Raw genomic sequence first — 57,671 nt, forward strand, 5'->3', positions numbered from 1 at the left:
CCCCAGTTTCCCAGGGTTATCCCCACGCCCAGGGCAGGTTACTCACGTGTTACTCACCCGTCCGCCGCTCTGCACACCAATCCGAAAACCGGTGCCATCGCTCGACTTGCATGTGTGAAGCGCGCCGTCAGCGTTCGTCCTGAGCCAGGATCAAACTCTCCAACAATGCATGGAAAAAATCAAACCCCAGCACAACCCACACCACACCCGGCAACCCCTCACAGGGCCACCCAACCGTGATGCGCATTGATACTCAAAGCAAAAAAGACAAGAAACAAACACACACACGCGTGCACAAACACTGTTGAATTCTCAAAGAACACACCCACCACCCACGCGGCGGATCCGAACAATCAAGAGGACCGAAACTTTCCGGCTCTTCCCGATTGCTTCTGTTTTTACTCTAGCACCCGGCTGTTCACCCCGTAGACCGGGGGTCCGAATCCAAGCAGAACCCGGATCAGCCAAGCACCGGAGTCGCCCTCGACAGCTTTCCGTCGGGAGCACCAAGTTACTTTACTCGGCCCGGCTAGCGGTGTCAACCCGCCCGTTCCGGCCCGTTCGAAACCCTGCGGGCTCCTGTTCACTTGTTCTTACAGCCTAGCCCACCACCACAGCTCACTCGAACAGGGGGTCACCCTTGTAGCGTGAACCGCGGTTCCCGAGGACACGACTCGCCCATGAGCCGCGGACACGACCGCAACGTGCTCGACGTCGAGTTCATTCCCTTGACCCGGATTTACTCGATCGCCCGAGGCCACTCGATCGCCCCGGGCATCATTCGGTGTTCGGCTCGGGTCGCAGCCACAACTTGACGGTGCTCGTCTCCGAAGCACCGATCGCCCGCATCAACTGCTCCGGCGCCACCGGCTCGCTCCTGCCCACCGGCACGATGTCGTATCCCCAGGACGTGAACTCGTCCAACACACCGCTCGGTTCGTCGCCCAGTGCCCGTATTCCCGAGGGAGTGAACGAGCACACCACGGAAGGGCGGTGCTGCCGCAACAGTCCGTCCAGCCCGCGCAGGATCCGATGCACCCTGGATCCGACATCCACGTGCACCACGGAGAGGTTGCGCTCACCGATCCCGTGCTCGCTGCTGAGCTCCCCATCGAGACGCGCCCCCCGCAACCGGACGACTGAAGCACGCGCGTCCGGAACGGCCTGCCCACCCGCCCCCTCGGAAGCGGTCACTTCCACTCCTCCGGTCCCCGCGGGCAACCCGAGCAGTTCACCGTCGTCGTCCCAGGCCGCGCCGTCCAATACGGTGAGCCGTTCCCTGAGCCGTTCGGTGACGTTGACCTCCGCGTTGTGCTCCAGCAGTTCACGGGCTACCGCATCCGGCTCCACCGCGATCACACGCCCGGTGTGGTTGAGCCTGCCGAGCACGCGGACCGCCTGGTAACCGACGTAGGCACCCACGTCGAGGAAGACCCCACCCGGCTCCAGCAGGGAGTCGATCAGGGCGGAGACCTCGGCGTCCCAGCGGTGGTGCGAGGACAGCCACGGCAGCATCACGGTGTCATCGGCGGGCAACCGCAGCAGTCCCGCCTCGCACACCACGGGAGTGCCGGGCAGGTGTGCCGTGTCGCTGTTGCGTTCGTGCTCCCGCAGCACGATGCGACGCAACGCGTCGGTACCGCGCAGCGCGTTGTCGATGTCCAGGGCGCTGCGGCGCAACCCGTTCTCCAGCTGTTCCTGCTGGCTCTTCTCCGACTCCTCGATCCGCTGTTCCAGCCGGTCGACCCGGTCCAGTGTCCGCTCCACCGCCCCGGTGAGGCTGTCGATGCGCTCGGCGAGCTCGGAGAGCTGTCGCTGACCGAGCGAATCGCCGGTTTCCTCCAGCCCGCGCAGCCTGCGGTCGTGCTCGGCCAGTTCGGTTCGGGCCTGCACCGTGCTGTCGTCGGCTCCCGCCACTCGGGAACCGAGCTGCTCCTGTCGCTGGGCGAGTTGCGTGAGCTCGGCGCGTACCGCGTTGATGTCGAGGTCGTCGGCGCGTTCCTGCTGCCTGCGAAGCAGTTCGGAGGAGGTTTTCTCCACCCCGTCCAGCAATGAGCGAATGATGTCGCGAATGTGCTCGTCGTAGTGGCCCAACGCCTTGAGCACGGCCTTGCGCAACGCGGGTGTGACGGCGTTGCGCCCACCCATCCCCACTTCCGGGGGGCGGTGCAGCGCGTGACGGGCGATCAGCAGCGGACGCAACGGGTCCTCGTCGGGGGCGTGCTGGTCGCGTGCCCACTTGGCCCGCCAGTTGCGGTAGGCCGCCTCCACGCGCTCCCGCAGCTGTTCGCCCGCCCTGCCCGGGGCGAGCTGTCGGGACAACCGTTCCCCCGCCCCGACGGCGAACCGCTGGAGTTCACTGGGATCGTCGGCGGCCGAGGTCAGCGCGGCAGCGGCGGACTCCACGTCGGGTTCGCCACTGCCGTGGCATCCCACCAGCACCGCGCCGGACGAGCCGAACAGCTCACCGACCGCCCCCTGTTCCACCGTGATCACCGGAATCCCGCACCCCGCGGCGTGCAGCATTCGCAACGCGTAGCGGTCGCCGCCGACACCGCCGTCCGCCCGGTGCAGGGAGACGGCGCAGTCGGCGACCGACAGGACCGTCTCCTCGGCGTCGTCTCGCTCCAGCAGCAGGATCCGGTGGTCGGTGGTGGTGGCCAACCGCAGGCGTTCCGCCGCCTCGGGATGCTCCGCGGCGCCGCTGACCGCCACGACCAGCCGCACGTCGGTGCGGCTGCCGAACGCGGCGCCGAAAGCGGTCACCAGGCCGAGCACGTTCGCGCGGTGCTCCTCGGCGTGGTCGGCGAAGGCTGCGAAGACGAATTCCTCGTCGATCCCGAGGCGCTCCCGCGCGGCCTGCCGAATGGCGGGCTCCGGTGGCTCCCGCTCCGGGAACGGCAGCGCGAGCACGCGGGCTTGCACTCCCACGTGGCGCGCCGCGTGCCTGCCTGCCTGCGAGAGCGCCCACAGTTCGGTGGGTTCGCCGGAAGCGGGAGTAGTGTCGGCCGGGTCGGCCCCACCGTCCGGCCGGATGTCGATGAGGTGGTGCCCGGCGGGTACGGGCACCGAGGGATCGCAGCGCAGCACGACGGGATAGCGCGCGTCGTCCGAGTTCGGGATGCCGGAGGTGCGCACGGCGAGCCGGACCAGTTCGGCGAGCCGTCCGGTACCGACGACCGCGACCCCCAGTTGGTCGGTCATCTCGGAGTCGTCGGTTCCCCTGCTCCGGGCCAACCGGGCGGGCACGCGCCCACTGGCCACCCCGACCCCGGCGCACCACTCGCGGAACGCGGCCGCGTCGTCGGTCAACGGGAGCGGATAGTCGCGCCGCAGCACCTGGTCGTCCTGCCACAGGGCGAAGTCCCACCGGGAGCACCCCGCAGCGCGCTGTTGCTCGTCGGCGGGGCTGCCCGCCCACTCCAGGAACTCGGCGAACGGGTCACGTTCCGGCCCGGCGGGTTCGAAGGGACTGGGCACGACGGGATCGCCCGAGGACTCGGCGGACAGCCACTGGGCCCGGTACGCGGCGCGCAGCGAAGTCGGCAGCACCGTACCATCGGGCAGTTCGTCGAACGGCGAGGCGCGTTCGCTCGTCATTCCCCGCGAGACGAGCGCGTTTCGGTAACCGGCACACAACTGCGCCAGCGGCGGTGATTCGGAGAGCAGCACCCGGGGGCGATCGGAGTACTCCGCGGAGAACAACCAGGGGCGCTGCGGTTCGAACCCCTCGAAGTGGACGGTACGCAGCGGATAACCATCCACTGTGTATGCACCGTCGGAGGTTTCGAGCTCGCGCTGCCCGGCGTTGTACACCGACAGCCCCACACCCGGGTCGCGCAGCACCCGGTGTTCGACCATGGCGGGCAGCCCCTCGAAGAACTCGGCCGCGGCGTCCGGTTCGGCACGCACCCGCTGTGCCCACTCGTCGAGCACCCGTTCCGCGCCGTGAGTTACCGCGAGCAGGTTCGGATCGAACGAGCCCGCCCGAGCCAGATCCCTCGACCCGGGACGCAGCCCGTCGGCGGGCAACGGGCGAATCACCCGGGGAGCGAGGCCCAACGGCGCTTCGTCGTCGAGTGCGGCGAGCGGTTCCCCGAACGAGCCGAACACCCGGACCACCGGCGACAAATACAGCACGAGTGGTTCGGAGCGCAGTAGACGGGCGAGCAGGCCGGGGAGCACGACCGAGTTGAGCGGTTCGCCGCCGCAGGCCGTGGCCAGCCGGGAGAACTCGACATCGTCGATACCGATGTCGGCGGGGGTGCTGACCTCCTCCCGCAGGTCGGCTTCGAGGTCGGTGCCGAAGTCCAGCAGCAGGATCGTGAACCGCCCGCCGGGGTGGCACCGCAGGAACGAGTCACGCAGCACCCGCGCCCCGGCGAGCTGACCGTGCCGGGCGACCGTGCAGCCGTGCGGGGCGGGGAACTCGTTCCCGTCACCGGCGGGCCGAGTCGATTCGTCCTCCGGCAGTTCGGCGGGCCAGGCAGGCTCATCGACGAACTCGTCCGCCGAATCGAGCCCTTCCCGATCGGCGGACGGCCACTGGTTCGATTCGGAGTGGTCCAGGGGATCGTTCACGAGTCCTGAACCTACCGTCGAGGCTTCGAGGTCGGCACTCCCCGACCGGATCACAGCATCGGCATCAGGGTGCGAAGCTCGTAAGGCGTGACGTGGCTGCGATAGGCGTTCCACTCGGCCCGCTTGTTGCGCAGGAAGAAGTCGAACACGTGCTCGCCGAGCGTCTCCGCCATGAGCTCCGAGTTCTCCATCTCGGACAGCGCCTCGTTGAGGTTCTGCGGCAGGCTGGGGTATCCGGCGGCCTTGCGTTCGCTCTCGGTCAGCGACCAGACGTCGTCCTCGGCCGCGGGGGGAAGTTCGTAGCCCTGTTCCACACCGCGCAGCCCCGCGGCGAGGATGGCCGCGTAAGCCAGGTAGGGGTTGCAAGCGGAGTCGAGGTTGCGCATCTCCACGCGCCGGGAGGAGGACTTGCCCGGCGAGTACATCGGCACCCGCACCAGTGCGGAGCGGTTCGCGTGGCCCCAGCAGACCGCCGTGGGCGCCTCACCGCCGACCACGAGGCGTTTGTAGGAATTCACCCATTGGTTGGTAACCGCGCTGATCTCCCTGGCGTGCCGCAGCAGCCCGGCCACGAAGGCCCGGCCGGTGTCGGAGAGCTCGTAGGGGTTCTCCGGGTGGTAGAAGGCGTTCTGGTCGCCCTCGAACAGGCTGATGTGGGTGTGCATCCCGGAACCGGGTTGCTCACTGAACGGTTTGGGCATGAACGAGGCCCGCACGTTCTGGGTGAGCGCGACCTCCTTGACCGTGTACCGGAAGGTCATCACGTTGTCGGCCATGGTCAGGGCGTCGGCGTAGCGCAGGTCGATCTCCTGCTGACCGGGGGCGCCCTCGTGATGGCTGAACTCGACGGAGATCCCCATCGCCTCCAGCGCCTCGATGGCGTTGCGCCGGAAGTGCGGGGCGGCGTCGTGGCTGGCCTGGTCGAAGTACCCGCCGGAATCAGCGGCCACGGGTTCGCTGCCGTCCACGGGCAGATCCTTGAGCAGGAAGAACTCGATCTCCGGGTGCACGTAGCAGGTGAACCCGGCCTCGGTCGCCTTCGAGAGGGTGCGCCGGAGCACGTGCCTGGGATCGGCCCAGCAGGGCGATCCGTCCGGCATCGTGATGTCGCAGTACATCCGCGCCGAGTAGTGTTCGCCGTCGGCGGTTTCCCAGGGCAGCACTTGGAAGGTCGCCGGATCGGGTTTGGCGACCATGTCCGACTCGTAGATGCGGGAGAACCCCTCGATCGCGGATCCGTCGAAACCGATCCCCTCGGCGAAGGCACCTTCGAGCTCGGCGGGCGAGATGGCCACCGATTTGAGAATGCCGAGAACGTCGGTGAACCACAGCCGCACGAAGCGGATGTCGCGTTCTTCCAGAGTGCGGAGCACGAACTCCTGCTGACGATCCATGCCCGCACCCTAAGCGTCCGGGAGGGTTCGTGCCCCACCCGCTCGGTCACGAGTGGGTGGGGCACGTCCGCCGACAGCGTGGCCGAGCCCCGCTCGGAGCGGGGGTCGGCGCGGGACTGTCGGTGCGGAGCTTCCGGCAAGGCGGGCACGGTCCCGACCGGAAAACCTCGATCAGGCCGAGCAGCGCTTGCCCTGCTCGGGGACCCGCAGGTCGACCAGGTAGCGCGTCCCTGCCTTGTTCACGCAGTCGTTGTCGCCGAGGAAAACCGTGTGCCCCTCACCCTCGTAGGTCAGCAGCCGCCCGCCGAGCGCGTCGGCGAGCTCTCGCCCGTTCTCGTAGGGCGTGGCCGGGTCTCCGGTGGTCGAGATCACCATCGTGTCGGGCAGTTTCCCCGGGCGCGGTTCCGGCTTGTCACCTGTCTCCGGGACGGGCCAGAAGGCACAGCGGCCGCGGGCCGAGCTGACCGGCTGACCGTCGTCGGTGAAGGGGGCGGCCTGGCGGTACTTCCGGTTGAGTTCGCGCTGTTGCTGCCTGCCGCCGATGCGGTTGGCGTCCACGCAGACCACCGCCTGGTGCGCGGCCATCATGTTGGAGTAGGAACCGTCCTCGGCTCTGCCGTGGTAGAGGTCGGCCAGTCGCAGCAGCACCGAGCCGTCGCCGTTGGCCAGCCGGGACAGTCCCGCGTTGAGTGGCTTCCAGTACTGCTTCGTGTAGAGCGCCTGCACGAGGCCGGTCTCGACATCCTCGTAGGACAGTTTCCTCCCGTCGAATCTCGTGGCGGCCGGACTGTCGATCAGGGGGCGGGTGATCTCGTGGAACCGCCGCACCGCACTGTTCGGATCGCCGCCCAGCGCGCAGCGCTGCTGCCTGGCGCACCACTGCGCGAAGGAGTCGAAGGCCTGCTGGAATCCGGCGGCCTGTTCCAGGTTGGTCTCGGTCTGGTCCCACTCGCCCGGCGCCACGGCGCCGTCCAGCACCATGGCCCGGACGTGGTCCGGGAACCGGGAGGCGTACTCGTTGCCGAGCAGCGTGCCGTAGGAGTAACCGAGATAGGTCAGTTTCTCGTCACCGAGCGCGGCCCGCAGCACGTCCATGTCCCTGGCGACGCTGGCGGTTCCCACGTTGGCCAGCAACTTCTCACCGCTGCGTTCGGCGCACTTCTCGGCGTAGCGGCGGTTCTCCTCCTCGATCCGTTCGACGGCTCCGTCGGAGGTGATCACCTCGGAGTTCAGTCGAGCGGTGTCCTTCTCCGCGGCGTTGAGGCACTCGACGCGAGGGGTGCTCGCCCCGACGCCGCGCGGGTCGAAGCCGACCAGGTCGAACTTCTCGCCGAGCTCGGTCCCCTTCACGCTGGAGATCCGCGCGGCGGCCGAGGCCATCCCGGAGGCGCCCGGCCCTCCCGGATTGGACACCAGCGAACCGATGCGCGCCTGCTCGTCGGAGGCGGACCGGCGCAGCACCCCGATCTTCGCGGTCTCGCCGTCGGGCTGGTCGTAGTCCAGCGGCACGGTCAGCCGGGCGCATTCCAGCCCCTCGGCACCGAAGAGCTTCTCCGTGCGGGGCGTGGTGGTGTAGGACTCGCAGCCCTCCCAGTCGAGTGACTGCTGGTAGTAGTGCCGCAGCTCGGCGGTGGAGCTCTGCTCACCGGATGGTTCGTTGTGCTGCTGTTGTGAATCCTGCGTGTTCGAGCACGCCGTCGTGACCCCCAGAAGAGCGACAGCGGCGACCACGATTCGTGGGCGAAGCATGCGCGGAATCGTGACACGCGACACCGAAACCGCACGATGGGTCGCCCCGGCGAACGTGCGCGGCGTCACTGAGCGAGGATGGGGGACATGCCGCAGTTGCGCGTAGCTCTGGCCCAGGTAAACCCCTGCGTGGGCGATATCGCGGGTAACAGTTCGCTGGTCCTGGAACGCAGCGAGGAAGCCGTGGCGCAGGGGGCGCACGTCGTGGCGTTCCCGGAGATGGTGCTGTCCGGCTATCCGGTGGAGGACCTGGCGCTGCGCAAGTCGTTCGCGGCGGCCAACCGCGCCGAGTTGGAGTCGCTGGCGGTGCGGCTGCGGGACGCGGGCTGCGGCGAGGCGCTGGTGATCGTGGGGCATCTGGACCGCGATGACGAGGGGGTGCGCAACGCGGCTTCGCTGCTGCACGGCGGCGAGGTGGTCAGCACCTACTTCAAGCACCACCTGCCGAACTACGGGGTCTTCGACGAGGCGCGCTACTTCGCCCCCGGCTACGACCTGCCGATCGTACGGTTCCACGGTCTCGACATCGGCGTGGTCATCTGCGAGGACATCTGGCAGAACGGCGGACCGATCGCGGCACTCGGCAAGGTCGGGGTGGACGCGGTGGTCTGCGTCAACGGCTCGCCGTACCAGCGGGCCAAGGACCACGAGCGCACCCAGCTTGTGGTGCGCCGCGCCGCCGAGGCCGGGGCGCCGATGGCCTACGTGAACATGGTGGGCGCGCAGGACGAGCTGGTCTTCGACGGCGACTCGATGATCGCCACGAACCACGGGGAACTGCTGAGTCGCGCCCCTCGGTTCGCGGAGCACCTGCTGGTGCGCGACCTGGAGCTCAGCGCGGGCGGTCACACCTCCACCGATGTGTCCCCCGAACCGGTCGAGCAGGGAACACCGCTGCACTTCCGCCCGCGCGCGCTGCCCGCCTTCCACGTCGACCGGATCACGCTGAGTCCGGATCCGCTGCCCGCCTACGAGCCCGAGGAGAACGAGGGAATCACCGAGCCGCTGGCCGAGGAGGCCGAGGTGTGGTGGGCGCTGGTCACCGGACTGCGGGACTACCTGCGCAAGAACGGGTTCAAATCGGTGGCCTTCGGCTTCTCCGGTGGTATCGACTCGTCGGTGTGCGCGGCGCTGAGCGCGGACGCACTGGGAGCTGACGGGCTGTACGGCGTGTCGCTGCCCTCGCACTACTCCTCGGAGCACTCCCGTTCCGACGCGGCCGAGCTGGCCGAGCGGATCGGCTGCCACTTCGAGGTGCACCCGATCGAGGACATGGTCCGGGTGTTCGTCGACCAGCTGGGACTGTCCGGACTGGCCGAGGAGAACGTGCAGGCACGCTGCCGGGGCATCACGCTGATGGCGCTGTCCAACCAGCACGGGCACCTGGTGCTGGCCCCGGGCAACAAGACCGAGCTGGCGGTGGGCTACTCCACGATCTACGGCGACGCGGTCGGCGGGTTCGCGCCGATCAAGGACGTGCCCAAGACGCTGGTGTGGCGGCTGGCGCGTTGGCGCAACGCGGAGGCCGAGAAACGCGGTGAGACGCCGCCGATCCCGGAGAGCTCGATAACCAAGGAACCCTCGGCCGAGCTGCGACCCGGCCAGGTGGACACGGACTCGCTGCCACCGTACGAACTGCTCGACGAGGTACTCGACCGCTACGTCGAGGGCGACAAGAGCTACGACGACCTGCTGCGGGAGGGTTTCGACGCCGAGCTGGTGGAGCGGGTGCTGCGACTGGTGGACCGGGCGGAGTACAAGCGCAGGCAGTACCCACCGGGCACCAAGATCACGCTGAAGGCGTTCGGGCGGGACCGGCGATTGCCCGTGACGAACCGGTGGCGCGAGGCGCGGCCCGAATGACTCGGAGCCGTTCCGCTTGACGGGCCTCATCCTTGGCGGAACCTCTCGCACGGCTCTCGCCACCGTCCCGGCGATTTCGCGAGAAATTGACACAGCCGGGGCCGCACCGCCGTACTGGCGCGGCGATTTCTCGCGAAATCGACGCCGACCGTAATCCCGTCGGGGGGTTTCCCGGCATCATCCCACCGGGGCGGGCGATGCGGATGCCGTTCGCCGGTCGGCGCGGGATTCGGACCGTCGTTCGGTGGCGAGCAGCGATTCGAAGGCGTCGGCCTGCGCGGTCAGCAGCCGAACTCCGGCGAAGTTGACCGGGCTGTCCTCGGTGTACGAGGTGAGTACTTCCTCGCCGCTCCAGACCAGGTAGAGCACCCGCAGGTAGTGGCCGGTGCCGTTGGTGGCACGCCAGGCCCCGAACTCGGCGGTGTAGAGGCCGAACTCGAAGTCGCCGTGCGCGAGCTCGGCGACCGCCCAGTCCCGTAGTTCCGCTCGCAGTGACTCGGGATCGCGGTTCGTGGTATCCACTTCGAGACTGGTGATCAGCGGGTCGTGAGCGCCGAGGGGTAGCGACGCGGGTCCGTGTTCGAGGGTGTAGCCGAAACGCACGGAAATCCTCTCCTCACCGGCTGGATAGACTGCCCGTGTCGGACGGACAGTGTGTGGTTGATTACGTTTCAAATCTAGCTGACATTTGACGACACCACATGGCCCTGAATGGGTGATCTTCGGAGATGGGCAAACCTCGGGCAACGATCGAACGCAGGCAGCTTGGGGCTGAACTGCGCAGGCTCCGCGAAGCCGCGGGCAAACAGCAGCGGGACGCCGCCGCGGCGATCGAGTGCGACGTCAGCCAGATAAGCCGCGTGGAGCGTGGTGAGCGGGCCTTCAAGGTGCTGGAGATAGAAGCGCTGCTCGACTTCTACGACGCACCGGAGGAGTCACGAACGCAGATCGGCAAACTGGCGCAGCTCGCTCGCCAACGTCAACCGCGCAGGATGTACTCCGACACGCTTCCCGGTGCGTTTCGCAGGCTGAGCGATCACGAACAGGACGCCACCGAGATCTACTATTCGGACAGCGAATTGATCCCCGGCCTGCTGCAGACCGAGAGCTACGCCCGGGCCCTGATCCGGACGGCACGCTCGGCGAGTACCGGTGGTGAACCGGGAGATGTAGAAGCACGAGTCCAGTTCAGGCTGGACCGCCAGGAACTTCTGAAGCGATCAGACGCGCCCTACATGTGGTTCGTGATCGGCGAGGCCGCTCTACGGCGGCCCATCGGCCACAACGAGGTACTCCGTGAGCAACTCGGTCACCTGCTCGACCTGATCGAGCGACACGAGCACCTCGTGATTCAGGTGGCACCGTTGGACATAGTGGACCATCCACTGCTTGGTGGGCCCTTGCAGATACTGCGCTTTGGTGGAATCGCACCGGATATAGTCCAGCAGCCGACCTTCATAGGTGCCGGGGTGTATCTCGTGGACGAAGAGGACATCGCTGAGTGCGCACGGGCATTCGACCGCCTCAAAGCGGTAGCACTGGGACCTGAAGAATCACGAACGTACATCACAAAACGCCTGGAGGAGCTGGACAATGAACTCTGAGCAGCACGAATCAGGCTGGTTCGTCAGCAGCTACAGCGGTGGCAACAACAACAACTGTGTCGAGATCCGCTTCACCGGCCATAGTGCCGAGGTGCGCGACACCAAGAACCGCGCGGCGGGAACACTCGCCTTCGAGCGCGGGCAGTGGAACTCCTTCGTGCGAACTCTGCCCGACAACATGGCGTGATCCCGAGCGGCCAGGTCATGCTTCGAAACGATCCCCATCAGGACCGTTCGAGGAGTTCGAGCATGTCCACGAAACCGACCGCTTCCGACTGGTTCGTCAGCAGCTACAGCGGTGGCAACAACAACAGCTGCGTCGAGGTCCGCTTCACCGGCCAGACCACCGAAGTACGCGACACCAAGAACCGCGCGGCGGGCACACTCGCCTTCGGATCGCACCGGTGGAACGCCTTCCTTCGGGCACTGCGCGGCTGATCACGGACAGGAGAACTCCGGCCGGGTCCGACCCGGCCGGTCACTCCCGGGAAAATCCGAAAACGCCTGCTCGAACGTTCTTCGGTACGCTACGGTGCCGAATCGTGGCATCCCAGCGACAACAACCGGACGGCCCGAACCCGCCCGCACCGGGGATCACTCCCGCCGTGTTCGACCTCGGCAAGCGGCTGCGCAGGAACGCACTGGTAGGCGCGCTGGTTCTGGGACCGTTCGGGGTGCTCGTGCTGCTCGGGAGCATCACGAACAACGTGGACGGTCCAGCGGCGGCGCGCGTGTTCTCCGGAATCTTCGGCGCCGCGCTGGTCTGTGTGGTCGTGCTCATAGCGTTGCTGTGGCCCGTGATTTCCCGACCGCAGCAACTGGTGCTCGAACACACCGGCATCCGTTGGCACGACCCGCGCGGCCGACCCTTCACCATCCGCTGGCAGGAACTGGCCGGGGTCGAGGTGCACCGGAAATGGACACCCTCGAGGTTCGGCCGCTCCTCGGCACGGGTGCGTGTGGACCTCTACCCCGCCGGGCACGACTTCCCGCGACGCCACCCGGAACTGGAACACCTCCTTCGGGGCGGGGAGACCCAACCGCACTACCGGCTCTCGCTCGGACCGAACAAGACGGCCGCCACGATCGTCGACGAGGGGCTGCAACGCTTCCAACCACGGCTGCGGCAGGAGATCCGGGAGGAGAACCAGCACCCCTCGGCCAGGTGACTTCGGAACGGAGTGCCGTTTCCCTTCGGCCCGCGTCGATTTCTCGCGAAATCGCCGCGCACTCGGGGGTACCGCGAAGCGGTCGAACTCGGCTCACACCCCCAGTTTGGCCCGCAGTGCGGACAGCTCCCGCTCGGTGAGTTCGACGTCGAGCTCGCGCAGTCGCTTCCCCAGTTCGTGACCGGGAACAGGGGTCCGCTCCACCTCACCGGAAGCGTGTTCCACCACCAGCTCGTCGCCCAGCAGCTTGCGCGTCGCCTCGCGCTCCGGCCGCATCACCACGGGCTTGCCCACGAACGGCGAGTTCGGGTGGGTCGACGTGTGGTGATGGGCCACCTCGTAGTCCACGGCCCGGCTGGGAATCGGCTGGAAGGCGTGCAGCGACTCCCATCCCTCGGACGTCCACTTCTGCAGGTACCAGAACGCACCGTCGTGGCTCAGCCGGTGCGGGATGCCGTACTGGTCGACCTCGGCACCGTCGCGCAGCGGCATGGGGTGTGGAACTCCGGCGCCGAAACCGACATCGGCCAGATAGGCCCCCTCGTCGAACCAGACGAGCAGCATCATGTGGCTGTAGGGGCCGGGACGCTGCGGCTGCACCCGGGCCATGTTCCGGGAGACGGTGAACCCCAGGCGTTCGAGCACGGCGGCGAACAGCAGGGCGTGCTCGTAGCAGTAACCGCCACGGTTGCGGCCCACCAGCTTGTGCTGGATCTCCCGCAGCCCGAGCCCGGGATGGCTGCCCAACAGCACGTCGATGTTCTCGAACGGGATCGTGCGCACGTGCGCCTCGTGCAGGGCGTGCAACGCCGCCACCGAGGGGGTAGCGGGCTCGGACTGTCCGATCCTGGTCAGGTAGTCGTCCACCGAGACAGTGGCGACGCTCCACTCGTCGATATCGAGATGTTGCGCTTCGATCGTCGTCATGTCATCGAAACTCACACTTCGAGCGTGCTGGAAGTCAACGAGTTTCGCCGCCCGGGAAAACCGCTCCGCGCCGGAATAGCGGCGGACCGGTGTGACGTGCGCCAGAAGTTGTCGAACCGGAACGGCAACCGTGCCACTGTTGGGGGACAAGCATCCGTTACGAGCCCGTGGACCCGCAGTGCGGGCCGCGAGGAAGAGGATGAACATGTCCGAACAGAACACCCCGAGCGCCGCCGGGGCGCACACCGCCACCGGCGACGCCGCCGGTACCGAGACCTCGGCCCCTTACGGTGCTACCGCGCCGCGCCGCAGGACCCGCATCCACCACCTGCGCGAGTACAAACGTCGTGGCGAGGCTTGGGCGATGCTGACCTCCTACGACACCTACACCGCGCGGATCTTCGACCAGGCGGGCATCCCGGTGCTGCTGGTCGGTGACTCGGCGGCCAACACCGTGTACGGCTACGAGTCCTCGCTGCCCATCACGGTCGACGAGCTGCTGCCGTTGGTTCGGGCCGTGGCCGGGGCCGCCGAGCACTCGCTGGTGGTGGCCGATCTGCCGTTCGGTTCCTACCAGGCGTCGCCGGAGCAGGCGCTGCACACCGCCGTGATGTTCATGAAGGCCGGGGCGCACGCGGTCAAGCTGGAAGGCGGGCGCCGTTACGCCTCGCACGTGGAGGCGCTGGTCTCCGCCGGGATACCGGTGATGGGCCACCTCGGGTTCACTCCGCAGAGCGAGCACGGTCTCGGCGGTTACCGCGTGCAGGGGCGCGGCGACCAGGTGGAGAACCTGCTCGCCGACGCACGGGCGTTACAGGACGTCGGGGCCTTCGCGGTGGTACTGGAGATGGTCTCCTCGGACGCCGCGAAGCGGGTCACCGGCGAGCTGGAGATTCCCACGGTGGGAATCGGGGCGGGCCCGGAGTGCGACGCCCAGGTGCTGGTGTGGACCGACATGGCCGGGCTCAACACCGGCCAGACCCCGCGCTTCGTCAAGCGCTACGCCGAGATCGGGAACGAGCTGGCACGGGCCGCGAGCGAGTTCGCCTCCGACGTGCGCAACGGGGAGTTCCCCACCTCCGAGCACAGCTTCGACTGATTCGAGAACCACCCTCCCGGGCGAGAGGTGGTTGACCGGCCGGGACGCGAGTCGGCGCCCTGCCGCACCGGGCCGACTCCGTCGGCGGCGACCATCGAGCGATCCCGGAGGTCGGTTCAGTCGGCGGGCGGGGTGCCCGTGCCGAACGGGCTCCCGCCCAGTGCCGCCCTGCCGTGCGGGGTGTGCCACTCCGCCGACACGGGCCCGGCGGGAACGATCCCGTTGGGATCGATCGCCGGGTGGGTGCGGTAGTAGTGGTTCTTGATGTGTTCGAAGTTCACCGTCTCGCCGAAACCGGGCGTCTGGAACAGGTCGCGGGCGTAGGCCCACAGCACCGGCAGCTCGGTGAGCTTGTGCCGATTGCACTTGAAGTGCCCGTGGTAGACGGCGTCGAACCGCACCAGCGTCGTGAACAGCCTGATGTCGGCTTCGGTGATCGTCCCACCGACGAGGTAGCGCTGCCGTTCGAGCCGTTCGGAGAGCTGGTCGAGCCGCCGGAACAGCGCGTCGAAGGCCCGCTCGTAGGCACGCTGTGACGTGGCGAAACCGCAGCGGTATACGCCGTTGTTGACGTCGCGGTAGACGAGCTGGTCGATCTCGTCGATCTCCGTGCGCAGCTCCACCGGGTAGAGATCCGGGGCTCCGGGGCGGTGCAGCGCTTGCCACTCGGTCTCGAGGTCGAGGGTGAGCCGGTGGTAGTCGTTGCTGACGATCGTGCCGGACTCGACGTCGATCAGGGCTGGGACCGTGTAGCGCCCGCTGAACTCCGGATCGCTCGCCAGGTACGCCTCGGACAGCAGCCGGATCCCGGTGACCGGATCACGTCCCTCCGGGTCGAGCGTGAATCGCCAGCCGCGCTCGTCCCGGAGCGGATCGACGACGCCGAGCGTGATCGCGTGCTCCAGCCCCAGCAGCCGTCGCACGATCAACGAGCGGTGCGCCCAGGGGCAGGCCAGACTCACCACCAGGTGGTACCGCCCCGGCAGGGCGGTCCAACCCGACGACCCGTCCGCGGTCACCCGCTCGGTGAACCGGTTGCGCTGCCGCACCCACTCACCGGTGGTGGCCGTTTCTGCCGGGAATTCGGCGGCGCTCATGCTGTCTCCCGCTCTCGGCCCCTCGCTCTCGGCCGGTCGAACCGAGCACACCGCCCGGGGCCTCGCTCGGCCCCGGGCGAGCGTGTTGGGCCGGGGCCGAGCGCGAACCACCGGACGCGTCCTCGCACGAGGCATTGTCGACCGGGTCCCGAGACGTCGCCAGTCGAGCGAGAAGCGGCGACGCGGGGACGGACGCGGCGGGCCCGGTCACACGTCGGTGATGCGCAGTCCCGCGTGTGCCTTGTAGCGCCGATTGATCGCGATGACGTTGGCGGTCAACGCCTCCACCTGGTGCGCGTTGCGCAGCCTGCCGCCGTATATGCCGCGCACGCCGGGGATGACGTCGGCCAGCGACCTGACGAGATCGGTGGCTTCCCGGTCGTCCCCGAGGACCAGCACGTCCAGGTCCACGTGCGAGACGTCGGTGTCGGCCAGTGTCACGGCCGAGACGTGGTGGAACGCGGCGGTGACCCTGGAGTCCGGCAGCAGCGCCTCCGCCTGCTGGGCCGCGCTGCCCTCCTCGACCGGCAGTGCGTAGGGCCCCTTCTTGTCGAAACCGAGCGGGTTGACGCAGTCGATCACGATCTTGTCCGCCAGTTCCGAACGCAGCTCGCGCAGCGTGTCGGCGTGCGCCTCCCACGGCAGCGCCGCCAGCACCACGTCGGCCTCGGCGGCGCAGTCGGAGTTGCTCCTTCCCAGTACCGAACCGCCGCTGGTGGTGGCGATCTCCTCGGCCGCCTCGGCGGCCCGGTCGGCCGACCTGGAACCGATCAACACCTTCAACCCCGCCTGGGCCCACCGGATGGCCAGCCCCTTGCCCTGCGCACCGGTACCGCCCAGCACTCCGACGGTCAGTTCCCGAACGTCAACCACCATTACTCCTATCGACTCCGATCACGTGCCAGCACACTTTATTACCCGGCGGTAACCAGAAGCGTCCCACCGGCACGGCGTGTTCGCGAACGCGGACGGAAGTTCGTCCGGCAACGGGCGGCCCGACTCGGAACGGGGCGATGCGAAAGTGCCCCCCGGAATCAGCCGGATGGGGTGTCGGCGAGTTCGAAAAGGACCTCGCGATGAGCCGAGTCGACGTCGACGAGCCGTACGGAAACCCGCTGACCGCGAACCAGTTCGGCACCGCGGCAACGCGCTATCACCGGCGGCTCCGGCACGAACACCTCGCCCGTGCCCGCCTCGCCGTCGGTGCGCAGCACGGTCGCCGTGAAGACCTCACCGAGCCGATCCGCGAGTTCCCACGCCTGCACCTGCGCGATGCACGCCCGTTCCACGCGCGAGGCCAGCCGGTCGGAATTTCCCATCGCCGAGGGCAGCTCCACGATGCCCTCCCGAACCCATTCCGGCACGGGCCGTCCGGCGACCACGGCGAGACAGATCTCGGTGCACAATCTGTCCACCAGCCGTCGCAGCGGAGCCGTGACGTGCGCGTAAGCGGCACCGATCCCCGCGTGACCGACCACGGCCGGTTTCCCGTCCCGAAAGGCGGTGTATCCCGCGCCGCGCAGCAGCCGGGTCCCAGCCACGTGCAGGGCCAACGACTCCGGACGCGACGGTTCCAGAGCCGACAGGAACTCCGCGGCTGACTGCTCCGGAGGCCAGTACACCCCGAGACGTTCCGCCGAACGCCGCAGCCCCAGCACGGCCTCCTCATCGGGGTCGGGCACCGTGCGCAGCACTCCCACCCCGGCCGCGAGCATGATCTCGGCAGCGCACATGCCGGTGAGCAGGGAGATCTCGGCGTTGAACGCCTCGAGCCACATCCGGGGACGCAGACCCAGTCGCCAGCCGGAACTGTCCGAGAACTCCACCCGCTGTTCCGGGAGTCCGAGCTCGATCGCCCCACGGTGCGTCGTCTGCTCCCTGCGCAGCAGGCCGACTTCCGGTAACAGCTCCACCGCCGGGTGCGGCTCGCCCGCCTCGAAGGACCGCAGCAGCCCCCGATAGTCCAGCGCCGCCACGGAACGGACCACGGCGCGGCGAACGTCGACTCTTATCGGGGCACCGTGGCTGTCGAGATCGACGGTCCAGAGCACGGCCGGTCTGACCTGCTCGGGCAGCAGGCTGGCCGCTCCCTCGGAAAGCAACGGCGGGTGCAGCGGAATATTGCCGTCCGGCAGGTAGAGGGTCTGGCCACGGCGGAACGTCTCCCGGTCCAACGCGCCGCCAGGGGCAACGAAGGCGGCCGTGTCGGCGATCGCGTAGTGCACCCGGAAACCGCGGCGCCCCCGCCGCCGCAGCAGCACTGCCTGGTCGAGATCCTTGGAGCCCTCGGGATCGACGGTCACCAGCGGCAAACCCGTCGCGTCGGTGCGTTCGGCGGAGGACAGCGGCTCGGCCACGGCCTGCTCCGCCTCCGCCAGGGCGGCGGTGGGGAACTCGCCGGGCAGACCGAACTCGCGGCGGATACCGGCGAAAGCCGTCCCGACAGGGACAACGGCCTCCTCGGGGGCCACTTCCCCGACGTCCGGGGTCTCCGATTCGGCAGCAGCGGCGGAATCGATCCGTTGGGAGGTCCGTGCCGCTGCCATCGGTGCTCAGCGCCCCTCGGCCCCTGGCTGCTGTTCCCAACGCAGATCGGCCTCGTCGGCCGCTTCGGTACGCTGCCTGGCCAGTTCCAGCGCGTGCTCGGCCGAAGCGCGATCAGGGTATGGACCGAGACGGTTGAGCGAACGGCACACTTCACCCGGCGCTTCGACTCGTCGGTGCTTCAAGCAGAAGAACCAGCTGTTCGGGTCCATGACACGAGCCTGGCACGCCGGAACAGGAATGTCACGTTCACGACGCCGAGCGCGGCCGACGACACCCGCCCGGCGGATCAGGTGCTTCCCCCGGAATCTCCGTGTCGGCGCGGGATGGGATCCAGGCAGGGCACGAGGACGCGCTGCTGTTCCGGATTCTCGATCGGCACGCCGTCCCGGGAGCGGTAATCCAGTTCGCCGGTGTCGTCGACCTCCATGGTGTATCCGATCTCGGCCAGTTGCTCCTCGTCCAGATCGACCAGTCGCTCGTACCTGGTGGGTACGACGCGGTAGACCGGCCATTTCAGATGTCCGAACGCCTGGTGGAACTCGGCCAGCAACTCCCGCATGTGCCGCTGCCAGGGCAGCGGCATGGACTCGGCCAGCGAACGCGGCAGCACGGCATAGGCATGATCGACGCCGTGGTGCTGTTCGGAGAGGTAGTCCCCCAGGGGAGTGCTGGAAGCGGGCGGACCGTTGGGCCGTGGAATCGGGTCGGGGGTGAACATGCTGTTCCTCCTGGAGCGTGCGGCGAACCGTTTCGGTCACCGTTCGACCGACCTGGACATTCTCGGCGCGATCGCGTCCGAGCGCCCGTCTCGCCTGCCGGTGCTGTCGTTCGGGGATCGCTCACGACAGTTCACCGCGACCTGGAAAGCGTGGGCCGCACCGCCGTCGGCAACAGCTCGCCGCCGTCCCAGAGCTTGGCGATCTGGACTTCCTCACCGGGCTGCGGGGCGTGCAGCACCTTGCTGTCACCGAGATAGAGCGCCACGTGGTGCACGTCGGTCGACTGTCGCCCGGTTCCCCAGAACACCAGGTCCCCGGCCCTCGCCTGGGACAGCTCCACCTTGGCTCCGCCGCTGTCGTACTGGTCCTGCGAGACCCGTGGGATCTGCACCCCGGCGGCGGCGTACGCCTGCTGCGTCAGACCGGAGCAGTCGAACGTGTCCGGCCCCTCGGCCGCCCATTCGTAGGGGGCGCCGAGCTGCCGCTTGGCGTAGTCGATCGCCTCGCGGACCAGGGAACCGGTGTTCGGCATCTCGTCGCAGCCGCTCAGCGCGGCGACGTCACCCTGGTTGCTGACCAGGTGTGCCGCCATGGCCTCGGCCTCGTGGTAGCGGTCGGGAAACGCCGAACGCTCCACCGCCTGTGCCGCGGCACCGGGCCGCATCCGCTTCCAGCCCTCGACGTCGAGCAGTACGTCGTAGAACTTGTTGATCGCGTACCCGAGGTCGGTCACCTGCCGCGGGGTCCCCCAGTTCATCGAGGGCCGCATCTGGAACACACCCAGCGAATCGGCGTGCCCGTAGTCGAGATTGCGCAGGTTCGACTCCGTCTTGCCCGCCTGGATCGCGATCTGCCAGGCGCGCGGCGGCAACTCGCGCTGCTTGCCGATCTCGATGATCCGAGCGGCTATCCTGCGCTGTTCGCGTTCGAGCCGGGCGGCCATGCGCTGCCCGCGCTGGGCGGAGTTCCCCGAGGTCGCCAACGCGGTGCTGCAACCCGACCAGGTGGAGTTGCCGCCGCCTCCTCCCATACCGGCCAGCAGGCCGGTGACGGCACCGACACCGATCAGCCCCCCGAAACCGGTGAGCAGCACCAGGACAACAGCGATCTTGCGCATATCAGTCCACCCTGTCGTAACCGGCAACGCGCCAGCCCTGCTCCGCCCGGACCACGTGCAACCGCAGCGTGGGCCCGTCGGTGGGCGCCAGTACCCGCATGGAGTTCTTCGTCGACTGTTGGGTTCGCAACTCGCCCGTCAGTTCGGTGGCGGGCACGTTGGCGGGTTCGACGGTCTCCAGCACACCGATGAACTCGGGGGTGGTGTGGGGCCGCAGCCGGTCGAGCCACTGCTGCCGCTGCTCACCGGTGGAGTGACGCACCCAGTTCGTCACCCAGGAACGCGCCACGTCGATGCCCGCCGGATCGGGCGCGGCGGACTCCGCCGTGACGGTGGGCACGGAGATCGTCGGCGGAGCTCCACCGAGCTCCTCCCGGTCGGTGCTCTCGTCGGAGCCATCGGAGGCACTCTCCCGCGTGCCGTTGTCGACGGTGTAGTCGACGGAATCGCCGTCGGTGCGGGGCGCGGCTCCACCCCGCGAGGAGAGCTCGGGGAGCAGCAGCCCGACGGCGCTGACCAACGCGACCAGCAACACCAACGCCATGATCAGGTGTTTGGGGGAACGCAGCGGCCAGCCCCATAACCTGCGGTATACGGCGGCACGGCCGCGGTGTGTTCTGATCGGCATCAGGATCGACCCTCTCGAAACGATGCGTCACTCATCGGAGACCTCCAACCCACGCGAGGGGCGATAGACCACATTGACCGGTCGCCCCCGGACGAACTCGTTGTCGGGCCGCCGATCCGTGTCCGTCGACGTGCCCCGCACCGAACCGCTGCCGCCGACCCGCGAGGGAACCACCACCGGATCCTGGTCACGTTCGTTCCACGATCCGTCGCTGATCGGAGAGGTGTCCACCATGCGGCTGCTCTCGCCGCCGGCCCCGGCAGCGGGCAGCGCTCCCGTCGCCCGTTGCGTCGCCCCCGGTCGCTGCTGTCCGCCACCGGAGTTGTCCTCGGCCGAAGTGCCACCCGCGCGTGCGGCCGGGATCGCCGCCCCGGGCACGGCACCCTCCTGACCGCCGTCGCGCCGCGAGGCTGGCCGATCCACGCGTTCGGAGGTCACCGCCACCGGAGGCTCCACGGACTCGGGACGACCGTGTCCGGTGCGGCTGCCGCCCGATGCGGCGGAGTCCTCCTCGCCCCCGGAGGCACGCACCCGGTCCCAGAAGTCGTCCTGCGCACCACTCTGCTGCCCGTCGGAGCGCCCCCCGCGCGATCGGGAGAACAACGAGGGAGGGCTGGGCAGCGCCCCGCCCGCGAAACCGGCCGAGAGCTGGACCATCTGCCCCATCCGACGGATCGGTTTGCCGATCATCAGGAAGATGAGGGTCAGCAGCCCGGCCAGGGCTATCTGGGTCAGCAGGGCGAATCCGCTCTGGGGAGCGAAGATCAGGTTCAGCACCACGGTGTGCACACCCGCCATCGCCGAGATGACCACCACGTTGAGCAGCGCGGAACCCGCGATACGACCGACACCGCGCAACACGTCGTGGTGCAGTATCGCGATGAGACCGATGAGCGGCCCCGTCAGGATCAGCACGCGCAGCAGCAACTGGGCCAGCAGGATGGCGGCCTTGGCCAGTAGTTGGAACGTGGTGTAGGCGAGCGCCTGGAGCATGCTCAGCATGCCCGCACCGATCCTGCTGCCGTCCACGCCCTGGAGGTAGCCGTAGGCTCCGCCCATCCGGGAGGCGACGTCCTCGAACTGCTGCTGCTTCTCCTGCGCGGAACCGTCGGCGGCGCCGGACAGCACCTCCCGTTTGGTCCAGGCCTGCGCGTCGAGCAGCTCCATGCCCAGTTCCTCGGCCTTGGCCGAGTCGGGGTCACCGAACTCGCCGCGTAACCATCCTCGGTAGACCACCTGGTCGTGCAGCAGGGTGGGCAGACCGTCCCGCTCGTCGAATCCGACCTCGCGCAGAAAGCCGCCCTGCACAGCGGAGGTGCCGGTGATCACGACGTCGTCCAGCGCCTGGGTGTAGACCAGCGGGGTCAGATAGGTCGCGCTGGCAAGCCACAGTCCCGCGAGCGCCCAGGTTGTCCGCTTTCCGATACTGGCGAGGTCACCCCGCCAGATGTAGCGGAACAGCAGCACGGCGAGTATGACCGCGACCACCCCGAACCAGGGGGTGAACACGCTGTCGTACAGCGCCACGGTGGCCTCGGCGATCATGTCGTCCAGCGGTTCCATGAGATCGCCGGACAGCAGCGAGTAGTGCAGCGCGTTGGTCACGCCCACCAGGTTCTTGGCGACGTTGAACAGCTGGTTGCCGATCCAGGTGTCGACCATCGCGTTGGGGTTGTTGACCCCCTGCGGCCCGCAACCGAGGTCGTAGGTGTGCCAGACCTGCCCGGCGTAGCCGTACTTGTCGTAGGCGCTGCCGCTCTGTCCCACGCCGATCGGCGCCGGATCCAGCGCGCCGACCATGCCGGTGCCGGGACGTCCCGGCGTCGGGGGTTCGGTGCAGTCCAACGGCTGCGCGTAGGCGGGAGCGCCGGCCAGGGCCTGCAGTCCCAGCAGCGCGATCACGATCGTCAACGCACCGCGACGGCCACGGCGGGGAACCGGGAAGCGACCGGAACCGCGTCCCGCACGTCGGAGTCCGGCGACCACCGCCGTGGTCGCCACCGCCAGGATCAACAGCAACCACACGATCAGGTAACACCTCGTGCTCGGTCCCCGCCCCGGTAACCGTTACTGCTCCCGGGCTCCTCGTCGGACTCGGTCTGATGGTCGTCGCGCCCCACCCCGGCAGCGGTGAGCTCCCACTCGGCGAAGTCCTCCAGCAACTCCTCGCTCTCCTCCGAGACCGGTTCTTCCTCGGAGTCGGCACCGCCGATCTCGGCGATCGAGTCGGAGTTCGGCGTCAGCGCGTCGTTGCCGCCCGAGGTGTTCTCCTCGGACTCCTCCGCCACCGGCGTGGTGTCCAGCGAGTCGCGCAGGTGCTGCAGGTGCGGACCGCTGAAGTCGATCCTGATGCGTTCCACGCCGCCGTCACCGTCACCGAAGATGAACTGCCGCGGCGAACGGTCCCGTTCGGTGCTGTTGCGCGACGGTCCGGGGCGGCGCCCCAGCGCGGAGACGACCTGTTCGTAACCCGCGTCGACCGGAACCTTCAGCAGTCGCAGCGCGTCGGACTGGGCCTGCTCATCGTCGAGCCTGCCGATGAACACCGAGTCCAACAGCGACACGAAACCCTGGATGCGCAGGAAGTCGTCGGGGATCTGACTGGACAGCAGCACACGTACGTTCCACTTCCGGGAGTCACGGGCGAAGCGGTTCATCAGCACCCGCCCGGTGGGAACCTCGGACAGGAAGAACGCCTCGTCGATCCAGACTCCCTTGCGTTCCTCCTTCGGACGCTCGTAGACGGTGCGCTGGGTCAGCCACGCGGCCAGGTTGAGCAGTTGGACCCCCAGGGCCTCGCTGTCGGTCCAGTGCTCGCGGCCGACGCCGTCCTTGGGGAGGGTCAACCCGGCCATGGTGAGCACGGTCAGCCGGTCCTCCCTGCGCTGCGAGTAGGGATCGGCGTCGGCTTCCGGGATCAGCAACGACATGCGTTCGCGGACCTCGTCGAGGAAGTCCGCGACCACCACGGCGTGCTCGTGGTGCTCACTGGCATCCCTGCGCAGCGCCTCGAACACCATGCCCGGGTGCGCGTCGGGCCTGCCGCCGACGGCCCGGACCGCGCGCAGCAGCACGATGCGGGTCTGCGGCATCCGGGCGACGTCGTAGGGCAGCAGGCCGGTGAGCACGTCGAGCACCAGTCGGCGTCTGGTGGCCGCGGCCAGCGCGCGTTCCCGCCGCCAGCTGCGCTCCGGGTCCTCCTCGTCCACGAAGTGTTCCAGCTCCGGCTCGGCGACGACCCGGTACGGATTGAGGATCCCCGGTTGCGCGTTGAGCAGGTTGATCGGACGCGCGTAGGGCCGCAGTTCGGGCAGTTCGCACAGTTCGGCCAACGGACCGGACGGGTCCAGCAACGTCCAGTACGCCCCGGCACGCAGCGTCTTGTACACCAAACCGCCGCCGAGGAAGGACTTGCCGCCGCCGAGACCGGCGACCATGGCGGTCAGCCCGGAGGCGTCGCGCACCTCCTGCGCCATCCACGGGTCCCAGGCCACCGGGCGCCGCGTGGCGGTGCAGGTCTCGCCCAGCAGCACCCCCCTGCGGTCCCCCACCTCGGCGGTGGCCTGCGGCACCGAGGAGGCGGCCCACACCACGGAGCCGCGACGCATGTAGGCCCCCGAGGCGAGCGGCTCACCGGGGATGAACTCCCGCGCCATGGCGTACTGGGCCTCGGGGTGCTCGATCGCCACCTTGGGTTTGTAGAGATCGAGCAACTGCTGGGCGAGCCGCAGCGCGTCACGCTCGGTCGGCCCGGAAACCGACATGCGCCACCAGGAACGCACCCGGGTGGCCAACGCGGTGAAGCCGGAGGTCATCTCGTCGTCGATCTCCAGCACCCTGCCCGCCTGCCGGGAGAGCGAGGTGGGCGGTTCCAGGCCGTGTTCCTCGGTGTAGTGGCGCACCTGGGAGCGCACCTTGTTCATCTGGCGCTGCAGCTCCCCACCGACGTCCTCCGGTCGACGGACGTAGATGCGGGCGGACCACTCGACCGGAGCGGGCAGCCGGTCGGAGTGCTGCAGCCAGGGATCGTCCACTTCGGGGATCTGCAGTCCGTGCGTCTGGCCGAGGGTCAGCACCGCCACCTGTCTGCTCACACCGGCATTGGAGCCGGTGCGTCCCCGGACGGTGACCGTGGGGGCGTAGGGCTCCTGGTGCATGTCGGCGGCGTCGGTGAAGGAGGCCAGGTCCTCGGGTTGCCAGTCGCTGCTCGGAGTCGCGGGCAGGTTGCGCGGGGCCGGCAGCCCGAGCGAGCACGAGCGGTGCATCAACCAGGAGACTTCCTCGGCGGTGACCGGCCTGCCGTCCAACCCCGCCGAGCCGATCACCTGATCCAGGTGTTCGATCTCGCTGTCCAGGGCGACCAGTTCGGCGTCGACGGCCTCCGGGAACACTCGACGCAGCAACGGCGCGGCTCGCTCGACCGCGCGGTCGACCACGTTGCGGGTCTGGACCTGCACCCCCAGGTAGACCTCCTTCTCGGCCATCGAGCGCCCCATGAGCTGCTGCTGTTCCCCGACCATGTAGTCGTCGAAGCTCAACGCACCCGCTACATCGGGCATCGGGTTGTGCGCGTTACGTACGTGCGCCTCGGCCCACATCCGGATCGGATAGGGCCGGTTCGTCACGCGCAGGTGCAGCCAACGTCCCTGCAACTCGGCGTACTGCCCGGCGATGGCGGCGATGAGGTCCTGCCGTTGCGAATCGGACCTGAACGACCAGCGCTGCGGGGAGAGCCGGTACCAGGCGAACACGTCCTGGCCGGTACGCAGCAGGTGACCGTCGATGGAGCGGGCCGCTATCGACGGCGTGTAGCTGGGCAGGGACTGTTCCCCGGAAGGTTTGCGGTCCTTGCCCTTGCCCCGCCGTCCGGTCTTCGACGCCTTCTGCGGCGCGGCACGGTACTGCTGTCCCGAGGCCCGCTTGGAATCGTTCTCACGACCTCGCCCGCGACCGAACACCGCGAACCTCCTTGCTACGCACACGACTGTTGGGGGCACTGGCTCGTCCGGCGGAACCGGACCGATCACGCGGCGGCCGGACCTCGCGCCCGGACCGGGGGGCCTCGCCCTGCCGAACGGGTCGGGCGGGTGCGGACCCGGCGGAGGCCCGGTTCCGGCGGGCGGCCCGTTTCCCACGTCCGGACTGTTTGGACCGCGCGGGGCGAGGACGTTGTGGACTGACCCGCACGGCTGCGGCGCTCGCGGCTCCTCCCCTGCCCTTCAGGGAACGGCGCGGCGCCGTCAGTTCACGCAACCACATCACCATCACGGCGCTCAGCGGTCGTTCGTGACTGATTCGGGAGCAGATCAGCCGAGTCAGCGCGATCGTGATGACCACGGCCCACGCCGTGGAGAAGAAACCGAAGCCGATGTTCATCCGACGTTCCGCGGCGAGCACCAGCAGAAAGACCAGGATCCCCACGCCCCAGGCGACGTAGCGGGCACGCCACGGGAAGGTCGCTTTCGGAGGGCCCAGCCAAACGGCATCCACCCGGTAGATGTCGTCGTCGGTACGTACCTGCATATCCTTGCCACCTGCCCATCGGACCGAACTCTCGGTCGTTACCCACCGCTGGTGCTGAACAGGCCGGCTATGAAGGTTCCGATGTCCACACCGGTACCGCTGACCGCGAGTCCGATGATCGCCAGGGCGACGAAGACGCCGCCGACGCGGCGCATCACACCCGCGTTGTCACCCTTGCCGCCACCCAGCCACAGCAGCAGCAGTGCCACGGTCAACAGCAGCAGCGGGAGCAGATTGTTGAGAATCCATGCCCGGATGCCGTCGGTGTTCAGATCCGTCTGGGCGAGCACCGTGACCGGCGACCTCGTCATGACGAACACTGCGATCGGGTCCAGGGCTGCTAGTGGCACGGCGGTCATTGTTACCTCTGTGTACGAGCGGTTGTCGGCTTTTTTCGACAAACCGGGGGATTCCCGGCACGCGGTATCGAGTAGAACATGGCACGTGTCCCGGAAGTAGTGGTAGCGCCCACCGGGTGTGGCGTCGAACGTGTCACTCTTACAGCATGCCCGCCGACCCTGAAAACCACTCGTACGGCGCAATTTCGTGTCGCACGATCCGGCGGGGATTCACCCGTTCGTCCACGCCGAGCCGTGTTCCGTCCCGAGTGGAAGGTTCGACAGTGGCCAACCGAGGACCATCCTTTCGTGACTGGCGGAACTCCGACAACGGCCCCGGTGATCACTCGGCGCTCACACCGATGATGCCGGATCTCACATCACACTTCCGTGAAGCCAGTGTCGATCATCGTCGCACGTACTCCCCGCTCGAGTGACAGCGGCGGAGAACGAGCACGATTCACCGAATCCCGGAATTACCGACGAGCAGAAACCCGCGCATCGCGAAACGCCGGTCCGTCAGCAGTCGCATGGCGTGTCGCCAATCGGCGAGGTCGATCCGCTCGTCGGCGAGCACGCGGTCCCGGAGCTGGGTGAAATTGGCCCGGATCAGCTCACATCCGGGCGAACCACCCCGCCACACCTCGGCGGTCGCCGTGGAATCGATCCGGCGTAGTTCCGTCCGACACAGCTCGCCGTAGAGGTGCCGCCCCCAGTGTATGTCGACCCCCACGGCGGACATGGCGTCCAGATAGGACCACAACACGCGGTCGAAGACCTCAGCGTCCGCCTCGGTGGGAGCGCAAACGGTTCCCGCTCCCTCGACGTCGAAGTCCTCGAGCAGCAGAACCCCGCCGGGCTTGAGTGCTCCCACGAGGTGCCGCAGCAGTTCGCGTCGTCCTTCGAGCAGGATCAGCAGCAGCCTGCCGTGCACCAGGTCATAACCGCCCTCGGCGAGTCGGTCCACGGTGAGGTCGTGCTCGACGACTCGCAGGTTCCTCGCGGACACGTGCCGCAACCCACGGAGATCCACATCGGTGGCGACGACTTCGCCGCGCCGGCCGACCCTGCCCGCCAACCACACGGCCAGCGAACCGCTCCCGGCTCCCACGTCGAGACACCGCCAGCCCTCCCGTACGCCGCAGTCGAGCAGCCGTCGGACGCTGATGTGGTCGAAGGCCCTGTCCAAGGCACCGAGATGGGCCGCGGTGAGCCGGTCGTCCGAGGCGAAGACATACCCTGCTGCCAAGCCGATCTCCCAATGTCACGGGCGGGACTGGATTCCGCTGCCCGGGTTGGTCGCCATCCCGTACGGGAGACGGCGGCAAGCGGCAGCGGTACGTCGTCGATCCGCCCTTCGCGGAGGCGGATCGACTAAACGTTTCGCCTGCTCTCGCTCCGGGTGGCTCGACATCGACTGGTTACCACGCCACCTCGGCTCCTCATCCCGTAAAAGCGGCGCGTTGGAACCAACGAGTGATCGGACCGCGATCGAGATCGGTGTAGGGACTCTTCGCCGGAGCGCCGGAAGCACCGGCGGAATACCAAGCAACGGGCGTTCGGCCCGGAAGAAGCACTGCCAGTGGGCGGTGTGGGAACACCGCCCGGGGAAAGCGGACGAGTCGACCTGTAAGCCGGATCCTGTACGCGGAGAACACCCGAGGCGTTCCCGCGTGGCGACCATCCATCTAGGCCCGCCGTTACCGACGAGCTCCAGCGGTCTACCCGCGAGTCTCGGACGGGCCGCCCTCGAACACTCGCGCAGACACCGACAACGGTGCCCTCTTGACCTTGCTCCGGGTGGGGTTTACCGAGCCGTCCCCGTCACCGGGGACGCTGGTGGTCTCTTACACCACCCTTTCACCCTTACCCGACCGAACGGTACGGCCGGGCGGTTCGCTTTCTGTGGCACTTTCCCGAGGGTCACCCCTGGTTGCCGTTAGCAACCACCCTGCCCTGTGGAGTCCGGACTTTCCTCGACGGGGCCGAACCCCGTCGCGGCCGCCCGGTCGACTCGTCCGCATTCTCATTCTAGTAGGAGTCGCTCGCCCCGTTCGCCCCAGGTGTCCGATTGGCGGAACCTCCCGTCCGCCCTCGCTCGCGAGTGGTGGCGAGGCCCAGGGGCACCCGCCACATCGGGTACCGCTCGCGGGGGCGGAGGCGGGAGGACTCCGGCGGCGAACCGACGACTCCGCCGACCGCCGGTCGGGCCGGTCGCTCAGGCCCGCGACGACACGGTGGTGCGATCCATGTCCTCGAGTGTCCGTCCCTTGGTTTCGGGTATCCACTTGATCACGAACCACACCGACACGGCCGCGAACGCGGTGTACCCGAGGTAGGTCATCGACAGGCTGATGTCGGACAGCGGCGGGAAAGTGGCGGTGATGAGGAAGTTGGCCAACCACTGTGCGGCCGCGGCGACCGCCAGCGCCGGGGCGCGGAACCGGTTCGGGAACATCTCACCCAGCAGCACCCACACGACCGGACCCCACGAGATGGCGAAGAAGAACACGAACACGTGCGCGGCGACCAGCGCCATCGGCCCGTACGGGTTGGCCAGGTTCGGTTCGCCGTCCACGGTGTTCGCGTGGCTGAAGGCGAACGTCGCCAGCCCCAGCATGATCGTCATGCCCACCGAACCGGTCAGCAGCAACGGGCGTCGTCCGACCCTGTCGAGCAGCAGCAGGGCGATGACGGTTCCCAGCACGTTGAAGATCTGGGTGGACAGGCTCAGCAGCAGTGAGCTGGACTCGTCGATGCCGACCGACTGCCACAGCGCCGACGAGTAGTAGAAGATGACGTTGATCCCGCCGAACTGCTGTAACACGGACAGGACGATGCCGATCCAGACGATCGGCAGCAGCCCGGAACGGGCGCTGCGCAGATCCCGCACCCGGGGCCGGTGGTCGTTCACCACGGAATCCCGGATCTCGGTGAGCCGTTCGTCGACGTCGCCCTCCTCGGTGGTGTCCAGGACCTGTCGAGCACGGTCGAAGTGACCCCGTGTGACCAGGTAGCGCGGTGACTCCGGGATGGTGAACGCCAGCGCCCCGTAGAGAACCGCGGGAACCGCCTCCACCGCCAACATCCACTGCCAGGCGTCGAGCCCCAGCAGTGGCTCCGCGGCGCCCCCGGCCGCACCCGCGATGGCCCAGTTGACCACCTGGGAGATCGCGATGCCGAGCACGATGGCCAGTTGTTGCAGGGTGCCGAGCCGCCCCCTGCGCCGGGCCGGGGCGATCTCGGCGATGTAGGCCGGTGCGATCACCGAGGCCATGCCGACCGCGACGCCGCCGACGAGCCGCCAGAACGTGAAGTCCCAGACGGTGAACGGCAGGGCGGAACCGATCGCACTCAGCAGGAAAAGCACAGCGGCGGTGCGCATCGTGACCAGTCGGCCGTACCGGTCGGCGAGCGTTCCGGCGTTCCAGGCACCGAGGGCCGACCCGATCAGAGCCATGGCGACGGCCAGCCCGGTGACGACCGAACCGACCCCGAAGGCTTCCCGAATCGAGGTGACGGCCCCGTTGATCACGGCGGTGTCGTAGCCGAAGAGGAACCCGCCGAGCGCCGCCACCGAGGCGAAGTGGGCTGTGCGCAGTGGGCGGGCGTGAGATCCGGCACCCGAGGTGCCGGTGGTGGAATGGAAGGACATCTATGCTCCATTGCACTCAAGGGGAAGTGTGACCCAGCAATGGTTGGTAAGGATCGTATCCTTACTAATGCGTGTCAATACGGTGAACGACTGTTACTCCAGGTTTCGATCGATCACCGAGAGCTACAGCGCTCGCGGCCGGTGGTGCTCCGCGAGCCGTACGAGGAGGTTTTCGCGGCATGGCCGACCCACGGACGGTCCGGCAGCTGAACCGACAGCACATGATCGAGCTGTTCAGCGACGGCCAAGCGCGCTCACGCGCGGCTGTGGCCCGCACGACCGGTCTGACCAAGCCCTCGGTGTCCTCGATCATCGACTCGCTGCTCGAAGAGGAACTGCTCATCCCGGCCGGAGTCGGTGAGGCGGCCGTCGCGGGCGGTCGCAGGCCGAACCTCGTGGTCTTCAACCCGGACGCGCGTGCCTACGTGGGTGTTCACCTCGGGGTGCGCGACAGTTCGGTGGCCGTGGCAGACGCACTCGGCAGGACGCTGGCGCAGGCATCGGCTCCCAGCTCGGTCGGCGACGCGGCGACAGGTGTGAACCGGCTGGATCCACTCGTCCGCGAAGCGGCGGAACGAGCGGGGGTTCCCGTCGAACGCATCTCCTCCGTCGGGGTGTCGGTCTCCGGGCTGGTCGACCACCGCAGCGGGCGCTGCCTGCTGGCCCCGAACCTGGATTGGCACGACGTGCCGCTTCGGGAGTGGGTCGAGGAGCTGTTCGGCGTCCCGGCGGTGATCTACAACGAGGCACACGCCGGAGCCTTGGCGGAACAACGCTTCGGCTGGGGCGACGGTGTCGCCAACTTCGTCCGGATCATGGTCGACACGGGCATCGGCGCGGGTGTGGTGCTGGACTCGCGGTTGTTCTCGGGAGCCGCCGGAATCGGCGGCGAGATCGGGCACTGCCGCGTGGAGGACAACGGTCGGCAGTGCGCCTGCGGCAACTCGGGATGCCTGGAGAGCGTGGCCTCACGACCCGCGATTCTGCGGTCGGTGCGTGAGGCCGCCGAGGCCGGAACCCCGACCGCGCTCGCGCCCGACTGCGACATCGACGCCGTGCTCGACGCCGCCGAGAGCGGCGACGCCGGGGCGGTGGCAGCGCTGCGGCGTGCGGGCACCGCGCTGGGGCACGGGATCGCCTACCTCCGCAACGTGCTCAACCCGGATCTGGTCGTCATCGGAGGTGCGGTGACCGGGGCGGGCGAGGTGCTGCGGTATCCGATGGAGCAGGCGGTACGGTGCTCCTCGCTACCGCACTCCGCCTGCCGCCTGGTGACGAGCTCGCTGCGCGATGCCGAGCTCGACGGCGCCGTACTGTTGGCACACGAACAGCTCGCTCTCTGATCGGCGCCCGGAACATTGACGTGCTCCCCGACCTGGAGGGCGGGGATTCCGGCGCGGCTATGCCGCGTGCGGAGCGGCGGCCCCTCGCGGGGTTCCGCTGCTTCCTGTTTCGTCCCCGTCTGCCCCGGTGTGGGGTCTTACGTCGGGTCCACAGTCGTTTTGCCTCTCCGCCCGTCCAGCGGCGAGGATGTTGCGTGCTGCGTTGGTGTCGCGGTCGTGCACCGCCCCACACGGGCACTCCCACGTGCGCACGTCGAGCGACTTCGGGCCGTCGATGCGTCCGCACGAGCTACAGGTTCGCGAGGTGGGTAGCCACCGGTCGATGACGACCAGCTCGCGTCCGTACCGCGCGGCCTTTTCCGACAGGAGACGCCGGAACGTGCCCCAACTGGCGTCGTGCACGGACTTCGCCAGCCGGGTGCGGGCCAGGCCGGAGACGGCGAGGTCTTCCAGCACGATCGTTTGATTCTCACGAACGATGCTGGTCGTGGCCTTGTGTAGCCAGTCGGACCGAGTGTCGGTGACTTTGGTGTGTTGCCGGGCCAGACGACGCCTGGCTTTGGCGCGGTTGTTGCTGCCCCGCTGCTTGCGGCTGAGTTCCCGCTGTGCCCGTTTGAGTTTGCGTTCGGCGCGGCGCAGGAAGCGCGGGTTGTCGAGCACTCGGCCGTGCTGGTCGACGGCGAACGCGGACAGGCCCAGGTCCAGGCCGAGTTCTACGTCCTGGCCTGCTTCGTCGACGGCAGCCGGCAGGGTTTCGTCGCCGACCTCGACCACGAACGACGCGAAATACCGCTCGTCGGCGGTCTTGACCACGGTGACCGACGACGGCGCCGAGGGCAGGTCCCGCGACCAGGCGACTTTCACGTCCCCGATGCGGGCCAGACGCAGTTTCCCGTTCGGTCGGATCGAGAACCCGCCGGTGTGCAGCCGGATGGCCTGCCGGTTGTCCTTGCGGGACTTGAAACGGGGCGCGCCCACCCGACGACCGGCGCGTTTGCCTTTGAGCGAGTCGAAGAAGTTCCGGTAGGCGGTGTCGCAGTCGCGGATGGCCTGTTGCAGCACGATGTTCGAGCACTGGCCAAGCCAGCCACGCTCCTCGCTGTGCTTGGCGTCGGTGATCAGCCGCTTCTGCAGCACGGTTCCGGTCGGGAACTTCTCCCCCGCCGCGTGGGCATCCTGCCGAGCACGCACGGCGTCGTTATAGACCACACGGGCGTTACCGAACGCCTGTGCGAGTGCTTGGCGCTGGTCGTCGCTGGGATAAATCCGGTAGCGGTACCGCAGCTGCATGAGCTGATCACCTCCCTTCACACGATCACTGTATCATGTTGGTCTATGGCAAACACCGAGGACTATCGCACTGGCAGACACTGCGTTTTCGGAATGCACGTTCACTTGGTCTTCGTGACGAAGTACCGCAGGAACGTGCTCACCAACCAACACCACGACTTCCTGCGCGAGGTATTCGCGAAGGTGTGCGCCGACTTCGGTGCCGAGCTGTCCGAATGTAACGGGGAAGACGACCACGTACACCTCCTCGTGGAATACCCACCACAGATAGCGGTATCGAAGCTGGTGAACAGTCTGAAAGGCGTGGCCTCGCGACGACTGAAGCAGCACTTCCCGATGCGGACCTACCGGGGGCATTTGTGGTCGCCGTCGTACTTCGCAGCCTCCTGCGGCGGAGCGCCGCTGAGCATCATCCAGCAGTACGTGGAAAACCAACGACGTCCTGCGTAGCGTGCCCGACCACGAACACTCCGGATCGGCTTACTCCGGCCCGAAGGCCGGAGCTCGCTCCGATCAACACCGGGTCAGATTCCACGGAGGTGTGAAGTGTCGTTGACCAACCGGACCGAGGCGTTCCCGTCGGGGTAGAACTCGGCCACCGACAACGATGCCAGATCGAGGTGGAGCCGGTAGAACAGTTCCGGGCCGACCCCCAGCGCCATGCGTAACAACGCCTTGATGGGGGTGACGTGAGTGACGAGCACGATCGTTCGTCCCGCGTAATCCCGCAGCAGCCGGTTCCGCACCTCGTCGATCCGCTCGAAGACCGCGTTCATGCTCTCGCCGTCCGGTGGTGTCACCGCGGGATCACCGAGCCAGCTGCGATGCAGCTCGGGATACCGCTGTGCCGCCTCCGTGAAGGTCAGTCCCTCCCAGGCACCGAAGTCGGTCTCCACCAACCCCTCGTGCGGCACCAGCTGTCCGCCGATGGCCGTGGCCACCGCCTCGGCGGTACCGCGAGCCCGCCTCAGCGGCGAGGAAAGTACCGGGACCGCTCCCTCCTCGGGAACGAGTTCGTCCATCGTCAGCAGTCGCCCGGCAGCGGCCCGCGCCTGTCGCCTCCCAAGCTCGGTGAGCGGCACGTCCCCGCGCCCGGAATAGCGCTTGTCCACCGACATGGGGGACTGCCCGTGCCGCAGCAGCAACAACCGTGTCGGAGCTCCCACGGCACCGCTCCAGCTGGCGACCCCACTCGGTGCGGAATCGGTCCCGGCCGTTCCAGTCACCGCGGCCGTTCCGGTCACCGTGGCCGGCTCGGTCGGTTCGGCCGGCGCCGCCGCCCCGGTGGGCACCGTCGATCCGGCTTCGGCCACCGAGTCCGCGCCGTCACCCTGCCGATCCATGGCCTCGTTGGCGAGCCGGTCGGCGTGCTTGTTGCGCTCCCGTGGAATCCACTCGAACCGCGCGGAGGTGAACCGGGACACGAGGCGCCGGGCCTCGGCGGCCAACGGTTGCAACGCCGGGTTCTTGACCCGCCACCTGCCCGACATCTGCTCGACGACGAGTTTGGAGTCCAGCCTGATCTCGGCCTCCGCCGCACCGAGCTCCAGGGCCGCGTTCAGCCCGGCGATCATGCCGCGGTACTCGGCGACGTTGTTGGTCGTCTCCCCCAGCCCGTCGGAACATTCGGCCAACACACGTCCGTCCGCGGCGTCGCGAACCACCGCTCCGTAGCCCGCCGCGCCCGGATTACCGCGCGACCCGCCATCGGCCTCGACGATCACCCGTGTGCTCACTGACCCGACTCCTTGGTACGCACCATGATCGCGCCGCACTCCTCACAGCGCACCACGTCGTCCGCCGCGGCCTCCCGCACCGAGGCGAGCGCCGCCCGGTCCAGTTCGAGACGGCAGGCACCGCACCTGTTCCCCTGCAGATATCCGGCACCCGAACCACGCTGCTGCCTGATCCGTTCGTAGAGGTCCAGAAGCTGCTGCGGTATGTCCGCGACCAGTGACTCCCGTTCGGCCAGTCGCTTGGCCTCGTCACTTTCCAGGTCGGCCAACGCCTCGTCACGAGCGTGCCGCGCGTCCTCCAGCTCGGACTCCGCGGTGTTGACCTCCTGCTGGGCGTGCGAAACGTCGGCCTCCTGGGCCTCGCGGCGCTCCATGACCTCCAGCATGTCGTCCTCCAGCGCGGCCTCGCGCCTGCTGAGGGTGCTCATCTCGTGCTGCAGGTCCTCCAACTGCTTGGAGGAGCCGGTGGAATCCATCATCTGGCGGTCGCGCTGTTGCCTCGACCGCACCTGATCGACCTCGTTCTCCAGCCGCTCGACCTCGCTGCGCAGATCGTCGAGTGTGGTCCGCGCTGCCACCAACGCGTCCTGCTTGGTCCGCACCTCGCGCTCGGCGGCGCCGATCCGTTCCAGCTCCGGAAGCGACCGCCTGCGGTGGTTGATGCGGTTGAGCTCGGCATCGACGTTGGCGACTTCGAGCAACCTGCGTTGTGCGGCGGGATCGGCTTTCACTCGGGCTTCCTCCCAGTATCGGTGTCCGTGGCGTGCGCGTGCACCGTCCATGGATCGGTGCGGCACGCGGAGACGAGGACTTCGACAGTATCGGGCAACGCCGCGCCGAGGACATCGGCTGCCTGCTCGCACCAGGGCCACTCACTGGCCCAGTGCGCGACGTCGACGAGGTTGGGAACACGCGTGTCCGGCACATCGGCACGCGAGAGGTGCTCGGCCGCCGGGTGGTGCCGCAGATCCGCGGTGACGTAGGCGTCCACTCCGGCCTCGACGGCGGCATCCAGATTCGAGTCACCGGAACCGCCGCACACGGCGACCCGTCGCACGGTACGGCGCGGATCACCCGCCCCGCGCACCCCCCACGAGGTCACGGGCAACGCGTCGGCGACCCGGTGCACGAATCGTTCGAACGGTTCGGGCTCGGGCAGGGTTCCCAACCTGCCCAGCCCGGTTTCGGCCCCCTCCCGGTGCGGACTGAGCGGACCGGTGACGGTCAGTCCGAGCCGCGCGGCGAGCGCATCGGAAACGCCGGGGCTGGCCGTGTCGGCGTTGGTGTGGGCGCAGTACAGCCCGATCCCGGCACGGATCAGCCGGTGTAGCAGGTGGCCCTTGGGATCGTCGGCAGGAAGGGCGTGCACCCCGCGCAGCAGCAGCGGATGGTGCGAGACGAGCAGCTGGGCGCCCTGCTCGACGGCGGCGTCGACGGTCTCCTCGACCGGATCGACGCAGCACAGCACACGATCCACGGTCGCATCGGGATCGCCGCAGACCAACCCCACCGCATCCCACGACTCGGCGTAACTCGGCGGGTAGGCGGCTTCGAGTACGTCGAGCACATCCCTGATCCGTGTGGTCATCGAGTCGCTTCCCGTGTCGTGGATCGATTTTCGGTAACGGTGGCAACCGGCTCCTCGTCGGTGTGTTCCCACTCCGGCGAGGCCGGTGGCACGACGACTTCCCGCAACGCGGAGACCAGTCGGGCGTTCTCCGCGTCACCACGCACGGCCACCCGGATGTGGTCCTCGTCGAGTCCGGGGAAGGTGTCGGCCCGGCGTACCGCGATGCCGTGTTGTCGCAGCCCCGCGCGTACCGAGGGACCGTTCGGCACCCGCAACAGCAGGAATGGGGCCGCTGCCGGCAGGGCGACGTGGATTCCCGGGATGTCGGCGAGCTCGGCCGCCAGTTCGTCACGGCACCGGGCGAGCAGCTCCGCCGCGCGTCGCGACTCGGCGACGGCCTCGGGTTCACAGCACGCCAGCAGGGCTTCCAACCCGAGCGTGCTCACCGGCCAGTGCGGGCGGCGGTGCGTCAACCGCCGCAGCAGTTCCGGCTCTCCCAGCGCGTATCCGACCCGCAGCCCGGGCAGTCCCCACATCTTGGTCAGCGAACGCAGCACGAGCAGTCCGGGGATCCGTTCGGCGGCCAACGATTCCGGCTCGTCGACCACCGCGTCGGCGAAGGCCTCGTCCACGACCAGGACCCGTCCGGGACGAGCCAGCGAGCGCAGGGTCTCGGCGGGGTGCAGCACCGAGGTCGGATTCGTGGGGTTGCCCAGCACCACCAGGTCGGCCCGCTCGGGTACGGCCTCCGGCCGGAGTCGGTATCCGTCGGCCGGGTCGAGCGGCACGCGGGTGACGTCGACGCCACCGTCGCGCAGCGCCAGTTCGGGCTCGGTGAACGAGGGATGCACCACAGCGGCCAGCTCCGGTCGCAGGGTTGGCAACAACGCGAATCCCTCCGCCGCCCCGGCCAGGGGCAGCACTTCCTCGGGAGAACGGTCGTGCCGTCGAGCCACCGCGCACCGGGCCGCGAGGTCGTCCTCGGCGGACGGATAACCGCCCAGCCTGTCCAACGCGGCGATCAGCCGGTCGCGCAACCACTCCGGGGGTTGTCGCAGCCGGACGTTGACCGCGAAGTCGAGCAGCTCGCCAGCGGCGTCCACATCTCCGTGATGGCGCAGCATCTCCCTGTCGTCCCGGCGAGTCATCCCCGGCAGTCTAGCTACCGCGCGGCTCGGGCCGGACAGCGCCGGTGGTGCCGCCGGAACCACCGGACGCCGGGACTCGGGGGGGGGCGTCGGAAAGCGTCACGAGGAAGAACCCGACGCCCGGGCGATGCCGTTCGACGGGACACTGGGGATGTGACATTCGATTCCACCACCAAGGCCTTCCACGTTTCGTTCGTCTGCACCGGCAACATCTGTCGCTCCCCCATGGCAGCGCTGGTGTTCGGCGAGCATCTGAGACGTGCCGGACTCTCCGACCGGGTCGAGGTGTCCAGCGCGGGCACCGGCCCCTGGCACGTCGGGGAGTCGGCCGATCCGCGCACCAACGCGGTGCTGGCGGACCACGGCTACCCCACCGAGCACACCGCCGCGCAGCTCGACGAGCACCACCTCGGCGCGGACCTGCTGCTGGCCATGGACGCGGGGCACCTGCGCGTGCTCCGGGACGAGGTTCAGGACCACGAGCGGGTCAGGCTGCTGCGCTCGTTCGACCCGAAGTCCGACGAGTGGGCGGAGGTGCCGGACCCCTACTTCGGTGGCGAGCGCGGTTTCGACGGGGTGATGGAGATGATCGAGGCCGCTGTCCCCGGACTGCTCGACCGGGTCAGGACCGGACTGGGTCTGCCCGGTTCGGGAGAGCGGGGTTCCGCCTCCTCGGCCGAGACGACGTCCCCCTCCGAGACGGCGTCGTGAGCACTCGTCGCAGCGGTCGACAGCGAAAACGACCGGAGCTGACCGGAAATCACGACCCGACAACCCGATCGAGGGAGATGTCATGAGCCATCCGGGGTTGGCCGAGGCAGTCGCGGAACTGACGGGTGCCGAAGCGGCGGAGCCTCGTCGTCTCGGCGGTGGTGACGCCTCGGCTGCCTACGAGGTCCGACTCGACGACGGACGCAGCGTGTTCGCCAAGGCAGCCCCGCTGAACATGCCGCACGCCCTGCGTGCGGAGGCGGCCTCGCTGCGGTGGCTGGCAGAGGCGGGCGCGGCCCGGGTGCCCGAGGTCTTCGGCGAGGACGAGCAGTGGCTGATCACCGAGCACGTGGCCGAGGGCTCCCCCACGGCCGAGGCGGCGGCGGAGTTCGGGCGCGCACTCGCGCGAACGCACGCCGCCGGGGCCACCGCGCACGGCTGCCCACCTCCGGGAGGCCCGCGCGACGCGTGGATCGGGCTGGCCCCGATGCGCAACGAACCCGTGGCGGACTGGCCGACCTTCTACGGCACACTGCGCGTGGAGCCCTACGTGCGGCGGTTGGTGGACGCGGGCACGCTGCACCGCTCGGAGGCGGAGCCGATAACCGAACTCTGCGAACGACTCGGTGAACTTCCCGGTGCCGACGAGGCGCCCGCCAGGCTGCACGGTGACCTGTGGAGCGGCAACGTGCACTGGGGACGAGGCCCGGAGGACACGACTCACGTGTGGTTGATCGACCCGGCCGCGCACGGCGGGCACCGCGAGACCGACCTGGCGATGCTGCGGTTGTTCGGCTGTCCCCGGTTGGATCAGGTGCTGGCCGCCTACGAGGCGGAGACACCACTGGCGCCGGGCTGGCACGAGCGGGTGGGGATACACCAGCTGTTCCCGCTGCTGGTGCACGGCGTGTTGTTCGGCCGCGGCTTCGCCAGACAGGCACACTCGGTCGCGCGGGAGGCGCTGCGCTCGTTCTGAGCGGGGAGACGGGGCCCACTACCGGGTGGACCCGTGCGGCGCACCGGCCATCGCCCGGCCTACCGTGGACCCGTGCGTTTCGGGTTTCTACTGCGCCCCGGCTGGCTCGCGTTGCTCCTGCTGGTGGCTGTTTTTTCCACGCTCTGCTTCACGGTGCTGGCACCGTGGCAGTTCAGCAGGCACAACGAGACGCAGGCGCGCAACGACGCGATCCGGGCGTCGATGCGGGCGGAGCCCAAGCCGTTGCGTGATGTGCTGCCCCGTGAGGAGGCGCCGAGCTCCTCGACCGAGTGGAAGCGGGTGACGTTCACCGGTCACTACCTTTCCCGGGGCGAGACGCTGGCCTGGCAGCGCACCGTACTCGGCGAACCCGCTTTCGAGGTGCTGACCCCGTTCCGGCTGGAGAACGGTGGGACGGTGCTGGTGGATCGCGGATTCATCCGCCCGGTGGAGTCGACCAGGGCACCGGAGTACGCGGCCCCTCCGGAGGGAACGGTGCGGTTGACGGCGCGGATCCGCGCGAACGAGTACGACGCCGAGCAGCGGTCGACGTTCCGCCACGACGACCACCGGTGGACGTACGCGATCAACGCGAACACGGTGGAGCGCGGCGTCGACATCCCGATGCGCTCCGGTTACTTCACGCTGGTATCCGAGCAGCCCGGTGTGCTGCAGGCGGTGCCACTGCCGAGGCTGGAGTCCGGGCCCTACCTCTCGTACGCGATGCAGTGGATCATCTTCGGAGTCATGGCGCCGCTGGCGCTGGGGTATCTGGTTTACAGCGAAGCGCGTTCACCCCGCACCCCGAACGGCCGGACCTCGACCGGAGGAACGCCGGACGCGGGTAGCCCCGGGACCGGCGGGCGGAAGCGGAAACCCCGCATGTCGGTCGCCGAGCTGATCGCGGCGGAGGAACGCCGGGAGCAGGAGAACCGTGAGCAGCGGAACTCGGCGGGTACCTGACCGGCGAGCCCTTCGCGGAACGGCTCACCTCCGTCTGCCGACGACCAGCGCCGTCACCGCGGCCAGCGCACCCCCGACGGTGCCGATCAGCCTGGACAGCTCGACACTCCGCGTGACGTCGCCACCGTCGGCGGTACGCCCCTCCCCCAGCACGGGGCGGGTCTCGGCGGCGTGCTCGTAGTCGATCCGGCCTCCCAGCCTGATGCGCAGCGCACCGGCGAACGCCGCCTCGACCTGGCCCGCGTTGGGACTGGGGTGCGCCGAGGCGTCCCGTCGCCTGATCCGTCCGCTCTCGCGTGCCGAGCCACCGACCACCGGTGCGCACACCACGGTCAGCATCGCGGTGGTGCGTGCCGGGAGCAGGTTCAGCAGATCGTCCAGCCGCGCCGCGCCCCAGCCGAACGCGCGGTACCTGCTGCTCCGGTTCCCGATCATGGCGTCGAGCGTGTTGGCCGCCCGGTAACCGACGAGACCGGGAACTCCCGCGAGGGCTCCCCAGAACAGGGGGGCGATGACCGCGTCCGAGGTGTTCTCCGCCACCGATTCGACCGTGGCACGCGCCAGTCCCTGGTTGTCGAGGTCATCGGCGCGACGACCGCACAGTCCGCGCAGCCTGGAACGCGCCGCCGCCAACTCACCGGAGTCGAGATGAGCGGCCATCGCACTGCCCTCCCGCGCCAGGGAGGCGCCGCCGAGCACGCTCCAGGTGGTCAGGGCGGTCAACGTCGCTTCGGCGACCGGCGAACGCCGGACCATCCGCTGGGAAATCACACCGAGTCCCACGGTCGCGCCGACCAACCCGGCGGTGTGCAGCACGCCGGCCGAACGGCTGTCGCGGTAGGTGACCGACTCGGCCCGTTGGGCGGTCCTGCCGAACGCCGCCACCGGATGTCCGCGTTTCGGATCCCCCAGAACCGCGTCAGCGGCTACGCCGAGTAGTAAACCGACCGCCCGCCCCGAGCTCACGGCAATTCCTCCTCGCAAGGTCGACCACGTCCGTGGCGCACGCTACCTTTCCGTGACGACGCGAGGCACACCGAGGCCACGAGTAACGGAGTGTTTTCGGTGGCGTCCGCGACCAGGGTTATCGTGGCTGACCGTGACCGCCGATCACGAAGCCGTCGAGCCGCGCTCCGGGGCGATACCGAACGCCGTGCCGCCCCGCGGTGCCCCGGTCGCACGTCCACCGGGACCGGAGCGGATCACCGGGACCGGAGCGGACGGCGCGGACCTCGCGAGAACCGCCTCCCCGAACAGCGGGACAGCCGCCGCGGGCGACGAGGTCTCGGACAGCCCGACCGCCGAACGGGACCTTCCGGCGGGCGCGGAGGTCGAGTCCGGTGAACGACGCCTGCTGCTCTACCGTCATCTGCAGGTGAGCGGTCACCGCACCTACCTGACGATCATGCGGCTGTTCACCTCCACGCTGCTCGCGGACCTCTCCGCGGCGGAGGTCGCGGGAACGCTGGCGGTGGCCGAGCGCGAGGGCAGGATCGCCGAGGGCGAGTCCGAGCTGTCGACCGTGGTCGAACGGCTGCGCAAGCTCCGCGAGTGGGGCAACCTGACCCACGGCAGACGCGAGACGACCGCGTCCAGCATCGCGGAGTTCCAGCACGGCAGTGTCCGCTTCCAGGTGAGCAAGCTGGGTGTGCGGGTGCAGCGGGACGTGGACGCGCTGTTGCGGGTTCCCGAGGGCGCCCGGGAAGTCTCCAGGGAGTTGCTGCCTGCCATCGAACGCGGGCTGAGCGGGATCGTGGAGCTGCTTCCCGAGGAGACGAGCGCCGCAGCCCTGTCGGAGCAGACCAGGGAACGCATCTCGGAACAGGTCACCACGGTCTTCCTGCAGCACTCCGAGCTCGCCGACACCGTTCGCGATTTCTACGCCTACCTCGGTCAGGTGGTCACCAGGCATCACCTGAACGCGGGCGAGATATCCGGTTTCCGGAATCTGCTGGTGGAGTACATCCAGTCGGTGGTCGAGGACGTGATCCGCCACACCGAGCCGATCGCGGCGTCGTTGAGCGTGCTGGCGCGGCGTCGGGACCAACTGCTGGCGGCGCTGGGCCCCGTGGAGGACCTCGGTGACGAGGTGGAGCGGGCACGCGGCAGGACCGGGGCCGACTGGCAGGAACTCACCGACTGGTTCCTGGACTCGCCGGGCAGGCCGAGCCAGGTCTCGGCCCTGCGCGAGGCCACCGCACGCGCGATCGGCTCGTTGCTGGCCAGCGTCAAGCACGCCACCTCGGGCGGTGGGCCGGTACCGGGGCGTCGGAGCGATCTGCTCCACCTGGCGCGTTGGTTCGACGACTCGGACCAGGCCGGGGCGCATCGGCTCTACGCCGCCGCTTTCGGGCTGTACTCCTCCCGGTGTTTTCAGCCCGCCCCGCCGCACGACGGGGACGAGCACGCCACCAGTTGGCTGGCGGGAAACCGCGTCGAGATCCCGGTCAACGTCCGCAACCGCGCCGATCGGAGCGGCAGCGGCGGCACCTCGCGGGTACTGCACGACCCAATGACCGAGCGGCAACTGCTGGACGAACGCCGCGCCGAGCAGCAGCGACGTGCCGCTGCCGTGGCGGAGCTGGCCGCCGCGTCGGAGAACCCGGCGGGGAGCAGATTCTCCGCCGACGCGCTGGAAGTGCTGTGCGAACTGCTGACGCTGGCGATGGCCGATCGGGAGGATCCGGCCGAAACCCGCACGGCGCTGGAACCGGTTCACCGACTGCGGCTGCGGATCCGACACAGCCCGGAGGGACCGACCACGATCTCCAGCGTGCGCGGCGAGCTGACCCTGCGGGACACGGCGGTGGAGCTGGACGTCTCCGAGATGTCCGGGAGGTTCACCACGACCGGCGCCGCGAACCACGAGAACGTCACCGACGGAGCGATCCGATGAGAACACGGGAGACCTCGGTTCCGGGGTTCGACCGACTCGGCGATATAGACGCGGCCAACGTGGTGCGCTGTGCCAGGACGCTGCTGCGCCGCCCGTTACTGCACGCGGCGAGCCAGGACGGCGACCTGCTGGGCATGATCTACCGCCACCGCGAGGTGCTGCGGGAGCTGTTCGCCACGCTGCTCGGCTACCGGCTGGTGATCCGCAGGCGGTACGCGCGGTTGTACAAGTCCGGCCCCGGCCGGGACGCCACCAGGGCGGTTCCCACCCTCACCCCGCGTGGCTACGCCTACGTGGCGCTGACGCTGGCCGCTCTGACCGGGTGCGGAAAGCAGGTACTGCTGTCACGGCTGATCGACGACGTTCGTGGAGCCGCCGTGGAAGCGGGGATCACGATCGACGACGAGCCCGGTGAACGCAGGGCGCTGGCCACCGCACTGCGCCATCTGGTCGTCCTCGGAGTGCTCACCGAGACCGAGGGCACGGTCGGCCCGCTCGCCGGCGACGCCACGGCGGAAGCACTGATCACCGTCGACACCGATCTGCTCGGTCAACTCGTGACCGGACCGCTGTCGGAGGCCGACGGGCCGCAACGGCTGGTGGAACTGGCGTCGGGCGATGCGGGCGTGCACGCGGCCACTGTGGAACAGGCCGTGCGGCGCAGGCTGGTGGAGGATCCGGTGGTGCACTACCGGGACCTCCCGGAGTCGCAGGCGAACTGGTTGCGCAGGCACCGTGCCGGTGAGACCCGGCTGCTGGAGCGGTACTTCGGCATCGTCGCCGAGTCACGTTCGGAGGGCATCGCCACGACCGACCCGCAGGACTACCTCAACGACACCTCGTTCCCCGGTAGCTCGACGGTGGCGCGCGTGGCCCAGCTCGCGATTCCGCGGCTGCTGGACGGCTCGACGGCCAGGGAGGGCGACCACCGGCACCCGGTGACGCGGGAGGATTTCGGCAGGGTCTGCGAGGAGCTGCTGGAGAGGTATCCGGCCGCCTGGTCCCGCCGGGCGATCGAAGACCCGGAATCGCTGGTCACGATGGTGGTGGACCTGCTGCGGCGGGTGGGCGTGCTGATCCCGCACGAATCCGGGGATCCGGAGTGGTGGCTGCTCAGCCCCAGCGCGCACCGCTGGCTACCGATCCCCGACGGTGAACCGGCTCCGGCGGAGCGGGAAACCGAACCCCCCGCCGAAACAGCGGTGCCCGACCTAGCGTTGTTCGACTATCCGGAAGGAGAACCCGCCCGGTGAGCACGGAAGCGGTGACGCAGCCCGACGGTGCGGCAGCACAGCACCTTTCGACCGCTTCCGGCGGAGAACCCCCCGGAGGGGAGGGGATCGGCAGCCGGTGGCGCCTGCGGCGGGGCGGCGTGGTCAACATCTGGCAGTACGCCAACCAGACGTTCGACCTCAGCGGTGGACGCGCGATCTTCCAGGGGACCAACGGCTCCGGGAAGTCCCGGACCCTGGAGTTGCTGCTGCCGCTGTGCCTGGACGGTGATCTGCGGCAGATCGGGTCCAAGGGATTCGACACGGTCAGCATGAAGCGGCTGATGCTCGACGAGCGCGAGAGCGGTGGCAACCGGCTCGGCTACGCCTGGGTGGAACTGTCCAGGATCTCGCACGACGGCTCCGAACGGTTTCTGACCTGTGGGATCGGCGTGAAGGCCACCGCGACCTCGAACCAGATCAGCGATTCGTGGCGGTTCGTCACCGAACGCCGGGTCGAGCACGACCTGCGGCTGATCGGTCCGGGAGAGGTGCCGCTGAGCCAGCCCCAGCTGCGCGAGGAGCTGGGCGCGGAGTGCCTGCACGACGAGCAGTCCTTCCGGGCCAGAATCGCGGGCACGGTTTACGGCATCACCCCGGAGCGCTACGGCGACCTACTGCACCTGCAACGCACGCTGCGCAACCCCGACGTCGGACTGCGGGTGCAGGAGGGACAGCTCGAACAGATCCTGTCCGACGCGCTGCCGCCGCTGGACTCGACGCTGATACAGCGGCTGGCGACCTCGTTCGAGGACCTGGAGTCCATCCGCGAGAACATCCTGCGGCTGACCACGGCCGACAGCGCGCTGAGCTCGTTCCTGACCACCTATGCGGACTACGCGCTGACAGTGCTGCGCACACGTGCGAAGGCGTCCCGCGAGGCGGCCAGGCAGCACGACTCGTTGCACACCACGATCGACGAGCTGGCCGAGCGGTACCGATCCGAACTGGACAAACGTTCCGCGAGCGAGGAACGGGTCGGCGAGCTGGAGCGGCGTGACCGCGAGCTGGACTCCTCGCTGGGGGCGCTGCGACAGAGCCCGGCCTACACCGAGCTGCAGAACCTGCACGACCGCAGGGCACTGGTGGACAACGAGCGCTCCGCGGCGGAGGGCGCGCTGCGCACTGCCGAACGGCACCGTGACCAGGAACAGCGCTCGGTCTCCACGGTGCTGGGCATGCTGGAACGACTGAGCTCGGACATCGACGCGGCCGAACAGCACCGCCAACAGGCCGATGCCGGGCTCAGGGCGTCGGGACTGGACGGTTCGCTGGCACCGGCGATACCGACGATGCCTCCCACCGAGGCCACGGTCCGCTGGGAGGTCGTGCGCGGCACGGCCGACAGCGGTTCCGAATGGCTCGACGTGGCACGGCACATCCCCCCACAACCCGACACCGAGGAACTCGCCTCGCGGCTGCGTGAGGTCGACGAGCACGCCGCCGGGGCGGTCGAGGCCGCGCGGGAACGCGGTGCGTTGACCCTGGCACTGCGGCAGCAGGCCGAGGAGGCGGATCGGCAGCGGGCCGAGGTCTCCGACGCCGAACGGCAGGCCGAAGCGGCGAAGGTGACCGCCACGGAAGCCGCAGCACGGCGCAACCAGGTACGGCAGGACCTGTACGACACCGCCGTGGCATGGCTGGACCGGGTTCGACGCTGGTGGCACGACGGCGCGCTGGCGAGCGAGGCAGCGGGAACACCCCCGCCCCCGGAATCACCGACCCCGGAACAGCTGACAGCCGACCGCTTCGCGGCGCGCGGCGGTCGGGAGCGGATGCGCGAGTGGGCGCAGCCGGTGCTGCATCGCGTGCGGATGCGCGTCACCGAGCTGGACCGGAAGCTGGCGGAGACCCGTTCGGCGGTGTCGGAACGCGACACCGAACTCGCGGAACTGCGTTCCGGCGGCGAGCGGGTACCGGCCTCGCCCTCCTGGGCCACCGCGGAACGGGACCCGGGCTCTGGCGAGGCGTTCTACCGACTGGTGGACTTCGCGGAATCGCTTTCCGAGTCCGAACGCGCCGCGCTGGAAGGTGCGCTGGAGGCCTGCGGACTGCTCAACGCGTGGGTGACGACCGACGGCACCGCCACCGACGTCGCCACCTCCGACGTGGTGGCGACCCCGGGCGAGCGGCTCACCGGGAGCTCCCTGTCCGAACTGCTGGTGCCCGCCGCCGAACCGGACTGCCCCGTCCCCGAGGCGCGGATCGAGGCGTTGCTGTGTTCGGTCGCCGTGGACGACACGGCGGAAACGGCGGTGCTCGCCGACGGCCGCTGGCGCAGCGGCGTGCTCTCCGGCGCGTGGCGCAAGGAGATGGCCGAGTACGTGGGCGCTGGGGCTCGCGGTGCCGCTCGGCAGCAGCGCATCACCGAGCTGGAGGCCGAGCTGACGGAACTTCGGGCGGAGCTCGGTGAGCTGGAGCGGCAGCGGGCCGACACGGGACGACGTGCCGAGTCGCTGGAGCGCGAGCTGGAGTCCTACCCGGACGACGACGAACTGTTCAGCGCGCACGCGAGGCTGAGCAGCGCCGTCGACGACGCGGACGAGGCACAGCGCACCGCGAACCGGTTGCGGCAGGCCCACGAACAGGCGGAGGCGCGCTGGCAGGCGATGCGTTCCGAGCTGTCCCGCGCGGCGGGCGGAGCGGGGTTGAAACCGGAGACCGAAGCGCTGCAGGAGGCCAACCGGTCCGCCACGGATGCCCGGCGGGCGTTGGAAACCCTGCGCGAGGCGATCGGATCCCGATGCCTCGGCACGTTGGAGCAGCTGGGCACCACGGTGCTGCACCACGACGCGACGGTGGCCGACCGGATGGCGGCGGAGTCGCTGGCCGAGCAACACTGCGCGAACCACGCCGAGCAGGCCGCCGCGCTGGCGGAGTTGACCGCCTCCGTCGACGACGAGGGCAGGCGGGTCGCCGAACAGGTCGCGGAGCTGACGCGGGAGCAGGAACAGCTCCGAGACCTGCTCCCCGAGGTCAGGGAGCGGGTCTCGGCCGCCCGGGAGGAGGCCGGGAAGCTCGACGAGAAGCTGACGGCGGCTCGTGCCCGGTTGTCCGAGCGCGAGTCGGAGAGCAGCGAAGCGGCGAGCGCGCTGCGTCGGGCGATGGAACTACCGGGGCTGTGGGCAGCGGCCGTGGCCGCCACCGAGGGGGAACTGCCCGAAGAACCCGGTGGGGTCGAGGAGTCGGTGACCGCGCTGCTGTCCACCGCGGTGGCCCGGTCCTCACCGGGTAGCACGGCGGCCAAGGCGGTGCACGACAAACTGCACCCGCTGAAGCAGTCGCTGAGCGGTCACTTCGACGTCACCACGGCCGAGGAGGACGAGGTGCTGACCGTGACCGTGATCGGCGAGGAGGGTCCGCTGCCCGTCGCCGAGGCGGCCCTGCGGATAAACCGGCGGTTGGCCGAGCAGCGCGAGTACCTCAACGAACAGTACCGGTCGATCTTCGCCGACTACCTCATCCGCGATCTCGCGGAACGGCTGCGCGACCAGATCGCGGTGGCTCGGGATCTGTGCGACCGGATGAATCGGGTGCTGGAGGGGGCACGCTCCAGCCAGGGGGTACACGTGCAGCTGGACTGGCAGCCCGCCACCGCGCTGAGCGAGGACATGCGGCAGGCCATCGAGGTGGTCCGGAAACCGTTCGCGGAACGCGGGGAGCAGGAGGACGCCCTGCTGCGACGGGTCTTCACCGATCTGATCGAGTCACAGCGGGAGAGCGTTTCCGGCGGTTACGGTGAGATCCTGTCCAAGGCGCTGGACTACCGGGACTGGTACGAGTTCACGGTGCGGGTCCGCGACTCCGGTCCCGACGACCAGCGGCGGGTGCGGCGACTGCGGCAGTTGTCCTCGGGGGAGACCCGGCTGGTGTCCTACGTGACCCTGTTCGCGGCGGCCGCTTCGTTCTACGACGCCATCGAGTCCGCGGCCCAGCAGCACGACCCGTTGCGGCTCGTACTGCTGGACGAGGCGTTCGAACGCCTGGACGACCCGACGGTGGCACGTATGCTGGGGTTGCTGGTGGATCTGGACATGGACTGGATGATCACCTGGCCGAGCGGTTGGGGAGTTTCCCCCAAGATCCCGAAGATGCACATCTACGACGTGCTGCGACCGCGCAGCGGGCACGGAATCGCCTGCACCCACACCGTGTGGAACGGTCGCGGTCTGGAGCGGACGGAACATTGAACGATCCCGAGAGCATTCGTGCCGTCTGGGACCTGCCGGAGCTGCGGGGCCTCTGGGAACGCGCCAGGCAGGCGCTGGAGGCCGCCGACCGCCCCCCGACGTTCCGGCTGGAGCTGCCGGACGAACGGACCCGCCAGAAGGTGGGCGAGGTCTACGGCCGCCCCATGTGGGGGCAGGGAACCAGGATCAATGTGTCCAAGCTGGACGAATCGCTGCGTGCGGGCGCACACGGCGTCGATCTGGAACGGCTGCTGGAGATCCTGCACGAACGGCCGGTCACCCGGCAGGAGTCGGGTTCGCGACGCCGAGAGCATGAACAGGACCGGACCGTCGGGGTGCTGAACGCGGCGCTGGCCGAACACGGCCTGGCGGAACAGCCGTGGGCCGCGGCGTGGACCGACTGGGTAAGGCAGTACGGACGGGTGGCCGACTCGGACCTGGACGCGACCGCGGAACGGGCCGCCGCGGTACTGGCACGTCTCGTGCTGGACCCGGATCGACAGCCACGGGTCCGGTGGTCGCGCACCGAGCTGGCAGCGCGGTGCGCCGGGAACGAGTACGAGCTGGACAACGGAACCACGTTGAGCCGAGTGGTGCTGCGTGCCGCCTCGATGGCGCACGGCACGGACTCACCGGGCGGTGAACGCGAACGCCGGACCCTGTGGGAACGCTGCGGAGTCACACCGGACGGAATCTCGGCCACGGTGCCCTGCTGGGCGCTGCCACTTCCGGGAGAGGACGCGTGGTCGGGCACCGTGCGGGAACGCACCGAGCTGGGACTGCCGACGCACCTGACACTCCTCGATCTCCGGGCCGCCCCGGAACCCCTGGTCGAACCGGGCACGGTGATCGCGGTGTGCCAGCACACGCGGACGCTGGAAGCCGCCGTGACCGCCGGTGTCCGGCACCCGGTGGTGTGCCTCTCCGGACGTCCCGGAACCGTGGCGCTGGAACTGCTCGACCGGCTGCGGGCCGACGGAGCGATCCTGCGATTGCACTGCGACTTCGACTGGACGGGGCTCTCCGTCGCAGGGGCGCTGTACGAGCGGCCGGGATTCGTGCCGTGGCGGATGTCGGCGGCGGACTACCGCGAGACGGTGAACCGGGCCGCCGCCCGGCGCACCGACCTGCGGATCCTGGACGAGAACCCCACCGAGGCACCGTGGGACCCCGAGCTCGCCGAAGTCATGTCCAGCGCGGGGCGTGCCGTCGAGGAGGAGATAGTGCTCGACGATCTGCTGCACGACCTGCGGAACGGGCTCACCGGCCCGGTGGCCTGAGAGGCAGTGGCCTGAGAGGCAGTGGCCTGAGAGGCGGTGGCCCGGCGATTTCGCGAGAAATCGCCGCCGCGGGTGGCGACCACGACACCGGTTGCCACCACGCGACCAGCCGCGCTACACGGCCGGGCTCCACGGCCGGGGAGAGCTCAAGCGTCGAGCGTGAGTTCGGCGCGCAGCGGAAGCTCGGCGACGCTGCGTCCGGCGAGCACGGTGAAGGTGCCGGGTTCGAAACTCCAGCCGCCCGCGGCTGGATCCCAGTGCCGGAACGCGGTGGCCTCCAGTCGCACCGGGACGCTCGCCTCCTCACCGGGAGCCGCCTCGATCGTGGCGAATCCCGCCAACCACAGTGCGGGACGGTCCACAGCCGACTCGGTCCGCCGCAGGTACAGCTGCACGACCTCCTTGCCGTGCCGATCACCGGTGTTGCGCAACCGCACCCGGAACAGGGCGTCCTCTCCGGTACCGATCCGGTCCGGCCCCAGCAGCGCGGAGTACTCCCACTCGGTGTATCCCAGGCCGTGCCCGAAGGAGTACGCGGGCTGCCGCCCGGCTCGCTGCCACGCCCGGTAGCCGAGGTGCGGACCTTCGGTGTAGGCCAGCTTCCCGTGATCGGGTCGGGTCTCGAGCACGGGCACGTCGTCCTGGCGCAGCGGCCAACTGGTCGGCAGCCGACCACCCGGCTCGCTCTCACCCAGCAGGACGTCGGCCAGCGCGTTACCGCCCTCCTGCCCCGGGAACCAGCTCAGCAGCACGGCGGGGACCTCCTCGTGCCACTCCAGCTCGACCGGTGCGCCCGAGTTCACCACCACGACGGTGCGCGGGTTCACCCGGGCGACGGCGCGGACGAGTTCGCGCTGCCTGCCGGGCAGCGCGAGCGTGTCCCGGTCGAAGCCCTCACTCTCGGTACGCGCGGTGGTACCGACCACGACGACGGCGGCATCGGCCTCGGAAGCGGCCGACACTGCCTCGGAGAACTCCCGCTCCTCGTCCGGTCGCTCCGGGAGCAGTCCCAGCGTCACGGCGCTGAGCGGCGCACCGGACACCCGGTGAGTGGCGAGCACGTCGAACGGACGCTCCGGTTCGAGCTCCACCGGCACCGTGGCGTACGGCGGGGCGAGAACGCCCGCCGCCGGATCGTCAACTTCCGGTTCGAGCGTTCGCTCCAGCACCACCGAACCGTCGACCGACAGGGTGTGCTGCCCCATACCCGCCACGCCGAGCTCGTACTCGCCGCCCACTGCCGGGTGAACCCTGGCGATGACCTCGACCGTATCCGCTCCGTGCAGTTCCGAGCCGGTCCACATCAGCTGGGCGGTGCCACGGTGCTCGGTGCCGAGCAGCTCTCCCCGCGCGCCGCGGAAGCGTACCCGCACTCCGCGTTCCGAGGTCTCCGGATCGGTCAGCATCTCGGCCGGAACCGGTTCGAGTCCGTCCCGGACGGTCTCCCCTTCGCGATGGACCACCTCGGTCGTGGGTTCGAGCGCCGCGCGCAGTCCCTCCAGCGGTGAGACCGTGTACTCCGGCACCACGCTGGAACTGCCACCTCCCTGGATTCGGGCGGCCGAGGCGTTGTGGCCGAGTACGGCCACCCTGCCCAGCTCGGAACGCCGCAGCGGCAGCAACGGACCCTCGTCGCGCAGCAACACCATCGAGTCGGCGGCGACCTCACGAAGGATTCGACTCCGGTCCGACGCTGTCGGCGGATCACCGAGCGGGACCGGATCATCGAGTTGGGTTGGGTCGTCGAGTTGGTTCGGGTCGTCGAGCGCGCCGACGCGCGCGGCCAGCCGAATGATCCTGCGCACCTTCTCGTCGACGGTGGATTCGGCGATCCGCCCGGCACGGATGGCTTCGAGCAACGGCCCGCCCCAGACCTCGGAAGGTCCCGGCATGGCGAGATCGTTGCCAGCCGCTGCTGACTCCGTGCTGCGCACGGCGGTCCAGTCCGAGACCACCACCCCGTCGAATCCCCACTCCGCGCGCAGTGGATCGGTCAGCAACGGGTGTTCGGTCATGGTGTGGCCGTTCACCCCGTTGTAAGCGGACATGACCAGCCAGGCGCCCGCGGCGACCACGCGTTCGAACGGCGCCAGGTAGACCTCGCGCAGCGTGCGCTCGTCCACCCGGACATCGACGGTGTAGCGCTCGGTCTCGGAGTCGTTGGCGACGTAGTGCTTCGGGGCCGCGGCCGTACCGGCTTTCCGCAGGGCGGTGACATAGGCCTCGGCCATCCGCCCGGTCAACAGCGGATCCTCGGAGAAGCACTCGAAATGCCTGCCGCCGAGCGGACTGCGGTGCAGGTTGATCGTCGGGCCGAGCACCACGTGCACCCCCTTGCGGCTCGCCTCGGCGGCGAGGATCCCGGCAGCTCGGGCAACCGTCGACTCGTCCCAGGTCGCCGCGAGGGCCGTGGGTGAGGGCAGGCAGCTCGACGGATCACGCTCGTCCCAGAACTCACCGCGCACTCCGGAAGGCCCGTCGGATAGGAACACGCTTCGCAACCCGATCACGTGTTCGGCGGGGATGTGCCAGAAATCGGCACCGCTGATCAGTCGGACCTTGCGTTCGACGTCGAGGCGCCCCAGCAGTTCCTCGATGCGCTCGTCCGTGATGTGCGGTGGTCTCATGACGGACTCCTCCTCAGCGATTCCGGAATCGCTCTCGGCCGGGAAGGCGTGATCAACGGAGCCTACGGCATCGGTCGCGTGGGAACCGACAAACGGGACGAGCCCGCGAACGGCCCGTCGGTTCCCGACGGTGTCACGTTCCCAGCCGTGTCACGACTCCTGCCGTCGTCGGTAGCGCGCGGCGTCGAGATCCGCCGGCACGCGGCTGCTCCCGTGGCAACCACGACCCCCGCGCTGCCGCTCAGGTGCGGCGGCCTTGAGCGGACGGGAGCGAAGTGAACGGCGCTGGTGCTCACTCCTCGTCGTAGCGGCGATAGAAGTCCTTGAGCAGCTGGTGCGCCTTACGTGTGGGGGAACCGGTTATCTCCACGCTGTCCGCGCCCAGCCGCAGGATCACGCTCTCCTGGTTGTTGCGTCGCAACCAGGACTGCACCAACGCGACGATCTTCCGGACGCCGGAGCCGGACAGCAGACCGCGCACCACGAACTCGCGGGTGCCCACCCGCTCGTCGTGGATGTCGCCGAGGCCGGGATCGCGGTCACGCCGTTGCAGGGATTCGATCCGCAGCCCGAGCAGTTCGTGTTCCAACGAACAGGTGAGCCGGTCCAGCGCGGCACGGTCGGTCCCGGTCACCGGTACCAGTGTCAACTCGATCGAATCGGCGTGCTCGGTCATGAACTTCCAACCACGTTCGGGAGTGCGAGCTGCCGCGCGCCCGCCGGACTCGCGAACCGAGCGTACTGAAATCGATCACAGAACTGGCGCGACGCGCTCGAACATCATCCGTTCGGAGCACCTTGGGCACCCTTAACGGCTCCCGAACCGGCTCGATCGCGTCCGCCGGACATCCGAGTCACGACAGCATTCCGGCAGCCCCTATGCCGGAAAATACCGGGGTTCCACCACACGCACCCCTTCGAGTGAACGCACGAAGTCGGCGCCGAGAGCCGTAGCGGGGGTGCGCGTACCGACCGGAACCTCACCCGCCTCGATCGCGGTGACGACACGCAGCACCGCGTCGGCGGTGAGGTCGTAGGTGTCCGGCCCGATCAGCGCGGCACTGACCGCGTTGCCCGCCGCGTCGCCCGCCTCGGCATAGACCTCCACACGGCTGGACGACCTGCTGCCGCGGCCCGGTCCCCGCACGAAGGCGTCGATCGCGGTGTTGGCGATGCGCCGAACCCGGGGGTTGCCGAACAGGTCTCGGGTGACACGCGCGGCGGTCGGATTCATCCGGTCGAGGCCGGGCAGCCCCGCGAAGGTCGTGATGTTGCCGATGCCGGTGGTGCGATAAGCCGTAGCCACATCCCCCCAGGGCAGCGAGGCCACGACTCGCTGTCCCCCGGGGAAGTCGACCGTACGTCTGCGCCAGCCGACGGGCACGTCACGCAGGGCGCCTTCCAAGCGGACCCGACCACCCAACGACACGCCCTCCAACGCGCTCTTCAGCGTCCCCGGGCTGATCCCACCGGTGGTGGTGAACGCGAGATCGAGATCGGTGGCACCGGGCAGTTCGGCAGCGACCATCGCGGCCAGGCAGTCGGTCGGCACCACGTCGAAACCGGCACCGGGCAACAGCGTCACACCAGCGGTCCTGCTCTCGGCGTCCCGCGCGAAGGCGGCCTCGAAAACGTCCACCTCGCCCGTGATGTCCAGGTAGTGGGTCCCGGTACGCAGACAGGCGTCGACCATCGGAGCCGAGGTCGCGGAGAACGGACCGGCGCAGTGCGCCACGGTGTCGACCTCCCGCAGGCACGCGTCGAGCCGGTGGGTGTCCCGCAGGTCCAGCGTCCGGTACTCCAGCCCGAGCGGCACGGCGGTGGCGGCGAGTTTGCGGGGATCACGTCCGGCGAGCACCGGTCGGTGTCCGCGTCGCACGGCGAGCTCCGCGACCAACCGGCCGGTGTAACCGGTGGCGCCGTAGAGCATCCAGACCATGGGCCAGCCTCCGCGATCGACGGTCGGGTATCACGCCGCGACGAGAGGCGCGCACCGTGTCGGACTCCGTGTCGGAACCCGGCACCGTATCGCGCCGAGCGACAAACCTACCCGATCGAGGGAAGTGAGGAAATGATCATCCATCCCCCGAACACCGCGAACAGTGAAGCCGCTCCGTAGCGCACGGCGCGCGAGGACAGGCGCCGAGCCAGCAGCAGGCCGGCAACGATGGCCAGTGCGTCCGCCGCGACCATCCCCAGTGTCGAGCCGAGCCACGTACCCAGCCAGTCGTGGCGAGTGGCCAGCGTGACGGTTGCCAGCATCGTCTTGTCGCCCAGTTCGGCGAGCATGAATGCCACGGTCACCGCCAGCAGGGCGGCACGGACGCCGCGGCCGGACGCGGCGGCGTTGCCGGAATCGTCGAGTTCGTCGCCACGCAGTGTCCAGAGCGCGAACCCCAGGAAAGCCACGCCCGCGCAGAGTTCCACCCACCCGTTCGGCAGTGCGCTACCGATTCCGAAGCCCAACGCCACGGAAAGGGCGTGCACGAGCACCGTGGCCACGGTGATTCCCACCAGGACCTGCCAGGCACGGTATCTCGTCGCGAACGTCATGGCGAGCAGTTGCGATTTGTCACCCAGCTCCGCGACGAAAATCGCGACGGAGCTGAGCGCGAAACTCACGAGCACGTGGGATCCAAACTTGTCGGGGCGGATCGAGCATCCCGCCGCTTCTCACCACCGAAACCGGAACGAAACCGTGCACAGGCATTTCGACACGACAGCGCCGCAGGGAACACCACTTCCGGTCGGCCTCGCCCACATTACCCAAATTCCCACGAAAATCAACGGCCAATGTCGTAAACCACAAATTGACCCGATTACGCAGAACGACCAAAAACCGATTTCGCCACCCCGAAACACTCGTTTCCCCGACTCCAGAAAAGAAATACGTGGCAGCACGACAACGAATACGGCACCCCAGCACCGCGACGTCGATTTCCCGCGAAATCGTCGGGAGCACGGCGGTTCACCGCGGTCGTGTTCGTGCTGCTCCCGCCGGGAGCGCGCCAGAATTCGACGGCTGCTTCGCGGACCGCGACCGGAACTGAGCCCCAAACTGAGACCAAAAGAAAACGAAGCGAGTCCTACCGATCACGACAAGACTCGTTTTCGCAGCTGACAGAAGGTAGGCGCAGCTGGGATCGAACCAGCGACCCCTGCTTGTAAGGCTCATCACCAACACTGACACCCGCCACGACCAACAACGACGGCCATACACGGCCCGCTACCCTGCTGCAGCCAACCGCGTTACCCCCATTTCATGCCACGTGTAATGCCACGGGTGGGTTCGACGCTCGGCCACTGCACACGCCTTCAATGATGCGACCGAACGGATTCCGCACTCATCTACACGACCGCAGACATCCCGCCCCGCATGCGCGAGCTGCCCCGCATGCGCGAGGCACCGCCGAGCTCGACGTCTTGGGAGTGTCGCTCGAACGGTGTTTTCGGCCCGACACGCCGGACTTGGGTCCGGCGGGATTGGGCACGATGAGTGATGAAGTCCGATGCTGTGAATGAGCTGGAGCAGGTCGAGACGTCGGGACGGCAGTTGTTGCCCGAGCAAGCCGCTTCGGCGGCGATGGTGGACCAAATCCGGCAGCAGAGTCTGGAGCTGACTGGCCCGGACGGGTTGTTGAAGTGTTCACCAAGAATGAGCTTGAACTGGCCACACCCGGCGAATCATGCCCGTCCTTGACGAACCCGGTGTCATCGACGACGAACACTCGCGAACCGACGAACTGCTCGGCCCAGCCAGCCGCCGCACCTGCCCAACGTCCCAGGTTGAGGAGGACACGAACTGCTGCAACCCCTGATGATCCACCCCGAGCCGCTCGGCCATGGGACGCATCGACTTACGCTGCCCATCCAGCAACAGCCCCCGCAGATATGCCTCGTCCTTGGCCCGCTGATCCCGCCGCGGCAACCCCCGCCAGCATCCGTGCCGCGAACTCCTCCACTCGAGGGACCACGACCCGTATCTCCTCCGGTGTCACACTCCTATCCTGCCAGCCACCCACCTCGAGTTAACAAAGCACTACTAGGACTGCCGGTGGACCGGACTTCTTCACCCGTATCAACTATTGGCCGCGTCATCGTTGGGTAGGACCAGTGCCTGGCCGACGATCGTGGTCTTTCCGTCGTAGCTCATGCAGGGCGAACCGTGCAGAACGTAGTCCTCATCGAGGAGTGCGCTGATACGGCGGCAGAACTCAGCGTCGTCGGCGGAACCAGTGATGAAGCGATAGCGTAGCGACTGCATGTCAGAGATCCTAACGAATCCCCACGGAGAGGTTCGATGGTTGAGTTGCGGCCCGAGGTGTGGCTGACAGCGTCAGTCGGTGCCGCTATTGCGGGGCCGTCGTGTTCACCGGATACGTGCCGCGCGGCAATGAACGGCTGGGTGATGGGAGAAGCCGGAGAAACCGCGATGGACGAATGGAACCCTCATGGCAATTAGATGTCCTTGGCGAACTCCGCACACTGCCCTCCAACGAGCGATGCCCACGACGCAGTCACAGTCTCAGTGGATTCGGCCAAGCCACGCACCGCGTATGCGGCGGACTAGCTGGCTCTCAAGCTGTCATAGTGACGAAGGTGGTGAGGTGTTCGTCGTCAGGGCTGTGGACCTCGAGTTCTTAGTCGAGGACATCATCGGGGTCGCGGCGGGAGCAGACGGCGAAGGTGGTTGGGATTGTCCGCGCCAACCTCAGCGCTAAAAGTGCGAACCGGCTCTTCCAAACGCCGCATCTGAAACTACTGACCGAAATCGTTACCACAGGTCAGAGAAGGTGGGCGCAGCTGGGATCGAACCAGCGACCCCCTGCTTGTAAGGCAGGTGCTCTTCCGCTGAGCTATGCGCCCTCGCCGATGGCCGACCCGTATCCTACAGGTCGGCCATCGTGAGATGTCACGCGGATACTTCCGCGAGCACCTTTCGCCAGGCGTCCTGGTCACGAGGCTCACCGGGCTGGTTCATCTCGGCGAATCGAACCTTGCCCTCGGTGTCGATGAGGAAGGTTCCCCGATTGGCCATGCCCGCCTGCTCGTTGAAGACTCCGTAAGCCTTGGCGACTTCACCGTGCGGCCAGAAGTCGGACAGCAACGGGAAGGTGTAGCCCTCCTGCTCCGCCCACGCCTTCAGCGCGAACGAGGAGTCGACCGAGACTCCGAGCACCTGGACACGGTCGTTCTGGAAGTCACCGAGGTCGTCGCGGACCTGGCAGAGCTCGCCCTGGCAGACACCGCTGAAGGCGAACGGGTAGAAGACCAGCAACACGTTCTTGTCGCCGCGGAAATCCGACAGCGACACCTTCTCCTTGTTGTAATCCGGCAACGTGAAGTCCGGCGCTGTGGCACCGACCTCGAGCGTCATGCGCCCACCCTTCTGTTCGACGACAGCGTTCCGGCGCCGAACCTACACCGATCGGGACGACGAGCGCACCGGCAGCCATCCGGTTACCGGCGCGTAGGAGTCGTCACCGCTTGGTCTTGGCGGGCTTGCGATAGGCCAGCCTGGTTCCCGTCCACTTGTCGCCGAGACTCAGGTTGGAGGTCTGCGCGAGGTTGGAAGTGGCGGCTGCTTCGGCGATGTCGCTGGGTTCGACGTGTCCATCGAGGCCGGTCTTGGGCGTCATCACCCATATGACGCCTTCCTC

The 57,671-nt window shown here is 68.6% G+C and carries 46 protein-coding genes, 2 tRNA genes, 1 rRNA gene, 1 other RNA gene and 1 pseudogene (1 of these 51 running past the window's edge); 15 read left to right on the forward strand and 36 right to left on the reverse strand.

What is annotated here, in order from left to right; all coding sequences use genetic code 11:
- From BM394_RS06100 to BM394_RS06115, 4 genes are all read right to left on the reverse strand, one after another.
- A 16S ribosomal RNA gene (locus BM394_RS06100) occupies positions 1 to 166 on the reverse strand; the annotation flags it as partial.
- A gap of 611 nt (positions 167 to 777) precedes the next feature.
- Complete coding sequence (locus tag BM394_RS06105; RefSeq protein WP_092976184.1) at positions 778 to 4,581, reverse strand: hypothetical protein; 3,804 nt, start codon at positions 4,579 to 4,581, stop codon at positions 778 to 780.
- A 50-nt stretch (positions 4,582 to 4,631) separates the two neighbouring features.
- Positions 4,632 to 5,975, reverse strand: coding sequence for a glutamine synthetase family protein (locus BM394_RS06110; RefSeq protein WP_092929120.1), 1,344 nt, complete (start codon positions 5,973 to 5,975; stop codon positions 4,632 to 4,634).
- Positions 5,976 to 6,146: 171 nt separating this feature from the next.
- On the reverse strand, positions 6,147 to 7,724 hold the full coding sequence (locus BM394_RS06115) for an alpha/beta hydrolase (RefSeq protein WP_092975224.1): 1,578 nt from the start codon (positions 7,722 to 7,724) through the stop codon (positions 6,147 to 6,149).
- An 87-nt stretch (positions 7,725 to 7,811) separates the two neighbouring features.
- Between BM394_RS06115 and BM394_RS06120 the strand changes: the two genes are divergently transcribed.
- Positions 7,812 to 9,587, forward strand: a complete 1,776-nt coding sequence (locus BM394_RS06120; RefSeq protein WP_092975227.1) for an NAD+ synthase — start codon at positions 7,812 to 7,814, stop codon at positions 9,585 to 9,587.
- Between the two features lie 177 nt (positions 9,588 to 9,764).
- Here BM394_RS06120 and BM394_RS06125 read toward each other — a convergent pair whose 3' ends face one another.
- The gene (locus BM394_RS06125) at positions 9,765 to 10,190 is read right to left on the reverse strand and encodes a hypothetical protein (protein ID WP_092975230.1); all 426 of its coding nucleotides are present in this window, start codon (positions 10,188 to 10,190) and stop codon (positions 9,765 to 9,767) included.
- A gap of 125 nt (positions 10,191 to 10,315) precedes the next feature.
- On the opposite strand from BM394_RS06125, the gene BM394_RS06130 reads away from it, so the two are divergent.
- From BM394_RS06130 to BM394_RS06145, 4 genes are all read left to right on the forward strand, one after another.
- The gene (locus tag BM394_RS06130; RefSeq protein ID WP_092975233.1) at positions 10,316 to 11,191 is read left to right on the forward strand and encodes a helix-turn-helix domain-containing protein; all 876 of its coding nucleotides are present in this window, start codon (positions 10,316 to 10,318) and stop codon (positions 11,189 to 11,191) included.
- Positions 11,181 to 11,378, forward strand: a complete 198-nt coding sequence (locus tag BM394_RS06135) for a DUF397 domain-containing protein (RefSeq protein WP_092975236.1) — start codon at positions 11,181 to 11,183, stop codon at positions 11,376 to 11,378. The genes BM394_RS06130 and BM394_RS06135 overlap by 11 nt, the downstream gene beginning before the upstream one ends.
- Positions 11,379 to 11,440: 62 nt before the next feature.
- Positions 11,441 to 11,629 (forward strand): DUF397 domain-containing protein, encoded by a 189-nt coding sequence (locus BM394_RS06140; RefSeq protein ID WP_092976187.1) that lies wholly within the window; start codon positions 11,441 to 11,443, stop codon positions 11,627 to 11,629.
- Positions 11,630 to 11,733: 104 nt separating this feature from the next.
- Positions 11,734 to 12,360: an MFS transporter gene (locus BM394_RS06145; RefSeq protein ID WP_139235156.1), complete on the forward strand. Its 627-nt coding sequence runs from the start codon at positions 11,734 to 11,736 to the stop codon at positions 12,358 to 12,360.
- Positions 12,361 to 12,453: 93 nt separating this feature from the next.
- On the opposite strand, the gene BM394_RS06150 is transcribed toward BM394_RS06145, so the two are convergent.
- A complete protein-coding gene (locus tag BM394_RS06150) occupies positions 12,454 to 13,287 on the reverse strand; it encodes an arylamine N-acetyltransferase family protein (protein WP_092976190.1) in 834 nt (277 codons plus the stop codon).
- 205 nt (positions 13,288 to 13,492) lie between these two features.
- Here BM394_RS06150 and panB point away from each other — a divergent pair, with 205 nt between their 5' ends.
- Positions 13,493 to 14,386: a 3-methyl-2-oxobutanoate hydroxymethyltransferase gene (gene panB / locus BM394_RS06155; protein ID WP_207227186.1), complete on the forward strand. Its 894-nt coding sequence runs from the start codon at positions 13,493 to 13,495 to the stop codon at positions 14,384 to 14,386.
- A 116-nt stretch (positions 14,387 to 14,502) separates the two neighbouring features.
- Here panB and BM394_RS06160 read toward each other — a convergent pair whose 3' ends face one another.
- From BM394_RS06160 to BM394_RS06225, 14 genes are all read right to left on the reverse strand, one after another.
- Positions 14,503 to 15,483: a glutathione S-transferase family protein gene (locus BM394_RS06160; protein WP_092975244.1), complete on the reverse strand. Its 981-nt coding sequence runs from the start codon at positions 15,481 to 15,483 to the stop codon at positions 14,503 to 14,505.
- Between the two features lie 207 nt (positions 15,484 to 15,690).
- Complete coding sequence (gene npdG / locus BM394_RS06165; RefSeq protein WP_092976193.1) at positions 15,691 to 16,356, reverse strand: NADPH-dependent F420 reductase; 666 nt, start codon at positions 16,354 to 16,356, stop codon at positions 15,691 to 15,693.
- Positions 16,357 to 16,517: 161 nt separating this feature from the next.
- A complete protein-coding gene (locus BM394_RS06170) occupies positions 16,518 to 18,029 on the reverse strand; it encodes an RNB domain-containing ribonuclease (protein ID WP_092975247.1) in 1,512 nt (503 codons plus the stop codon).
- A 6-nt stretch (positions 18,030 to 18,035) separates the two neighbouring features.
- A complete protein-coding gene (locus BM394_RS06175; RefSeq protein WP_092929140.1) occupies positions 18,036 to 18,239 on the reverse strand; it encodes a hypothetical protein in 204 nt (67 codons plus the stop codon).
- Between the two features lie 77 nt (positions 18,240 to 18,316).
- Positions 18,317 to 18,748, reverse strand: coding sequence for a hypothetical protein (locus BM394_RS06180; protein WP_092975250.1), 432 nt, complete (start codon positions 18,746 to 18,748; stop codon positions 18,317 to 18,319).
- A gap of 131 nt (positions 18,749 to 18,879) precedes the next feature.
- Complete coding sequence (locus tag BM394_RS06185; RefSeq protein ID WP_092975254.1) at positions 18,880 to 19,866, reverse strand: C40 family peptidase; 987 nt, start codon at positions 19,864 to 19,866, stop codon at positions 18,880 to 18,882.
- Position 19,867: 1 nt separating this feature from the next.
- Positions 19,868 to 20,494 carry a hypothetical protein gene (locus BM394_RS06190; RefSeq protein ID WP_092975257.1) on the reverse strand — a complete coding sequence of 209 codons (627 nt, stop codon included), beginning with the start codon at positions 20,492 to 20,494 and terminating at the stop codon, positions 19,868 to 19,870.
- A gap of 27 nt (positions 20,495 to 20,521) precedes the next feature.
- Positions 20,522 to 22,519 (reverse strand): hypothetical protein, encoded by a 1,998-nt coding sequence (locus BM394_RS06195; protein ID WP_092975260.1) that lies wholly within the window; start codon positions 22,517 to 22,519, stop codon positions 20,522 to 20,524.
- A gap of 2 nt (positions 22,520 to 22,521) precedes the next feature.
- The gene (locus tag BM394_RS06200; RefSeq protein WP_092975263.1) at positions 22,522 to 25,452 is read right to left on the reverse strand and encodes an ATP-binding protein; all 2,931 of its coding nucleotides are present in this window, start codon (positions 25,450 to 25,452) and stop codon (positions 22,522 to 22,524) included.
- Positions 25,427 to 26,017 carry a hypothetical protein gene (locus BM394_RS06205; RefSeq protein ID WP_092975266.1) on the reverse strand — a complete coding sequence of 197 codons (591 nt, stop codon included), beginning with the start codon at positions 26,015 to 26,017 and terminating at the stop codon, positions 25,427 to 25,429. Before BM394_RS06205 ends, BM394_RS06200 begins: the two co-directional genes overlap by 26 nt.
- A gap of 38 nt (positions 26,018 to 26,055) precedes the next feature.
- Complete coding sequence (locus BM394_RS06210) at positions 26,056 to 26,328, reverse strand: hypothetical protein (RefSeq protein WP_092929349.1); 273 nt, start codon at positions 26,326 to 26,328, stop codon at positions 26,056 to 26,058.
- 487 nt (positions 26,329 to 26,815) lie between these two features.
- The gene (locus tag BM394_RS06215) at positions 26,816 to 27,604 is read right to left on the reverse strand and encodes a class I SAM-dependent methyltransferase (protein ID WP_175529992.1); all 789 of its coding nucleotides are present in this window, start codon (positions 27,602 to 27,604) and stop codon (positions 26,816 to 26,818) included.
- Between the two features lie 365 nt (positions 27,605 to 27,969).
- An RNA gene (gene rnpB / locus BM394_RS06220) (RNase P RNA component class A) lies at positions 27,970 to 28,372 on the reverse strand.
- 201 nt (positions 28,373 to 28,573) lie between these two features.
- Entirely contained in the window at positions 28,574 to 30,010 is a 1,437-nt protein-coding gene (locus BM394_RS06225) for a sugar porter family MFS transporter (RefSeq protein ID WP_092975272.1), read from the reverse strand.
- A gap of 179 nt (positions 30,011 to 30,189) precedes the next feature.
- Here BM394_RS06225 and BM394_RS06230 point away from each other — a divergent pair, with 179 nt between their 5' ends.
- Positions 30,190 to 31,353: an ROK family protein gene (locus BM394_RS06230; RefSeq protein WP_092975275.1), complete on the forward strand. Its 1,164-nt coding sequence runs from the start codon at positions 30,190 to 30,192 to the stop codon at positions 31,351 to 31,353.
- 57 nt (positions 31,354 to 31,410) lie between these two features.
- Here the strand turns inward: BM394_RS06230 and BM394_RS06235 are convergent, their stop codons facing one another.
- Complete coding sequence (locus BM394_RS06235) at positions 31,411 to 32,643, reverse strand: RNA-guided endonuclease InsQ/TnpB family protein (RefSeq protein ID WP_092976196.1); 1,233 nt, start codon at positions 32,641 to 32,643, stop codon at positions 31,411 to 31,413.
- Positions 32,644 to 32,688: 45 nt separating this feature from the next.
- On the opposite strand from BM394_RS06235, the gene tnpA reads away from it, so the two are divergent.
- A complete protein-coding gene (tnpA, locus tag BM394_RS06240; protein ID WP_092975278.1) occupies positions 32,689 to 33,093 on the forward strand; it encodes an IS200/IS605 family transposase in 405 nt (134 codons plus the stop codon).
- A gap of 74 nt (positions 33,094 to 33,167) precedes the next feature.
- Here tnpA and BM394_RS06245 read toward each other — a convergent pair whose 3' ends face one another.
- The 4 genes from BM394_RS06245 to cobC are packed head-to-tail and all read right to left on the reverse strand — an operon-like array spanning position 33,168 to position 37,097.
- Entirely contained in the window at positions 33,168 to 34,379 is a 1,212-nt protein-coding gene (locus BM394_RS06245; protein ID WP_092975281.1) for a bifunctional RNase H/acid phosphatase, read from the reverse strand.
- Positions 34,376 to 35,110 carry a zinc ribbon domain-containing protein gene (locus BM394_RS06250; protein WP_092975284.1) on the reverse strand — a complete coding sequence of 245 codons (735 nt, stop codon included), beginning with the start codon at positions 35,108 to 35,110 and terminating at the stop codon, positions 34,376 to 34,378. The genes BM394_RS06245 and BM394_RS06250 overlap by 4 nt, the downstream gene beginning before the upstream one ends.
- Positions 35,107 to 35,967, reverse strand: coding sequence for a Nif3-like dinuclear metal center hexameric protein (locus BM394_RS06255; protein ID WP_092975287.1), 861 nt, complete (start codon positions 35,965 to 35,967; stop codon positions 35,107 to 35,109). Before BM394_RS06255 ends, BM394_RS06250 begins: the two co-directional genes overlap by 4 nt.
- Positions 35,964 to 37,097 carry an Rv2231c family histidinol phosphate aminotransferase CobC gene (gene cobC / locus BM394_RS06260; protein ID WP_092975290.1) on the reverse strand — a complete coding sequence of 378 codons (1,134 nt, stop codon included), beginning with the start codon at positions 37,095 to 37,097 and terminating at the stop codon, positions 35,964 to 35,966. The genes BM394_RS06255 and cobC overlap by 4 nt, the downstream gene beginning before the upstream one ends.
- A gap of 153 nt (positions 37,098 to 37,250) precedes the next feature.
- On the opposite strand from cobC, the gene BM394_RS06265 reads away from it, so the two are divergent.
- From BM394_RS06265 to BM394_RS06275, 3 genes are all read left to right on the forward strand, one after another.
- Positions 37,251 to 37,808, forward strand: a complete 558-nt coding sequence (locus BM394_RS06265) for a low molecular weight protein-tyrosine-phosphatase (protein ID WP_281246420.1) — start codon at positions 37,251 to 37,253, stop codon at positions 37,806 to 37,808.
- A gap of 82 nt (positions 37,809 to 37,890) precedes the next feature.
- Complete coding sequence (locus tag BM394_RS06270; RefSeq protein WP_092975292.1) at positions 37,891 to 38,784, forward strand: fructosamine kinase family protein; 894 nt, start codon at positions 37,891 to 37,893, stop codon at positions 38,782 to 38,784.
- Between the two features lie 72 nt (positions 38,785 to 38,856).
- Complete coding sequence (locus BM394_RS06275) at positions 38,857 to 39,747, forward strand: SURF1 family cytochrome oxidase biogenesis protein (protein ID WP_092976199.1); 891 nt, start codon at positions 38,857 to 38,859, stop codon at positions 39,745 to 39,747.
- 24 nt (positions 39,748 to 39,771) lie between these two features.
- Here BM394_RS06275 and BM394_RS06280 read toward each other — a convergent pair whose 3' ends face one another.
- Positions 39,772 to 40,713 (reverse strand): cobalamin biosynthesis protein, encoded by a 942-nt coding sequence (locus tag BM394_RS06280; RefSeq protein ID WP_092975295.1) that lies wholly within the window; start codon positions 40,711 to 40,713, stop codon positions 39,772 to 39,774.
- A gap of 133 nt (positions 40,714 to 40,846) precedes the next feature.
- Between BM394_RS06280 and BM394_RS06285 the strand changes: the two genes are divergently transcribed.
- The 4 genes from BM394_RS06285 to BM394_RS06300 are packed head-to-tail and all read left to right on the forward strand — an operon-like array spanning position 40,847 to position 49,384.
- Positions 40,847 to 42,643, forward strand: a complete 1,797-nt coding sequence (locus tag BM394_RS06285) for a DUF2397 domain-containing protein (RefSeq protein ID WP_245780014.1) — start codon at positions 40,847 to 40,849, stop codon at positions 42,641 to 42,643.
- Entirely contained in the window at positions 42,640 to 43,896 is a 1,257-nt protein-coding gene (locus BM394_RS06290; RefSeq protein ID WP_092975299.1) for a TIGR02678 family protein, read from the forward strand. Before BM394_RS06285 ends, BM394_RS06290 begins: the two co-directional genes overlap by 4 nt.
- A complete protein-coding gene (locus BM394_RS06295) occupies positions 43,893 to 48,104 on the forward strand; it encodes a TIGR02680 family protein (RefSeq protein ID WP_092975302.1) in 4,212 nt (1,403 codons plus the stop codon). The genes BM394_RS06290 and BM394_RS06295 overlap by 4 nt, the downstream gene beginning before the upstream one ends.
- A complete protein-coding gene (locus BM394_RS06300; protein WP_092975305.1) occupies positions 48,101 to 49,384 on the forward strand; it encodes a DUF2399 domain-containing protein in 1,284 nt (427 codons plus the stop codon). The genes BM394_RS06295 and BM394_RS06300 overlap by 4 nt, the downstream gene beginning before the upstream one ends.
- Positions 49,385 to 49,530: 146 nt before the next feature.
- Here the strand turns inward: BM394_RS06300 and BM394_RS06305 are convergent, their stop codons facing one another.
- The 10 genes and pseudogenes from BM394_RS06305 to BM394_RS06355 all read right to left on the reverse strand — a co-directional run.
- A complete protein-coding gene (locus BM394_RS06305; RefSeq protein ID WP_092975308.1) occupies positions 49,531 to 52,011 on the reverse strand; it encodes a beta-glucosidase family protein in 2,481 nt (826 codons plus the stop codon).
- Positions 52,012 to 52,303: 292 nt separating this feature from the next.
- Positions 52,304 to 52,687, reverse strand: a complete 384-nt coding sequence (locus tag BM394_RS06315) for a hypothetical protein (RefSeq protein WP_092929183.1) — start codon at positions 52,685 to 52,687, stop codon at positions 52,304 to 52,306.
- A 201-nt stretch (positions 52,688 to 52,888) separates the two neighbouring features.
- A complete protein-coding gene (locus tag BM394_RS06320) occupies positions 52,889 to 53,950 on the reverse strand; it encodes a saccharopine dehydrogenase family protein (RefSeq protein WP_092975314.1) in 1,062 nt (353 codons plus the stop codon).
- A 107-nt stretch (positions 53,951 to 54,057) separates the two neighbouring features.
- The gene (locus BM394_RS06325) at positions 54,058 to 54,639 is read right to left on the reverse strand and encodes a TMEM165/GDT1 family protein (RefSeq protein WP_092975317.1); all 582 of its coding nucleotides are present in this window, start codon (positions 54,637 to 54,639) and stop codon (positions 54,058 to 54,060) included.
- 500 nt (positions 54,640 to 55,139) lie between these two features.
- Positions 55,140 to 55,206: transfer RNA gene (locus tag BM394_RS06330), tRNA-Leu, on the reverse strand.
- Between the two features lie 473 nt (positions 55,207 to 55,679).
- Positions 55,680 to 55,994, reverse strand: a pseudogene (locus BM394_RS23910) (transposase); the annotation flags it as partial.
- 95 nt (positions 55,995 to 56,089) lie between these two features.
- A complete protein-coding gene (locus BM394_RS06340; RefSeq protein WP_092975320.1) occupies positions 56,090 to 56,275 on the reverse strand; it encodes a DUF1737 domain-containing protein in 186 nt (61 codons plus the stop codon).
- A 530-nt stretch (positions 56,276 to 56,805) separates the two neighbouring features.
- Positions 56,806 to 56,877, reverse strand: a tRNA-Val gene (locus tag BM394_RS06345).
- A gap of 46 nt (positions 56,878 to 56,923) precedes the next feature.
- Positions 56,924 to 57,388, reverse strand: a complete 465-nt coding sequence (locus tag BM394_RS06350; protein ID WP_092975323.1) for a peroxiredoxin — start codon at positions 57,386 to 57,388, stop codon at positions 56,924 to 56,926.
- Between the two features lie 103 nt (positions 57,389 to 57,491).
- Positions 57,492 to 57,671: the final stretch of a DUF3052 domain-containing protein gene (locus BM394_RS06355; protein WP_092975326.1), read on the reverse strand. Its footprint extends 258 nt past the window's final position; only the last 180 of its 438 coding nucleotides appear in the window; its start codon lies beyond the right edge, outside the window — the gene reads right to left on this strand; the stop codon is at positions 57,492 to 57,494.

It is taken from the genome of Actinopolyspora lacussalsi subsp. righensis (genome assembly GCF_900116555.1).
Classification (GTDB): Bacteria; Actinomycetota; Actinomycetes; order Mycobacteriales; family Pseudonocardiaceae; genus Actinopolyspora; species Actinopolyspora lacussalsi.

Coding starts and splice junctions, on each gene's coding strand:
- BM394_RS06110 (WP_092929120.1), bottom strand. CDS start 5,975: ATGGATCGTCAGCAGGAGTTCGTGCTCCGCACTCTGGAAGAACGCGAC.
- BM394_RS06115 (WP_092975224.1), bottom strand. CDS start 7,724: ATGCTTCGCCCACGAATCGTGGTCGCCGCTGTCGCTCTTCTGGGGGTC.
- BM394_RS06120 (WP_092975227.1), top strand. CDS start 7,812: ATGCCGCAGTTGCGCGTAGCTCTGGCCCAGGTAAACCCCTGCGTGGGC.
- BM394_RS06130 (WP_092975233.1), top strand. CDS start 10,316: ATGGGCAAACCTCGGGCAACGATCGAACGCAGGCAGCTTGGGGCTGAA.
- BM394_RS06135 (WP_092975236.1), top strand. CDS start 11,181: ATGAACTCTGAGCAGCACGAATCAGGCTGGTTCGTCAGCAGCTACAGC.
- BM394_RS06140 (WP_092976187.1), top strand. CDS start 11,441: ATGTCCACGAAACCGACCGCTTCCGACTGGTTCGTCAGCAGCTACAGC.
- BM394_RS06150 (WP_092976190.1), bottom strand. CDS start 13,287: ATGACGACGATCGAAGCGCAACATCTCGATATCGACGAGTGGAGCGTC.
- panB (WP_207227186.1), top strand. CDS start 13,493: ATGTCCGAACAGAACACCCCGAGCGCCGCCGGGGCGCACACCGCCACC.
- BM394_RS06160 (WP_092975244.1), bottom strand. CDS start 15,483: ATGAGCGCCGCCGAATTCCCGGCAGAAACGGCCACCACCGGTGAGTGG.
- BM394_RS06170 (WP_092975247.1), bottom strand. CDS start 18,029: ATGGCAGCGGCACGGACCTCCCAACGGATCGATTCCGCCGCTGCTGCC.
- BM394_RS06175 (WP_092929140.1), bottom strand. CDS start 18,239: ATGGACCCGAACAGCTGGTTCTTCTGCTTGAAGCACCGACGAGTCGAA.
- BM394_RS06180 (WP_092975250.1), bottom strand. CDS start 18,748: ATGTTCACCCCCGACCCGATTCCACGGCCCAACGGTCCGCCCGCTTCC.
- BM394_RS06185 (WP_092975254.1), bottom strand. CDS start 19,866: ATGCGCAAGATCGCTGTTGTCCTGGTGCTGCTCACCGGTTTCGGGGGG.
- BM394_RS06190 (WP_092975257.1), bottom strand. CDS start 20,494: ATGCCGATCAGAACACACCGCGGCCGTGCCGCCGTATACCGCAGGTTA.
- BM394_RS06205 (WP_092975266.1), bottom strand. CDS start 26,017: ATGCAGGTACGTACCGACGACGACATCTACCGGGTGGATGCCGTTTGG.
- BM394_RS06210 (WP_092929349.1), bottom strand. CDS start 26,328: ATGACGAGGTCGCCGGTCACGGTGCTCGCCCAGACGGATCTGAACACC.
- BM394_RS06225 (WP_092975272.1), bottom strand. CDS start 30,010: ATGTCCTTCCATTCCACCACCGGCACCTCGGGTGCCGGATCTCACGCC.
- BM394_RS06230 (WP_092975275.1), top strand. CDS start 30,190: ATGGCCGACCCACGGACGGTCCGGCAGCTGAACCGACAGCACATGATC.
- BM394_RS06235 (WP_092976196.1), bottom strand. CDS start 32,643: ATGCAGCTGCGGTACCGCTACCGGATTTATCCCAGCGACGACCAGCGC.
- tnpA (WP_092975278.1), top strand. CDS start 32,689: ATGGCAAACACCGAGGACTATCGCACTGGCAGACACTGCGTTTTCGGA.
- BM394_RS06255 (WP_092975287.1), bottom strand. CDS start 35,967: ATGACCACACGGATCAGGGATGTGCTCGACGTACTCGAAGCCGCCTAC.
- cobC (WP_092975290.1), bottom strand. CDS start 37,097: ATGACTCGCCGGGACGACAGGGAGATGCTGCGCCATCACGGAGATGTG.
- BM394_RS06270 (WP_092975292.1), top strand. CDS start 37,891: ATGAGCCATCCGGGGTTGGCCGAGGCAGTCGCGGAACTGACGGGTGCC.
- BM394_RS06290 (WP_092975299.1), top strand. CDS start 42,640: ATGAGAACACGGGAGACCTCGGTTCCGGGGTTCGACCGACTCGGCGAT.
- BM394_RS06305 (WP_092975308.1), bottom strand. CDS start 52,011: ATGAGACCACCGCACATCACGGACGAGCGCATCGAGGAACTGCTGGGG.
- BM394_RS06315 (WP_092929183.1), bottom strand. CDS start 52,687: ATGACCGAGCACGCCGATTCGATCGAGTTGACACTGGTACCGGTGACC.
- BM394_RS06320 (WP_092975314.1), bottom strand. CDS start 53,950: ATGGTCTGGATGCTCTACGGCGCCACCGGTTACACCGGCCGGTTGGTC.
- BM394_RS06340 (WP_092975320.1), bottom strand. CDS start 56,275: ATGCAGTCGCTACGCTATCGCTTCATCACTGGTTCCGCCGACGACGCT.
- BM394_RS06350 (WP_092975323.1), bottom strand. CDS start 57,388: ATGACGCTCGAGGTCGGTGCCACAGCGCCGGACTTCACGTTGCCGGAT.